Below are 53839 nucleotides of genomic sequence, written 5' to 3'. Positions count from 1 at the left end.
CCGACCCACCGTGCCCACTCTTCTGATCGTCGAAGACAACGAGATGAACCGCGACATGCTGTCGCGGCGCTTGCAGCGGCGCGGCTACGACATCCTCATCGCGACCGACGGCGCCGAAGGCCTGGCGGCAGCCCAGGAACGCAGCCCCGACCTGGTCCTCATGGACATGAGCCTGCCGGTGATCGACGGCTGGGAAGCCACGCGCCGGCTCAAGGCCGGCGAAGCGACATGCAAGATTCCGATCATCGCGCTGACGGCACACGCCATGTCGGGCGACAGGCAGCGCGCGGTGGACGCGGGTTGCGACGATTTCGACACCAAACCGATTGAGCTTGCGCGCCTCCTGGAAAAGATCGAGCAGTGTCTCGGGCGGGCGGACAGGCGTTGAGCCTTTGCCGGCAAACCAGTTGCCTGGCCGTTCCGGCCAGCCTGGGGACGCTGCTGGCCTTCCTGGAGGCCACCTGCAAGGAAGCCGGGCTGGACGATGAAGCAGCTTTTGCCGTGCGGCTGGCGGGCGAGGAAGCCTGCAGCAACATCATCAACCATGCCTACCGCGGCACGGAGCCGGGGCCGATCTTGCTGGACGTTCGCTGCGATGACGCCCAGGTCGTGCTGCTGATCGAGGACCGCGCGCCTGTTTTCAAACCGGCGGACGCGCCACCGCCGGACCTGACGGGCGACTGGGAGCAGCGGCGTGAAGGCGGCCTGGGCTGGCACCTGATCCGCCAGATGATGGATGAAGTCCGGCACGAGCAGGTCGCGGGCGGCGGCAACCGGCTGCAGATGGTCAAGCGCCTGCGGGCGCACTGAATCTTGTTGTCAAGGGCAGGGGGTCAACGATGGAAATTCATGTGGAGCACCGCGCACCGGCCACGGTCGTGCGCATCGTCGGCAATGTCGACGGCCTGACGGCCGAAGCGCTGCTGGCGCAACTGCAGGCCCATGTGGGCGAAGGCCATGTGTACCTGGTCGGCGACCTGTCCGGCGTGGGCTACACCAGCAGCGCCGGGCTGCGCGCCCTGCTCGCGGTGGTGCGCGACACCCGCAGCAGCGGCGGCGATCTGCGCCTGGCGGCCGTCCATGCGCCGGTCCTGAAGATCCTGGAGCTCAGCGGCTTCACCAGCATCCTCAAGGTCTTCGATGACGTCGATGGCGCCGTCGCCAGCTACAGCGCCTGAGCGCTGTTCCAGGATCCGCCATGAACAACAAGACAGGCAAGAAAAAACGTGTGGCGCTGGTGATCGGGGCCGGCAGCGTCAAATGCGCCGCCGCGCTCGGGCTGTGGCGGGTCCTGCAGCGCGAGGGCATCGAACTGGACATGGTGGTCGGCGCCAGCGGCGGCAGCATTTATGCGGCCAGCATGGCGATCGGCCACACTGTCGACGAAAGCACCGCCCTGACCCAGAAACTCTGGACGCCGGAGATCAGCAGCAAGACCAACTGGAAGGGTTTGCTGGGGGCCTTCATGCCCAAATTGTTCGGCTTCGACGGCGGCTTTGCAATGCTCGACGACCGGCCGATCAAGAAGGCGCTGGAGCGCGCCTTCAGCGGCGTCAGCTTCGCCGACACCAGGCTGCCGCTGTACATCGTGGCCACCGACCTGATGAACGGTGAGCGGGTCGTTCTCAAGGAAGGCAGCATTGCGCAATCCATCCGGGCCAGCACCGCCATCCCCTACGTCTGGAAGCCCGTCGAGATCGGCGGCCGGCGCCTGCTGGACGGCTGCGTCTCCGACCCGATGCCGGTGGCCGTCGCGATGCAGGAGGGCGCGGACATCATCCTGACCATGGGCTTCGAGAGCCCCTATCCGTCGCAGATCCGCTCGGCTTCGCGCTACGCCTTCCACGTGACCAGCGTCTACACCAACAACCTGTTGCGCGCGAACTTCGCCTTCAACAACCTGGCCCACCACACCGAGATCATCCCCATCATGCCGGACTTCGACCGGCCGGTGCGCCTGTTCGACACGCACCTGATCCCCTACGTGATCGAGGAAGGCGCCCGAGCCGCCGAGGCCCAGATGCCCTACCTGCACAGGCTGCTGGAAGACCGCGCCGTGGCGCAGGCTGCGTGAAGTGGGCGGGCAGATGAGCGTCCTGTCCGATGGGCCGCAGCACCGCCTGCTGGTGGTCGACGACAACGAGATGAACCGCGACCTGCTGTCGCGCCGGCTGCAGCGCCAGGGCTTCCTGGTGGAGCTGGCGCAAGATGGCCAGCAGGCGCTCGAAGCCATCGCGGCCCAGGCCTTCGACCTGATCCTGCTGGACATCATGATGCCCGTGATGAACGGCTATGACCTGCTGGAGCGCCTGAAGGCCGACCCGGCGCTGCGCCACATCCCCGTCATCATGATCACGGCCATCGACGATGCGGAGAGCATTGCCCGCTGCATCGACATGGGCGCCGAGGACCACCTGCCCAAGCCGTTCAATCCGGCGATCCTGCGGGCCCGTGTCGATTCGGCCCTGGCCAAGAAGCGCCTGCGCGACCGCGAGCAGGTCTACGCCAAGAGCCTGGAGCGCGAACTGGCCATCGGGCGCGACATCCAGCGCAGCTTCCTGCCGGACACCCTGCCCTCGGTCGACGGCTGGGACCTGTCGGCGCGCTTCCAGCCCGCGCGCCAGGTCGCCGGCGACTTCTATGACGCCTTCGCGCTGCCCGACGGCCGGCTGGGCCTGGTGATGGCGGATGTCTGCGACAAAGGCGTGGGCGCGGCGCTGTTCATGGCCCTGTTTCGCAGCCTGCTGCGCGTGCTTGCGCGCCAGGAGTTCAGCGATCCCGACCCCCGCACGGTCGTGGTGCACACCCTGGCCAGCATCAACGACTACATTGCCCAGACGCACAGCAAGGCGAACATGTTCGCCACCGTGTTCTTCGCCGTGCTGTCACCCGCGACCGGCGAGCTGCAGTACGTCAATGCCGGCCACGACCCGCCCGTGGTGCTGGACCCCGGGTCGCCAGCGCCGCGCCGGCTGGCGCCGACCGGGCCGGCGGTCGGCCTGCAGGCCGGGCTGCTCTTCCGGGCCGAATCCACCGTGTTGGCGCCCGGCGCGCTGCTGCTGGCATTCACCGACGGCGTGACAGACGCAAGAGACCAGGATGCGCAGATGTTCGGCGAGGACCGCCTGCTGGCGCTGCTCGGGGCCGAGCCTGACGCCAGCGTGGGGGCACTCCTGGACAGCATCGAGGCGGCGCTGGCCAGCCATGTCGGCGACGGTCCGCGCTTTGACGACATCTCCCTGCTGGCGGTGCGCCATGGCTAGCAAGGACCGGTTGACGCTGGACCAACAGATTCTGGCCGATCCGCAGGAGGCGACCCGCCAGCGGGCGGGCCGCCGGCGCCACATGAACGTTGTCACCTTCCCCAAGGTGCGGTTCATCGGCTTCCAGCTGATGATCATTGTGATGGTGGGCCACAACCTCCTGATCCTGCACGAGACAGCCTGGAAGCCCATGGCCACCTATGCGTTGCTCGTCGAACTCTATTGCCTGGTCTCGTGGCGGGTCCTGGTGCAATGGTTCGACCGGGTCAAGGCCTTCGACCTGGGCCTGCTCTTCCTGACCATCGACCTGGTTTTCTGGACCGGTGCCGTCTATGTGTCCGGCGGCTACAGCAGCTGGCTGTTTTTCCTGCTCGCGTTGCGGGTCGCCGACCAGGCTTTTGTGAGCTTTCGCCGCGCCGCCCTGTTCGCCCACCTGGCGCCGCTGTTCTACGTCGTGATGCTGGTTTACCAGGCCACGGCCGACGGCGTGACGGTCGATTGGGGCCAGGCGCTGGCACTTACCTTGCTTCTGTACCTGTCGTCCCTGTACCTCCTCATGAGCGGACTCAATGCCGAAAGACTGCGCGAACGCTCCGCTGCCGCGGTGCGGTTGGCGCGCGACTCCATCCAGCAGTTGCAGGAGCGCTCGCGTCAGCTCGCCTTCGCCAAGGAGCAGGCGGAAGCGGCAAGCGTCGCCAAGTCACAGTTCCTGGCCAATATGAGCCATGAACTCAAGACCCCGCTCAACGCCGTGATCGGCTACTCGGAAATGCTGATCGAGGAGCCGGACACCGACACCGCCACCCGGCAGGCCGACCTGGGCAAGATCAGGGCCTCGGGCCAGCACCTGCTGGCCCTGGTCAACGAGGTGCTCGAACTGGCGCGGCTGGAAGCGGGCAAGACCGGCGTCAGCCTGGAGGAAATCGACGTGCCGACGCTGGCACAGGAAACCGCCGTCGGCCTGGCGGGCCTGGCGCGCAAGAACCGCAACACATTGGAGATCGAATGCGCGCCCCAGGTGGGCCGCATGGTCACCGATCCGGCCAAGCTGCGGCAGATCCTGCTCAATTTGCTGGGCAACGGCCTGAAGTTCACCGAAGGCGGCCGGGTGCAACTGGACGTGCAGGCGTCGGCCGATGGCAGGAGCCTGCGTTTTCGCGTCGCCGACACCGGCATCGGCATGAGCGCCGAGCACCTCGCGCGGCTGTTCCAGCCCTTCACCCAGGCAGATGGCTCCAGCACGCGCAAGCACGGCGGCGCGGCCCTGGGCCTGACCCTGTCCAAGCGCTACTGCGAAATGCTGGGCGGCAGCCTCAGTGTAGAGAGCACCTCCGGCGCCGGCACGGTCTTCACCGCTGTCCTGCCCCTGGCACCGGTCCCTGCAACGCAGGCCGCAGCATGAACATGGCCCCTTCCCCCGGTCCTGCGATCCATCCCATCGTCCGCGTCGACTTCCTGACGCGCGTGGTGACGATGCCGGCCATCCTGCTGATGGTGATCCTGCACCTCTATCCGGCCGGACTGACCCTGCCCTTGCTGGGCGCGCTGGTGGTCCACACCCTGGTCTGGCCGCACATCGCCTACCACCTGGCACGGCGCAGCAAGACACCGAAGGCGACCGAGCTGCGCAACCTCCTGATCGACGGCCTGGTCACCGGCGTCTGGCTGACGGTGTTGCAGCTCAGCCTCTGGCCCAGCACGGCGATCATTGTCGCCATGGTTGGCGGCCTGCTGAGCGTCGGTGGCCCGGCGCATGCGGTGCGCGGGGTGGTGCTGATGCTGGGCGGCGTCCTGCTGTCGGCCAGCGTCGTCGGCTTGCAGATCCAGCCCGACTCCAGTCTGAGCGTCTCGCTTCTGAGCAGCGCCGCGCTGTTCGGCTACATGCTGACCTTCGCCTACCTGTCCCACGCGCAGTCCAAGCGGGTTGTCAACGGCCTGCGCCAGATCCGGCAGCAGCACGCCGAGATCGTGGAAAAAAGCCTGCTGCTGGAGCAGCGCGGCCTGGAACTGAACGAGGCCAAGGAGAGCGCGGAAGCGGCGAGCCACACCAAGTCGCAGTTTCTGGCCAACATGAGCCATGAACTGCGCACACCGCTGAACGCGATCATCGGCTATGCGGAAATGCTGGCCGAGGAAGCGCAGGACATAGGGCGCACGGGCTTCGTCGACGACCTCGAGCGCATCCGGGGCTCGGGCAAGCACCTGCTGTCCCTGATCAACGAGATCCTGGACCTGTCGAAAATCGAGGCGGGCAAAATGGACCTGTTCATTGAGAGCTTCGAACTCAAGCCCATGCTCAAAGGCGTGGTCGACAGCATCGCCCCCGTCATCGCCGCAAACGGCAACCGCTTCGAGCTGCAGATCCCGGCGTATGCGATCGCCATGCACACCGACCAGACCAAGCTGCGCCAGATCCTGTTCAATCTGCTGTCCAACGCCTGCAAATTCACCGAGCGCGGCACCATCACCGTGAATGTGGAACTCGAGGCCGGCCGGGGCGAGGTGGTACTGGCCGTCCATGACTCGGGCATCGGCATGACCGACGAACAGCTGGGGCGGCTGTTCCAGCCCTTCACCCAGGCGGACGCGTCCACCACGCGCAAATACGGAGGCACCGGCCTGGGCCTGACCATCAGCAAGCATTTCGCCTCCATGATGGGAGGTGACATCGCAGTGTCGAGCCAGCCGGAACGCGGCAGCATTTTCACCGTCCGCCTGCCGCTTGACGCGCGCGCCGCGGCCTGAAGCGCCGTGCGCCGCAGCCCCCGCTCAGGACAGCCGCAGTTCCATGCGGACGGACCCGCCCGCGTCCCAGGGCCAGTCGGCCCCCTGCTGCATGCCGTGCTTTTGCATGAAGGCGAGCATGCGCTCGTTCGATTCGAGGACGTCGCCGTAGAGCTGCTGCACGCCGGCGCTGCGCGCGCCTTCGATCAGCCTGGTCATCAGGACGTGGGCCACGCCCGATCCCTGCCAGGAGTCAAGCACGCTCACGCCCAGTTCGGCGCGCCGCTGCCTGGCATCGACCACATGCCAGCCGCCCTCGCCGACGATCTCCTCCCCGTTGGGGCCCCAGATGCAGGCCACCCAGGCGGCGTGGAGTTCGCCTTCAGCCCCCAGCAGGGAGTCCAGCAGGCCCGGCGCATCGGCGCCGACCGCGCCATGAAAGCGGTTGCGGCGCGACGCGGTGCTCAGTTGCTGGACGAAGCCGCGCATGCACTGCCCGTCTTCCGCTCTGGCGCGGCGGACGAAAACGGTGGGCAGGGGCGTGTCGGGCATCGTCGCTGAATGTTGACCAACGGAGGATCCGAGTGCAAGTCACACTGACCGAACACGATACCACCACGCTCATCAAGATCACCGGCAGCGTCGATGGTCTGAACGCCGAGGCATTGAGCTCAAGCTTCGCCGCGCCGATCGCCCAAGGCCGGGTGCGGCTGGTGGTCGACTTCTCCAGCGTCAACTACACCAGCAGCGCCGGCCTGCGCTCGCTGCTGGGCGCCGTCAAGGACAGCCGCCGCGGCGGCGGCGACCTCAGGATCGCCGCGCTGCAGCCGCAGGTCGAACGGGTGCTTGCGCTCGCGGGCTTCACCGGCATCGTGCAGATCTTTGCCGATGTGCAGGCCGCCACCGCCAGCTTCCAGTCCTGAACGGGCGCACACGATGGCCGCGGATCGCCCCCCAACCGAGGTCACGCTGGTCATCGGTGCGGGCGGCGTACGCTGCGTGGCCGCGCTGGGCGTCGTCAAGGCCCTGGCCGACGCCGGCATCGGCATCGAGCGCGTTGTCGGCTGCGGCACGGGGGCGGTCTTTGCCGCACTGGTCGCCTTCGGCGACCCGATGGACGCGTCCAGGGCGCTGGCCGCACGCCTGTGGCCCAGGGAGCTCGCCGGGGGCCGCGGCATGCCGGGCTTTCTGCGCTCGGTCATGGGGCTGCGCGACAAGCGCGCCACGCAGCTGCGGCAGCTGGACGCGGCCTTTCGCGACAGGCAGATCGAGGGCGCCGCCCTACCGCTGCACCTGACGGCCACCGATTTCGCAACCGGCGACCTGGTGGAACTGGCCTACGGCTCCCTGGCCCAAGGCCTGCGCGCCGGCCTGGCGCTTCCGCCGGCCCTGGCGCCTCAGCGCCTGGGCGAGCGGCTGCTGGTGGACGGCGCATGGGCCGACCCGCTGCCGGTCAGCGTGGCAATCAGGCACGGGGCGCGCGTCATCGTTGCCGTCGGTTTCGAGCTGCCGCTCCATGCGCAGGCCCACGGCGCCAGGCGCAGCGCCGACCAGCTCGCCGCGATCCTGGCCAACAACCTGCTGCGCGCCAAACTGGCATTCCACAGCGCGGCCCACCATGCCGAGTTGATCATGGTCCTGCCCGAGTTCAGGCAGCGCGCCGGCCTGCTCGCCACCGACAGGCTGGCCTATCTCATCGACGAAGGCGAACAGGCCGCACTGCAGCAACTGCCCTACCTGCACCATCTGCTGGCCACCGCCTGAAGCATTTCCCCTTCGTGGCGCGCAACTAGACGCGCCGCCGCAGCGCCTCGAAGAACAGCTCGGACTGCAGGCGCTCACCCAGAGTCTGCTCGCAGACGCGCCGGGCCAGGCCCTGGTCCGCCGGCAGCAGCGCCCGCCCGGTGGAGGCGGCAATCACCTGCAGCTGGCAGCCGCGTTCCAGGTAGTACAGGTCGTCGTAGGCGTGGTCCATGCGCGCACCGCAGACCACCACGCCATGGTTGCCCAGGAAGGCCACGTCGGCGCCGTCCATGGCGAAGGCGATGCGCTCGCCTTCGCTGTTGTCCAGGGCCAGGCCGTTGTAGTGGGCGTCGACGGCGATGCGGCCATGGAAGCGCATTGCCGTCTGCGACAGCGTGGTGTCCAGGGCGCGGTCGCTGGTCAGGGTCAGCGCCGTGGCGTAGGGCATATGGGTGTGCAGCACGCAGGCCTTGCCGGCGATGCGGTGGATGGCGCCGTGGATGAACATGGCGGTGGGCTCGACGTCGTGGCGGCCGGCCAGTTTGTTGCCATCGCCGTCGATCAGCACGATGTCCTCGGCCTGCACCTCGCTCCACAGCAGGCCACGCGGATTGAGCAGGAAGCGGCCCGAGCCGTCGGGCAGCTCGGTGCTGAAATGGTTGCAGACACCCTCGGCCAGCCCATGGTGGGCGGCGGCGCGCAGCGCCAGGGCCAGGTCAGCCCGCAGGCGGGCGACTTCGGGGGAGTCGAAAACGAGGCTGGTCATGTGGGCCTTCTTGCAGTGGCTGGGGACGCCAGCAAGCTACCAGATACCGGGAGATTTCGAAACATCAGGTAACGCAGAGATACCTGCGGCCAACATTTGCGACATGTGAGAGGTGCTCAATGGCATACCGGCGTTGTCCAGCCGGGCAAGGAAGCACCATGAAGGCAGTTCTGGCGCTGACGGCTGTGGCAGGCCTGGCGGGTTGTGTGGCTTACGACCCCTATCTGTACAACTTGCCCTACCCGGGGCCGGTCTACCGGGTGGACGGCGCGCCACCGGCCGAGGGCGCGGTCGCGCCCTATGACCAAGGCCAGGGTACCAGCTACAGCGCGCCCTATTCCGCGTATCCCGCCTATCCTTACTACCCCGCTTACGGCTACCCGTACTACGCGCCCTACTACCCCTACGCCTATGGCTATCCGTGGGCCTTGGGCTGGGGCGTCGGCCTGGGACTGGGTTACAGCTACTACGGCGGAGGCAGGCACCATGGCTACCACGGCGGCGGTGGTGGTCATGGCGGCGGCGGGCGCCCTCCTGGCGCCAGCGGCGGCGGTGGCCGCCCGGGTGGCGGCGGCGGCATGGGCCCAGGGGGTGGAGGCGGTGGCGGGGGTGGCCGCGGAGGCGGAGGTGGTGGCCGGCGCTGAGGCCCGCCGGACCGGCCTCAGAACTGGGCCTTCTTCCACTCCGCGTCGGGATTGAACACCTTGATGGCGCCGGCCTGCTTGGTCGTCTGCGCTCCCAGATCGCGTTCGTAAACCACGCCTTCCTGGTTGACAATGAAGCTCATCACACCGGTCTTTCCGTACTGCACCGGCCAGGCCAGCAGCGCATAGCCGCTGACCATGTTCTTGCCGATCAGGTAGCTGCGCGCGCCGCCCTTAGCATCGGCCCCCTGGCCGGTGAGGATGCGGTAGTGGTAGCCGTGGTAGCCCTCGCCGGCCTGCTTGGGCACGAAGCTCTCGCCCAGCGGGCTGTCGTCGCCCAGCTTGGGGCTCCAGATCAGGCCATCGCGCTTGCCTGGGCTGCTCATGAGCTTTTGCGCGTAGGTCAGCACGCCGGCGCCAGTGCGGTCGGTCTTGGCGTAATCGCGCTGCGCGTCCACGTAGGCCAGCATGGCCTGCATGGCCGACAGTTCGTTGCGGCCGATGCGCCGCGCCTGGACGATCTCATGCCCGCCCGCCGTGTCGAAGCGCCAGCGCCCGTCCTTGCCCTGCAGCAGCGGCACGGGCAGCAACCAGGGGTCGCTGCCAACCACCAGCATGCCCTTGCCTTCCTTGGCGATGACGGCACGCGACTGTTTGGCCTTGTCGAGGAAGGCGGCGCGGTCGGCCGCCGGTACTTCCACCGGCACCAGGCTGCGCCAGTCCTTGCCCAGGACGCGGGCCATCTGCGACTTGTCGCCGGACGAGACAGCTGCGACCAGGGCATCGGCCGCCTGTTCAGCGGTTTCAAACGGTGCCTGCGCCGCCGCGGGCAAGCCCAGCAGCGCGACGAAGGCAAAGGCAGCCGCGCGGGCCTGCATGGAGAAACGATTGAATGTTTTCATGGTTCTTGCTCCTGCCTATCAGCGCCGGCCACCGCCGCCGCCACCACGGCCGCCGCCACCACCACCGCCGGCCCGGGCGCCACCGCCCGCAGCACCGCCGCTGAACGAGCGGTTGGCGCCGCCGGCGCCGGCTGAACTGCGGCTGGCCTGGCCGCGGTCAATGTTGCGCTGCTGCGCACCACCGGCGTCGCGTGCCCCGGAAAAGGCATTGTTGCCCGCGCCCCGGCTACCGTCACCGCCGAGGTTGCCGCCACGGTCGCCACCGCCCGCGCCCCGGCTGCCGTCGCCTACGCTACCGCGGTTGCTGGAATCGCGCACTGCGTTGTTGGCCCGCTCGCGGTCTGCGCCCTGCAGCTTGTCGCGGCCAGCGGCCGGGTCGGCACCCCGGTCCCTGAGAGTTTCATTGGCACGCGAGCGCTCGGCGTCGCGGCCATCCTTGCCACGGAAAGATTCGCGGTTCTGCGCGCCATCGGCCTGCTTGCGGCCATAGTTCTCGCGGCTCTTGCTGTCGCGGTAGGGGACATCGCCGCGACGCTCCGCGTTGTGCTGGAAGCTGTTGTTGCCCGACTCGCGCCGGTTGTTGACGTTGACGTTGTTGAACTTGTTGACGTTGATGTTGACGTTGCCACCGCCCCAGTTGCAATTGCCCCACAGGCCGTTGGCGATACCGACCACGGCCGCGCCCCAGAGGAAGCCCCCGACGAAGGCGCCGCCCGGGTAATAATAGGGCGGTGGCGCCCAGTAGTACGGCGGGTAGGACGGATACATCCAGCTGCCATAGGCCACGGAAGGCTGGTAGACCGGCACGTAGACCTGCTCGGGCTGGGCCGGCTCGATGATGATGGCCTGCTTGCCCGCGTCGGTCTGCGTGCTGACCTTCTGCTGCTCGTTGCTCTTGAGGTTGCCCGCTTCCTGCGCCTTCTTGCGCAGGAACTGCACCCTGTCCATCACCCGCGCCGGGTCGGCCAGGAAGGCATCGCCCAGGCGCTGCACGTCGTTGGGCTTGGCGCCCATCATGGTCAGCACCTGCGGAAAGGCCGCCAGCGACTTGACCGCCGGATCCCAGGACTGGCCCTCGACCTGCTTGACCGCGGCATCACCCTTGGCATCGGGGTTGGCCTTGGTCCAGGCCGCGGCGTCCTTGACGTCGACCGGGTAGGTGCTGGCCATCAGGATCTGCGCCAGCAATGAGTCCGGATACAGCGCGATGGGCGCCAGCATCTGGTCAAGCTCTTCGGTCTTGAAGGTGGTGTCTTGCGCATGCGCGGCACCGGCCACGCACGCGGCCAGCACAGCAAGCAAGGCAGCGGCTTGGCGCACGCGTCCGAACTGCTGCAGGACAAGGGAGAAAAAATACGTCATGACTGCATCCTTGGCGAAGGCTTCGCTTTGGGGGATGGGGCAGTATGCAGGAACGGCGGGCCGAAACGCTATGGCACCAAAGCCCAATGACCCGACCCGCGCAGGGCCGGGAAAACACGAATAGGACAAGAGAGCCAAACACCCCACCTCTCTGCATTCCCCCCAGACCTGGAGAAGCGGCGCCGGCCCCTGACTCAGTAAGATATCCGGCTGCCTCGACCGCCCACCATGCAAATCCAGATCGCCCGCCTCCCCGACCGTGTGGAGGCCCGCCTCGCCGGCCCGATCGACACGCCGGCGGTGCTGGAGATGCTGCGCGAGCTGGGGGCAGTGACCCGCTCGCACGGCGACAAGCTGCTGCTGATGGACCTGCTGCTGCTCGAGGGCGAGGTGCCGCTGGCGGCGCAGCTTCAAGTCGGCGAGCAGATCGCGCATTCCATGGCCCACCTGCAGCGCATGGCCTCGGTGGTGGCGCCCGACCGGCTCACCCGCACCAGCGAGAAGGTGGCGCGGGCCCAGGGCCTGCAGTTCACGGTCTTCGACTCCAAGGACGAGGCCATCAGCTGGCTGTGCGAGCCTGCCGGCCCGGACACAGAGCCTGCCGCCGAGTCGGCGCCGATGGACCCGAGCTGCACGGCCATCTGGACGGCTGTGCGCCACCTGTTCCCGCCCCACAGCCAGGCCATCCAGCTGCCCAGCGGCACGCTTGCGATCTCCTGGTCGATCGCCAACCAGCCCGGTGCGGTGTACGAGATGGCCACCCCCATCACGGTGCGGCTGGAGCCGGAGCTGGCCGAGGCCCTGCGGCTGGCCAACCCCGAACAGCGCAAGCGCATCGCCACCCACCAGGAGTCGGCGGTGCGCGCCGGCCTGGTCGGCTACGACCCCTTCACCACGGTGCCGCGGGCCCGGGTGATCGTGCTGGGGTAAGGCGCCCCACGCGATACTCGGGACGTGACATCCCCCGAAGCCGCGCCCGCGTCGCTGCCGCCTGAAACGCAGCGCACCATCCTGCTGTTGTCCAGCGCCGCCTTTTTCAGCGGCGCCGCCCTGCGGGTGTGCGACTCGCTGTTGCCCCGGCTGGCGGCGGACTTCGACCTGACGGCCGGCGCCGCCGGCCAGGTGATCATCTTCTTCTCGGTGGCCTACGGCCTGATGCAGCTGGTGTTCGGCCCGCTGGGCGACCGCTACGGCAAGGCGCGCATGGTGTGCATCGCCATCTGCTGCTGCACCGCCGGCGCCCTCGCCTGCGCCGTCGCGCCCAGCTTCGACGCCCTGCTGGCCACACGCGTGCTGTGGGGCATGGCGGCGGCGGGCGTGATCCCGCTGTCGATCGCCTGGATCGGCGACGCCGTGCCCTACGCGCAGCGCCAGGCGACGCTGGCCAGGCTGCTGACTGGCGTGCTGGCCGGCATGATGGGCGGCCAGCTGACCGGCGGCCTGTTCGCCGATGCCCAGGCCGGCTGGCGCGGCGCCTTCCTCACCCTGGCGGCCGGCTATGCGGTGGTGGCCGTGCTGCTGCTCGCACGCGTGCGGCACATGCCGGCGCCTGTCGCCCCTGAGGGAGCGCGAGCCGGCTTTGCGGCGCAGCTGCTGTCGGTGCTGCGCGTGCCATGGGCCCGCGTGGTGCTGGCGGCGGTACTGGCCGAAAGCGTCTTCCTGCTCGGACCCATGGCCTACCTGCCGGCCTACCTGCATGGGCGCCACGGCCTGTCGCTATCGGCGGCATCTGCGCTGATCGCTCTCTATGCGGTGGGCGGCCTGCTGTATGCGATGTCGGCGCGGCGCATCGTGCAGCGCCTGGGCGAGCGGCGCATGGTGCTGTGGGGCGGCTGGGTGATGGGCGCCGGCTACCTGGCCTGGTGGCTGGCGCCCGCCGGCTGGGTGGCTGGTCCGGTGGCACTGGCGGTGGGTTTTGGCACCTACCTGTTCCACAACACGCTGCAAACGCATGCCACCCAGATGGCGCCCGCGGTGCGCGGCACGGCTGTGGCGCTGTTCGCCTTCAGCCTGTTTGGCGGCCAGGCGCTGGGCGTCAGCCTGGCGGGCTACGCCTTCGACCATCTGGGCCCGGCGCCACTGCTGCTGGTGCCGGCGGCGGCACTGCCGCTGGCCGGCGCCTGGTTCGCGCGGGCGCTGGCGCGGCGCACGGCCTGATCTGTCTCTCAGTCGCCCGAGCGCATCAGGCGCAGGGCGCGGGTGCTCAGGCGGCTGCTGGCGGCAGCAGGCACTACCGCAAGGTAGCTGCCGCGCGGCGCCGGCGTGAAGGCGGCAACCAGCAGGTTCGCGGTGGCAACCAGCCAGGCCTGCAGCGGCGAGGCGTCGAGCCGGGCGGACGGGGCGAATGTGGCGGTGCGGGACATGGAGGGCTCCAGGCAAGTTGTATAGACAGCCTCGATCCTAGGGTTTACACCGTAGAAAGTAAAATGATTTATCTTTGATTTCAATGCATTTTTCTGCATCATGAGCACTCCACCGCAGGATCAGCGCCCATGGACATCACCCTCGCCCGCACCTTCCTGGAAATCGTCTCCAGCCGCAGCTTCGCCCAGGCCGCCCAGCGCCTGCATGTCACCCAGACGGCGGTCAGCGCGCGGGTGCGCACGCTGGAAGACCTGCTGGGCCGCCAGCTGTTCGTGCGCAACAAGGCCGGCGCTTCGCTGACCACCGCGGGCGAGCAGTTCGTGCGCCACGCCCTGACCCTGGTACAGGTCTGGGAGCGGGCCCAGCGCCAGCTGGCCGTGCCCACCGGCCGCCGCGCCGTGGTGACGGTGGGTTGCGAGATCGCCCTGTGGGACCCGCTGCTGCGCGACTGGCTGCTGTGGATGCGCAAGGGTGCGCCCGACCTGGCGCTGCACGCCGAAGTCGGCCTGGCCGAGGAGTTGCTCGAGCGCGTGGCCAACGGCACCATGGACATCGCCATCGCCTACGCGCCGCGCCAGCGGCCGGGCCTGCATATCGAGCTGCTGATCGAGGAAAAGCTGGTGCTGGTCAGCAGCTCGCCGGGCCTGAAGACGCCGCAGGCCGCCAGCTATGTCTATGTCGACTGGGGCAGCGAGTTCGCCACCCAGCACAGCCTGGCCTTTCCCGAACTGACCAGCGCGCCGGTGTCGGCCAACCTCGGACCGCTGGGCCTGGGCTATCTGCTGGCGGCCGGCGGCGCCGGCTACTTCCGCCAGAACATCGCCGCGCCCTTCCTGGAGCAGGGCCTGCTGTTTCTCGTGCCGGATGCGCCGGAGTTCCCCTACCCGGCCTATGCCGTTTACGCGGAGACCGCCGACATGACAGTGCTGGCGCCGGCCCTGGCGGGCCTGAAGCAGGCGGCCGAAGGCCACAGGCGCGCGCCGCTCACGCAGGCGGCGCGCGCCAGCGCCGCCTCGATCGCCTGCACCAGGTCGTCCGGCGCGACCGGCTTGACCAGGTGGACATCGAAACCCGTGCCATCGGCCGGTCCGGCGCGCCGCGGCCCGTAGCCGGTCAGGGCGATGATGGGGATGGCGCGGCTGGCCGGGTCGGCGCGCAGGCGGCGCGCCACCTCGTAGCCGTCCATGTCGGGCAGGCCGACGTCCAGCACCACCACGCCGGGCCGCGCTGACAGCACCGCCGGCAGCGCGCCCGCGCCGTTGGCGACCTCGACCACCTCGTAGCCGTAGGCGCGCAGCAGTTCGCCCATGGTGGCGCGGGCATCCTCGTTGTCCTCCACGTAGACCAGCTTGCGACGGCTGGCCACGGTGGCAGCAGCGCCCCCCGCCTGCCCCTGCTGCGCCGGGATGCTGGGCAGCCAGAAACTGAAAGTGCTGCCCTCGCCCGGCCCGGGGCTGGTGGCGTGGACCACGCCGCCATGGAGTTCGACCAGCTGCTTGACCAGGGCCAGGCCGATGCCCAGGCCGCTTTGCGTGCGGTTGAGCGGCGGCGGTCCCTGCACGAAGGGCTCGAAGACCCGCGGCAGGAGCTCGCGCGAAATGCCGGCACCGCGGTCGCTGACGCTGACGGCCGCTTTGTCGCCGTCGTGGTGCACCTGCACCACGATCTCGCCGCCGGCTTCGGAGAATTTCAGCGCGTTGGTCACCAGGTTGTTCAGAATCTGCTCGATGCGCACCGCATCACCCTCGACCCAGACCGGCTCGGCCCGCACCGTGATGCGGTGGCCGATGGCGCGCTCGGTGGCACGCAGGGCTTCCACGCAGCTGTGCACGCTGTCGGCCAGGTCCAGCGGCTGGCGCTCGAGCACGATCTTGCCGGCCAAAAGGCGGCTGACGTCCAGCAGGTCGTTGACGATGTGGCCCAGGTGGCGGTTCTGCCGCCGGATGATGTCCAGGTAGCGGCTGGAGCGGTCCTTGGCGACGCCGCCGATCTCCAGCAGCGAGGTCGCGCCGGCAATCGCCGCCAGCGGGTTGCGCAGCTCATGTCCCAACATGGCCAGGAACTGGTCCTTGGCGATGTTCTGCGCCTGCGCCGCCTCGCGCGCCGCGGTCTCGCTGCGCAGCAGCCGCTCGCGCTCGGCCTCCGCGGCCTGGCGCGACCGGCGTTCCAGGTCCAGCAGCCCGCCGGCCTCGACCAGGCACTGGTTGAGGATGTTGACCTCCTCGATCGCCGACTGCTCCATCGCGGGCTTCTCGCCCCGGCCCAGCGAGACGGCCGCCCTGCCCGCGCCGTCGATGGCATGGATGAAGCGGTGACCGAAGGCCGCGGCCGCCATGATGGCCGCGCCCAGGGCCAGCGCCATGCCGGCCATGGCCAGCTGCAGCGCCTGGCTGGCGGCGGCCTCGATCGACTTGACCGGCGCGGCCACCGCGATGGTCCAGCCGGTGAGCGCCGAATGCGTGAAAGCATCGTAGGAAGGAACGCCCTCGACGGTGGAATGCATGATCAGACCGTCATTGGCCTTGGCCGCGGCCGCGACCAGCTCCGGCCGCGCCTGCTGGCCGACCAGCTCCTGGGCCTTGTGGCTGCGGGCGATGAAGCGGCCGTTGCGGTCGATGACGGCGACGATCCAGTTGGCCGGCAGGTCCTGCTGCAGCGCGGTCTTGCGCCAGTGGTCGACCATGAAGGCCTGCGCCACCACATAGGACTTGCCGCCGGCAGCCTTTGCCGGCGCATAGACGGTGGTCACCAGCTTGCCGGTGGCCGGCCCGACGAACAGGTCGGTCGCGGCCGGCAGCTGGCTTTCCAGCACCTTGCGCACGCGGTCCCCGGAGACCGGCGGGGGCGTCGGTGTGCCGTAGGGCAAGGCGGTGTTGACCAGTTGCTTGCCGTCGGCGTCCAGCAGCAGGGTCCAGACATCGGGCAACTGGTTGAGCGCCGTGGCCTGCGCGTAGAACGCCTGCAGGTCGCCGGTCTCCAGGTTCGCCGAGTTGCCCAGCGCCTTGAGCCCTGACAGCGATCCCTGCACCTCGCGGTCGACGATCAGGGCCGTGGCGCGCACCGTCTCGCGCAATCCGCGCAAGGCCGCTTCGCGTTCCCCATCGCGGATTTTCTCCAGGGCGATGCCGGCGGCCAGGGCCATGGGCAGCAAGATGGCGCTGGCCATGAGGACCAGGTGGGTGCGGATGCGCATCGGGAATTTCTACACGAAACCGCGCCCGCGCGGGGCCGTCCCCGCCACCTTGAAAGAAAAAAGGCTGCAGCCCCCGTGCAACCTTCCCCTCTAGCTATTGATTCAATAGCAACCAGGAGGCCGCCGGACTGACTTCAGTTCGCGCCAGGCGCCTTCGCCGGCAACAGCGCGGCGCCCAGCAGGCCGGCCACGGCGGCGAACACCGCGCCCACCGCGAACGCCAGCTGGTAGCCGCCGCTGAGCGCCGCGGCCGTGCCGGCCGGCGCCAGTTGCTCCGCGCGCGCCGCCGCCAGGCTGGCCAGCACGGCCAGGCCCAGCGCCCCACCCAGCATGAAGGAGGTGTTGACCACGCCCGAGGCGATACCCGACTCCTGCGGCGCGACCTCGCTCATGGCCGCCAGCAGCATGGGATTGAAGGCGATGCCCGCACCCAGGCCCGCCAGCAGCATGCCGGGCAGCACGTCGGCCAGGAACGTGCCGTCCACAGGCGCTCTGGCAAACAAAGCCAGCCCTGCCGCGGCCAGCAACAGGCCGGAGGCCAGCGGGCCGCGCACGCCCCAGCGCATCACCATGCGGGCCGACAGGCCGACCGAGAAGGCCGCCATGATGAGGTTGGCCGGCAAGAAGGCCAGGCCCACCTGCATCGGCGTGTACCGCAGCACCAGTTGCATGTACAGGGCCGAGATGAAGAACCAGGCGAACATCGCCGCCGCCCACAGCACGCCCGCCACGTTGGCGACCGCCACGCTGCGCAGGCGGAACAAGCCCAGCGGCATCAAGGGCACGGCCACGCGCCGCTCGATGGCGATGAAGGCCACCAGCAGCAGCACCGCCGCCACCAGCAGGCCCAGCGTCTGGACCGAGCCCCAGCCGGCCTGGTTGCCGTCGACCACCGCATAGACGGCCAGCATCAGCGAAGCCGTCACCGTGACCGCGCCCCAGACGTCCAGCCGCGCGCCGGCCTGGCCGCGGCCGCCGGGCAGCAGCACCAGGCACAGGCCGAACACCAAGGCCCCGATGGGAAGATTGACCAGGAAGATCCAGTGCCAATGGAAGGCGCTGGTGAGCAGGCCGCCCAGCAACACGCCGATGCTGCCGCCGCCGGCGCAGACAAAGCCGTACACACCCATGGCCTTGGCGCGCTCGTGCGGCTCGGTGAACAGGTTCATGATCAGCGACAGCGAGATCGCCGACACCATGGCGCCGCCCAAGCCCTGGATGGCGCGCGCCGCCACCAGCAGCAGCTGCGAACCGGCCATGCCGCAGGCCAGTGAGGCCGCGGTGAACAGCGCCAGGCCGGCCAGGAAGACGCGCCGGTGGCCATACAGGTCACCCAGCCGGCCGCCCAGCAGCAGAAAGCCGCCGAAGGTCAGCATGTAGGCATTGATGACCCAGACCAGGGCGGTTTCGGAAAAGCCCAGGTCCTCGCGGATGGACGGCAGGGCGACGTTCACGATGGTCGTGTCCAGCACAATCATCAGCACGCCCAGGCACAGCACGCACAGCGCCTGCCAGCGGCGGTCAGTGCCTTGCGGATGGACTTGCGAAGGAGGTTCGGTCATACAGCGGGCGCAAAGAGCATCACTCTAGCGCCCGCCCGGTCCGGAACTGGCAGCAGGGCGCTCAGGTCTCCAGCCGCAGATTGGCGTCGTGGATCACCTTCTTCCAGCGCGCCAGGTCGCCAGCCACCTGGGTGCGGAAGATCTCCGGCGAGCTCTTGACCGGCGTCGAACCGGCGTTGAGCAGGCGCGCATGCACCTCATCGGTGGCCAGGGTCTCGCGCAGCGCGGCATCCAGGCGCGCAACGATGGACGCCGGCGTGCGTGCCGGTGCCATCAGGCCCACCCAGGAGTTGATGTCCATGCCGGTCAGCTCCTTGTAGCCCAGTTCGGCCAGCGTGGGCACGCCCGGCAGCACCGGCGAGCGGCGCGCGCTGGTGACGGCCAGGCCCTTGAGGATGCCGGCGCGGATGTCGCCCGAGGTGGTCGGCACCGCCGCCAGCATCAGCGGGATCTGCCGGCCCAGCACCTGGGCGCGGGCATCGCCGCCGCCACGGTAGGGAATGTGGACGGCGTAGACGCCCACGCGCTGCTTGAGCAGCTCCATCGTCAGGTGGCCAGTACTGGCCACACCCGAGGTGCCGTAGTCGAACACCCTGCTGCCCATGCCTCCGCCCAGGGAGCGGCGCGACAGGCTGATGAACTCGCCGAAGTCGCGCGCCGGGAAGCTCGGATGCGAGGTGATGAGCACGGGCGCGTCCACCACCTTGCCAATCATGGCGAAGTCGGCCACCGGATCGAAGCCGATGCGCGGGTTGGCCGCCGGCAACGTGACATGGGTGCCGTCGAAGGCCATCAGCAGGGTGTAGCCGTCGGCTGCGCTGGCGGCCACGGCGCGGGTGGCGATGGCGCCGCCCGCGCCGGTGCGGTTCTCCACCACCACCTGCTGGCCCAGGATCTCGCCCAAGCGCGGGGCGATGAAGCGGGCCGTGATGTCGGCGATGCCGCCCGGCGCCAGGCCCACCAGCAGGCGGATCGGCCGCGAGGGATAGTTGCTGTCCTGCGCCCGGGCCAGGCCCACAGGGCCCAGGGCCGATGCGGCTGCCAGGGATGCGCCAAAACTGCGACGGGTGATCATGCGGCCTCCTTTTGTCCGGCCGCCGCGGGAACGTAGCGGCCCTTGATCTGCGAGCGGTGCATGGTGCGGAACTGGTCCGCCGGGAAGGCGTCGCGCCGGTGCATGGTGGTCAGGTTGTTCCACAGCACCACGTCGCCGACGCGCCAGCGGTGCGTCAGCGTGACCGCGGGCGCGGTCGCGTAGCCCCAGATGGTGTCGAGCAGCTGCTCCGATTCCGCCAGCGACAGGCCGGGAATGTAGGCATTGCGCCGGCGCCCCAGGTAGAGGGTGCGCTCGCCCGTCTCGGGCTGGGTGATGACGATGGGATGCAGGGTGCCCACCGAGTACACCGGGTCGTCGTTGGCCGCCATGCCCTTGCGCACGTTGCCGCCGCTGTCGTAGGTGCCGTCGTGCTTGATGTCCAGCCGCTCGATGCGCGCGACCAGGTCGGCCGGCATGGCCAGCAGGGCCTCCGGCATGCTGGCAAAAGAAGTGTCGCCGCCGCTGTCGGGGATCTCGATCGACCACAGCATGGAGGCAAAGGGCGGGCGCTCCAGGTAAGACATGTCGGTATGCCATTGCGCCTCGCCGTCGCCCAGCGCGCCCAGCGGCTCGCCGCTGCCGCTCTTGCGGTTGGACACCACGTACAGGTTGGGATGGCCCGGCACGCTCTTGCGCCCTGCGCCCTGGTTGGGCGGCGGGTCCAGCTCGCCGAGCATGCCGGAAAAGCGCTCGAACTGGGTGTCGGTGAGCACCTGGTCGCGCAGCACCAGCACGTGGTGCTTCATCCACAGGGCGTACAGCTGGTCGAACTGCGCCTGCGTGATGCCGGCCAGATCCAGGCCCTCGATCAGTGCACCCAGCACCGGGGTGACGGGAGAAAATTGCAAAGCCATCGGCATTCTTTCAGACCAGGCCGGCGCTGCGCGAGAAGTGCAGGTTGGCGTAGCCCAGGTCCAGCCCGTTGATGCCGGAAATCCAGGGCACCGCGATGGCCGCGGTCATGGCAAGGCTGCCGCCATGCGACAGGAATGTTCGACGTTTCATGTGTTTGCTCCCAAGACGGCACATGGTGGTTCAGGACGTCCGGCCAGCAGCACTACGTTTACGCTTGTTACGGACGCTTGCGACCACCCCTGTCAGATTTACCCTATCGATTTCATAGCGCTGGAACAAGCACCGGAGTGGGCCTTTCCCATGGAGAGCCATACGCACGGAAGTGGTGTGGTGGCCACACTGGCAAGTCCTGTAGTGCAGCGGCGCGACACATTGCTGGCTGCGGCCAGCGTTTAAGATGGCCCATGCTTCAAAAGACTTTGCTCCCCCTCCTCCTGCTGGCCGCCGCCCTGAGCGCCCAGGCCCAATCGACCCCAGCCAAGAAAGAGCTGGTCGCCCGCATCATCAAACAGCAGCAGCCCGCGATCGAGTCCATGGCGCGCAACCTGGCCGAACAGCCGGCCGCCGAAATCATGGGCCGCGCTGGCCCGGCCCTGACGGCCCGCATCCCAGCCGACAAGCGCGAGGCGGTGGCCAAGGACATCCAGGCCGACGTCAAGAAGTACGTCGACGAGGCCGTGCCCCTGGTGCAGGGCCGCGCCGTCAAGCTGGCGCCCACGACCATCGGCGCGATACTGGAGGACAAGTTCAGCGAGGATGAGCTCAAGCAGGTGGTGGCGATCATCGAGTCGCCCGTGTACAGCAAGTTCCAGGGCCTGGGCGGTGACATGCAGAAGGCGCTGCTGGAAAAACTGCTGGCCGACACCCGCCCGAGCATCGAACCCAAGGTCAAGGCGATGGAACAATCGGTGGCCAAGCGCCTGGGCGTCACCGCGCCGGCGGCTGCGGCCCCGGCCGCCAAGCCGGCCAGCAAGTAAAGGCCGCGCGGCCCCAGGCCGGCCGCGTCATCCGCCAGGCCCTCAGAGCGCGTGGGACAATCCCATCTTGCTATTGAAACTGTAGCAAGCCGCCTCGAAGGAGCGGATTTCAAAGAGGGCTTCGGCCAGGCTCATCTCACCAGCCTCCATCAGCTTGCCGGCCAGGTGCTCGGTCAGCGGCTGCAATCGCGTGAGCAAGGCCTTGGTCTCGCCGTACAGGCGCTCGCTCTGGGCCTCCATGATGGAGCGCGTCTCTTCGTCCACCGCCTTGCCGCCCTGCCCCTCTTGCGCCAGCGCGCCGAAGTTCAGCCGGGTCTTGCGGTACATGCCCATCTCGCCCACCGCGTGGTGAAGCAGCTTGGTGACGCGGGTGATGTCGTTGTGGGCGCCGTTGGTCGTTCCCTGCTCGCCGAAGAACAGCTCCTCGTTGGCCATGCCGCCCAGCAGCACCCGCACGTCGTGCTCGATGTCGCCCTTGGTCTTGAGCAGGTTGGCGCCCTGCTTGTGGAAGACGAAGCCCAGCGCGTTGTTGCGCGGGTTGGCCTTGAGCGAGATCTTGATGGTCTTCATCTCGGCCTGGATCTTCTCCCAGTCGCCGCCGGCGTTCTTGCGCTCGAGCTCGAAGTCGACCAGGAAATGGCCCCACTCGTGGATGGCGATGATGCGCCGGTCCCGCTCGCGCTCCTTGGTGGTGCTGGTGTTGACGTTGCCCACCATCACGCGCTCTGCCGCCTGCATCAGCGTGTCGGCCCCGATCATCCGGCCGGCCTGCACCGCGCTGATGCCGGCCTGGTTGACGATGGTCTCCAGGTCGGCCGGGCTGCGGCCCTCGGTGATCTCCACCAGATGGCGCAGATCCATGTCCGGCAGCACCTTCTCGGCGCGCTGCGCCAGGTAGTGGCCAATGATGGCGAGGCGCTCCTCGCGGTTGGGCAGGCGGAAGTCCACCTTCATCTGGAAGCGCCGCAGCATGGCCTCGTCCATCTGCATGGACTCGCTGTTGAAGTTGCTGGCGACGATCCAGATGATCTCGGCCTCGCTCTTGGTGCGCACGCCGTCGAGCACCGCCAGCAAGGTGTTCTGGGTGTCGTCGTCGAACTTGCGGTGGCCACCGCGCTTCATGAACAGGTCCTGCGCCTCGTCCAGGAAGACGATGCAGCGCTTGCGCCGGCGCGCCATGGCCATGATGCGGCTGAGCGTGTTGGAGCCGCCGGCCACATAGCCGGTCTCCAGGTTGGCGGCCGAATGGAACAGGATGGGCAGGTTCAGCTCGCGCGCCAGGTAGCTGGCCAGCTTGGTCTTGCCGGTGCCGGCCGGGCCGCTGAACATCACGTTGAAGGGCTTGACGATGCCGTACTCGGCGTAGGCGGCGCGGCGCTGGTACTGGTCCTTGATCTGCGCCACCTCGGCCTTGATGTCATCCATGCCGACCAGGTCCTCGATCGAGCCATGGACCTGGCCGGCCTCGACGAACTTGAGCGACTTGAACTGGCCCTTGAGCTGGAAAGCCAGGAAGCCCAGCAGGCCAACGGTCAGCGCGGCCGACAGCACGCCGCTGACGCCGGCCTTCCAGCCGTCCTTCTCGGACTGCGGGCGGCCGGCGGCAAAGCGCTGGTCAAGGCGCTCGAGCATGTCCATGCTGGAGGCATCGAGCTCGGCGCGCGGCACGAAGCTGAGCTTGCCTCCCCAGGCGGCCGTGACGGCCTTGTCGGCAAAGATCTTGCTCTCGATGTCTGAGGGGTAATAGGCGTATTGCTTGCCCTGCGACTGGATGAGCACAAAGCGCTCGGAGACGTTCCACATCAGCGGCTTGTAGATCACGGTGATGCGCTCCACCGGGTTGGACTCCAGGAAGCTCAGCACCGAGCCGGTGCCGAACACCACGGGCAGCTTGTCGTTGAAGCTCCACATGCCCTCGCCCAGCTTCTCGCCGGCGGCCATGGTCTTGACCTGTTCGGCCAATGCCGCCTGGCGGTTCATCAGGACCAGCGAGTAGCCGCCGGTGGCCGGGATCAGCAGAGCGACCGCCAGCAGCATCGCCTTGACCGGCGTGCTCTGGATGACGAACCAGTCCTGCAGGCGGCTGCAGGCCTTGCGGATCGACAGCCACAGGCCACCGGCGGGCTGCTCGTCTTCGTTGCGTTCCAAAGGAGGATTGAGATCCGGCATGGCTGTCTTTCGGAAAAAGGCGCGAACTCGTGTCAGCGCAATCCTACAGAGCCATCCCGCAACAAGCCAGCGCCATCCGTGCGAACCATGCCGCCATCCATCAGCACGTGACTTATTCACGCGGCGGTGTAACACTGCAAGCCAACACTGTGAAGCGCAGGCAAACCTGGGGAACCCGGGGCGCGTGCCGCTCTCCAACGGACAGCCGGGTTTTTTTCAAGTTTCTTCCCCCGGCTCTTTATCCCTCGGCCCTCGCGGTCCGGGGGATTTTTTCTTTCCGGCCCCGGTGTCAGAGCTCGACGATGGTCTTGAAGCCGCCCCAGAACATGCGCTTACCGTCGAACGGCAGGGACTTGGGGTCCATCCCTTCGAGCCGCGGATCCTTCATCACCTTGGCATTGATCTTGTCGCGCTGCGCCCGCGAGGTGTAGATGATCCAGGAGAAAACCACCACCTCATCGGGCTTGAGCTTGACGCTCTGTGGGAAGGAGGTGGACTTGCCGGGCTTGACGTCGTCGGCGACGCATTCCACATATTCCAGCGCGCCGTACTCCTTCCAGATCTTGCCGGCCTTGCGCGCGAGCGTGCGGTAAGCGGCAAGGTTTTTCTTCGGGACGGGGACAACGAATCCATCGACATAGCGGGCCATGGGATCTCCTTGGGGTCTGTTGCGGGAATCAGTCCTGGGCGAAACACAGGATGTTGCCGTCGGGGTCCTTGCACCAGGCCGTCTTGCGCGCGCCGGACACATGGATGTCACCCTGGCGCGTGGTCTGCGGTAGGTCGTAGTGTTCGAACGCGACGCCGCGCTCCTTGAGGGACTGCACCAGGCTTTCGATGCCATCCGTCACGGCCCAGGTGGCGCAGGTGGCCCTGTTGCTACCGGCGAAAGCCGATTCGTAGAGCATCAGGGTCGAGCCCCCGCTGCGGTAGGCCGCCAGGCCGGGCTCACCCGGTCCATCGGCTTGCAGGCCCAGCTGGCCTTCATAAAACTTGCGCGAGCGCGCGACCTCCTTGACTGCGATGGTGGCCATGGCGTTCATTTCCTTGAGCATGTGATCTCCTTGGTCGGGAGTTGCAGGGCGGCACCTTCAGGTGCCGGACGGACGCACGCGCCGCAGCGCAACGACGGCGAGCAGGCAGGCCGCCACAAGCACGGCCGCACTGATCGCGGCACTGAGCTGCAGGCCGTGGAGGAAGGCTTCGCGCGCGGCACCCAGCAGCTGCGCGCCCAGGGCTTGCGGCAGCTCCTGGGCCAGGGCAATGGCAGCACCGGCTGTGCCTTGCGCGGCCTCGGTGGCCTGCGGCGACAGGCCCGATGGCATGGCCTGGGTGATGTGGCTGCGGTAAGCGGCGGTGGCCACGCTGCCCAGCACCGCAATGCCCAGCGCACCGCCGAATTCAGAGCTGGTCTCCGAGATGGCGGCCACAGACCCGGCCCGCTCCGGCGGCGCAGCGCCCATCAGCAGGTCGGTGGTCAGGCTGACCACCGGCGTCAGGCCCAGCGAGAACACCATGGAGCCGGCCACCAGCAGGGCCAGTGGCGACTGCAGCGTGACCTGGCTGAGCATCAGAAAACCCAGGGCCGAAAAAGCCAGGCCGGCGGCCATGACCCAGGCCGGACGGAAGCGGTGGCCGATGGCGGGCGCCACCATGGAGCCGACGGTGAAAGCCAGCGCCGAGGGCACGCTCCACAGGCCGGCCTCGATCGGTCCCATCCCCAGCACCAGCTGCAGGTATTGGGCGACGTAGAAGAAGGCCGCGAACATGGCGAAGAAACCCAGGATGTTGATCGCCAGCGCCGCGCTGAAAGCAGGCGAGCGAAACAGGCGCGTGTCGATCAACGGGTCTTCCAGCCGGCCCTGGCGCCGCAGAAAGAGCGCGCCCAGCACGGCGCCGGCGACAACTGCCAGCAGGGGCGACCAGGCCCAGCCAGCTTCGGCCAGGCGCTTGATGCCGTAGATGACGGCCAGCACCGCCGCCAGCGACAGCGCGGCGCTGGGCAGGTCCAGCCGGCCGGCGTTGGGGTCCTTGAACTCGGGCAGCAGCAAGGGGCCCAGCACCAGCAGCAGGACCATCACCGGCACCGCCAGCAGGAAAACCGCACCCCAGCTGAAGTGCGCCAGCACCACGCCACCCAGCACAGGGCCTAACGCGCCGCCGGCTGAGAAGCTGGCGATCCAGATGCCGATGGCAATCGACCGCTGGCGCGGGTCCAGGAACATGTTGCGGATCAGCGAAAGCGTGGATGGCGCCAGCGTCGCACCGGCCACGCCCAGCACGGCACGCGCCGCGATCAGCATGTTGGCGCTGTTGGCCAAGGCCGCCAGCACCGATGCAAGGCCGAACGCAGCGGCGCCGATCAGCAGCAGCTTGCGCCGGCCGATGCGGTCACCCAGCGTGCCCATGGTGATGAGCGAGCCGGCCACCAGGAAGCCATAGATGTCGACGATCCACAGCAACTGCGCGCTCGTGGGCTGAAGGTCCGCCGACAGTGCCGGCACGGCCAGGTTCAGCACCGTCAGGTCCATCGAATACAGCATGCAGGGCAAGGCGATCACCGCCAGCCCGGTCCACTCGCGGCGGCCGGCACGTGCAGAAGCGCTTGTGGGATGGCTCATGGCGTGGCCATCACCTTGTCGAGCTTGTCGAAGCTGGCGCTCCAGCCGCGCCTGTGGCCGTCGCGTGCGTCGACATCGAAGAAACGCTCGTGCAGGAAGTCCAACTGCGTGCCCTGCGCCGTCGGCCGCAGTTCCACCGTCACCAGCGAGACCCGCTGCGGCGTGCTCTTCCAGGCCCAGCTGAAGACCAGCTTGCGCTGCGGCTCCACCTCCTGGTAGACGCCGGAGACATCGTGTTCTTCGCCATCCTGGGTGCGGAAAGCGATGTGGTAACGACCGCCGACCTGCACATCCATTTCAGCGCGGGTGACGGAGTTCGGCTCACCCGGTCCGAACCAGGCCGCTAGCGCTTGCGGCTCGGTCCACGCGCGCCAGACTTTGGCGGGCTCGACGGGGTAGCTGCGGGAGAGGCGGAGTTCGACTTGCTGCTGGACGGGGCCTTGGGCCATGGTTCGACTTCCTCCTGGTGGTACAGATAGCGGCCGAGTGCATCGAGCCTGTCGTTCCAGAATTTCGAATAGCGGGACAGCCACATCGCAGCCTCCTGCATGGGTTGGGCGGCCAGCTCGCAGCTGACGACCCGGCCCTCCTTGCTGCGCGTGACCAGGCCGGCATCTTCCAGCACCCGCAGGTGCTTCATGAAGCCGGGCAGCGACATGCCATGCGGCCCGGCCAGCTCGGTCACTGTGGAACCGCCCTGCTCCAGCGTCTGCAATACCTGACGCCGGGTCACATCCGACAGCGCCCAGAACACCTTGTCCAGGGTGGCGTCGTCGTGTATGGCGGCGCCCTTCATGCGGCGCGGTCCAGCAAGGGCCGGTTCAGTTGGGTGCGCCAGTCGGCCGGATTGCTGCTGGATTCGGGGCCCTTGCTGTAGACCTCCCAGAAGTCGGCGGCGCATTGGCGGCCTTGTCCATCGACCCAGGCACCGAACTCGCCCCACGCGCCGGCCAGGCCGTCGTAGTTGCCGTGCAAGACTGTGCGCGCCACCGTCATGGCCGGCCACTGGCTGGGCGCGACGCGGCCCGCGGGCTGCACCGACGAGGCCACCGGCACACCGATTTCGAAATCGAAGCTGTCGGTGGGACGGCGCAAATGGTGGGTGAACCAGGGGCCGGTGACGGCAATGCCCTGCGCCGCCACGGCCGCCATCAATTCGCTGATGCCCGGTCCCATGACCTTGGGCATGTCGGCGCAGGGCACGGTCAGCCGGATGACGGCGATGGGCTGGGCAGGGACGCTGGTGATTTCAGGTGTGTCGATCATGGTGTCAGCCCTGGTGGGCCTTCTTGAGTTGCGCGATGTCGAGCTTTTGCATCTCCAGCAGGGCAGCGAGGGTCCGCTGCGCCGCCGGGGAATCGTCACCAACCAGGTCGACCAGGATATTGGGCACGATCTGCCAGGACAGCCCGAACCTGTCCTTGAGCCAGCCGCACTGCTGGGCCCCGGGATCACCGCCGGCCGACAGCTTGTCCCAGTAGTAATCGACCTCGGCCTGGTCGGCGCAGTCGACCTGCAGCGAGACGGCTTCGTTGAACTTGAACATCGGGCCGCCGTTGAGCGCAGTGAAGGTCTGGCCCTCCAGCTCGAACAACACCGTCATCACCGAGCCGGCGGGCCGGCCATGGATCTCCTTGCCGGCATCGGTGTAGCGGCTGACCTTGAGGATCTTCGAATTCCTGAAAACGCTGACATAGAAGTTGGCGGCCTCCTCGCCCTGGCTGTCGAACCAGAGGCAGGGGCTGATCTTGCGGATCGCGGGCATGGCAGGCTCCATCAGTTAACCATACGGTTTAGTATAGCCTGCCGCCGCCGGCTGTCAAGCGCGGCCGTTTGGCCCCTAGCGCGCGCCCAGGCCCATGGACCGCGAGATCACTTCCTTCATGATCTCGTTGGTGCCGCCGTAGATGCGCTGCACACGGGCATCGGCATAGGCCCGCGTGATGGGGTACTCCCACATGTAGCCGTAGCCGCCATGCAGCTGCACGCACTCGTCCATCACCTTGCACTGCAGGTCGGTGGTCCAGTACTTGGCCATGCTGGCCGTGGCCGTGTCCAGCTTGCCCTGCACCACCAGCTCGTTGCACTTGTCGACGAAGACCTGGGCCACCTGCACCTCGGTCTGCAGCTCGGCAAGCTTGTAGCGGGTGTTCTGGTAGGCCGCCACCGGCTGGCCGAAGACCTTGCGCTCCAAAACGTACTGCACGGTCCAGTCGATCGCGGCCTGGGCCGAGGCAACAGCGGTCACCGAGATCTGCATGCGCTCCCAGGGCAGCTGCTCCATCAGGCAGATGAAACCCTTGTTCTCGAAGGCCGGCCCGCCCAGCAGGTTGTGCGCCGGCACACGCACGTTGTCGAAGAACAGCTCCGAGGTGTCCTGGGCTTTGAGGCCCAGCTTCTTCAGGCGCTTGCCTGTCTCGAAGCCGGCCATGCCGCGCTCGACGATGAGCAGGCTCGTGCCCTTGGCGCCGGCGTCGGGCTGCGTCTTGGCCACCACCACCACCAGGTCGGCGTGCCAGCCGTTGGTGATGAAGGTCTTGCTGCCATTGAGCAGGTAGCTGCCATCGGCCTGTTTGATGGCCGTGCTCTTGACGCCTTGCAGGTCACTGCCTGCGGCCGGTTCGCTCATGGCGATGGCGCCCACCATCTCGCCGCTGGCCAGCTTGGGCAGGTAGCGTTGTTTCTGCTCCTCGGTGCCGTAGTGCAGGATGTAGGGAGCGACGATCTCGCTGTGCAGGCTGTAGCCGATGCCAGACCAGCCACCACGCGCCAGCTCCTCCATCTGCACCACCGAGTACAGCTTGTCGGCACCCGATCCGCCGTATTCCTGCGGCATGGTCATGCACAGAAAGCCGTTCTCGCCGGCCTTGGTCCAGACCTCGCGGTCGACATAGCCCTGCTCCTCCCAGGCCGCATGGTGGGGCGCGATCTCCTTGTCGCAGAACCTGCGGAAGGCATCGCGGAAGGCCTCGTGGTCGCTGTTGAAAAGCGTGCGTTCGATCATGCTGTGTCTCCGGGTTCAGGTTGTGCTGGCGCCGTGCATGGCGGCCTTGAGGATGCGGGCGTAGTTGCCGATGAAGATGGCGTGCAGGGTGGCCTGCGCCACGCCGCGCTGGACCAGGTTGTCGGCCACGTCGCGCAGGTCCGCGTAGTTGTGCAGGATGGGGCCGGAGCCTGCGCCTTCCATGTCGGTGCCGAAAGCCACGTGCTCGGGCCCGACCAGGTCAGCCATGCGCAGCATCTCATCGGCGAAGGTCTTGACGTTGTGGACCGGATAGGCCGGGTCGCGGTTGACCCGCACGCTCCACAGGCCGACGGCGCCGCCGCGCGCAGCGATCTTGCGGGCCGACGCCAGCGACAGCGAACGCGCGATATAGCCCGGGTCCTGCCAGTTGCCGCCCTGCGGGCTGATCCAGGAATGCGACCACACCATGGCGGCATCGCTGGCGTCGAGCGCGCCATCGACAAACGCGGCCGTGCTGTGCGCGAGGTCGACCACGATGCCGTGCTGCTTGCAGGCGGCGATCACCTTGGCGCCCGCCGGCGCCAGGCCGCCATGGCGGGGTTCGGCCGTCTGGTGGTCGCCCAGCGGCCCGTGGATGAAATGCACCATCTGCATGTGGCGCACGCCCCAGGCATGGGCCTGCGCCACGCGCGCCGGATCGCCCTCCAGGAAGTTGGCGGCTTCCGTGGCCAGCACAATGCGCGGCTCGCCGGCCAGCGCCGCGTCCACGTCGGCCGGAACCAGGGCCTTGGCCAGGCCCCAGCCCTGCAGCTTGGCCTGGTTGTCGGCCAGCCGCTTCTGGAAGGACTCCCACAGCTCGCCGGGCTGGGGCTGCCGGGTCTGCTGCCAGCCGCGCGGGCTGTTGCTGATCCAGCGGTGGTCGTCGGTGACAGCCCAGGCCAGCAGCGTGGTGCCGGTTTCCCGCATGTGTTTGGCCATGTCCAGGCCAAAGGGACGCGGCATGAACATGCCGTAGTGCGAATGCATGTCGGCCAGGTAGGGCTTGCGGACCTCCTGGCCCCAGGACGGCCACGCCGCAGCTGCGGCGGCGGCCGCCACCCACTGTCCGAAGCCGCGGCGCTGCATCACTGGATAGACCATGGAAGCTCCTTCTGCTGTCGCTATTTTTACAAAGCGTCTGCTTGGTGAAATGAATATACTGGCTTTTGTCACCCAGCCTGGAGAGCAATGATGACCGAAGCCTTTGTCTACGACGCCATCCGCACGCCGCGCGGCAAGGGCAAGAAGGACGGCAGCCTGCACGAGGTCAAGCCGGTCAACCTGCTGGCCGGCGTGCTGGGTGAACTGCAGCGTCGCAATGATTTCGACACCGGCCAGGTGGACGACGTGGTCATGGGCGTGGTCTCGCCCATCGGCGAACAGGGCTCGGTGATCGCCAAGGTGGCGGCGCTCAAGGCCGGCTGGGACTGGCGCTGCTCCGGCGTGCAGCTCAACCGCTTCTGCGCCTCCGGCCTGGAAGCTGTGAACATGGCAGCGCAAAAGGTGCGCTCGGGCTGGGAAGACCTGGTCGTTGCCGGTGGCGTCGAGAGCATGAGCCGCGTGCCCATCGGCTCGGACGGCGGCGCCTGGGCGCAGGACCCGGAGACCAACTCGGCGACATCCTTCGTGCCGCAAGGCATAGGCGCCGACCTGATCGCCACGCTGGAAGGCTTCACGCGCGACGACGTGGACGCCTTCGCCATGGAGTCGCAACAGCGCGCGGCCAGGGCCCGCGAGGGCGGCTTCTTTGCCGGCTCGGTCGTGCCGGTCAAGGACTTCCTGGACCAGGTCATCCTGGCGCAGGACGAGTTCATCAAGCCACGCACCACCATGGAGGGCCTGGCCTCCCTGAAGCCGGCCTTCGAGCAACTGGGCGCCATGGGCTTCGACCAGGTGGCGATCAGCCGCTACCCGCAGGTCGAGCGCATCCACCACGTCCACCATGCAGGCAACTCCTCGGGCATCGTCGACGGCGCCGCCGCCGTGCTGATCGGCAGCGAGCAGGCCGGCAAGACGCACGGCTTCACGCCGCGCGCCCGCATCGTCGCCGCCGCCCTGTCCGGCGCCGACCCCACCATCATGCTGACCGGCCCCATGCCGGCGGCGCGCAAGGCCCTGGCCAAGGCCGGCCTGACGATTGAGCAGATCGACCTTTTCGAGGTCAATGAAGCCTTCGCCGCCGTGCCCATGCGCTTCATGAAGGAGATGGGCGTGCCGCACGACAAGGTCAACGTCAACGGCGGCGCCATCGCCCTGGGCCATCCCCTGGGCGCCACCGGCGCCATGATTCTGAACACCCTGATCGACGAGTTGCACCGGCGCAAGCTGCGCTACGGCATGGCCACGCTGTGCGTGGGCGGCGGCATGGGCATCGCGACGATTGTGGAAAGAATCTGATGAAGACGATCAAGTACGAACTGGCAGACGGCATCGCCACCATCACCTTCGACGAGGAAGGCTCGCCGGTCAACACCATGTGCGCGCAATGGCAAACCGACCTGGTCGAGGTCACGGCCCAAGTCGTCAAGGACAAGGATGCGATCCAGGGCATCGTGCTGGCCTCGAACAAGACCACCTTCTTTGCCGGCGCCGACCTCAAGGGCACGATGCGGCTGCAGGCCGCCGACGCGCCGCAGGTTTTCCGCGAAATCGAGCAGACCAAGAAGTGCTTTCGCACGCTGGAAACCCTGGGCAAGCCCGTCGTGTCCTGCCTCAACGGCACGGCCCTGGGCGGCGGCTGGGAAGTGGCCCTGGTCGGCCACCACCGCGTGGCGGTCAACGACAAGAAGATTCAGTTCGGACTGCCCGAGATCACCCTGGGCCTGATCCCGGGCGCGTCGGGCATCACCAAGATGACGCGGCTGCTGGGCCTGATGGGCGCCCAGCCCTTCATCCTGGAGAGCAAACTGTTCAGCCCGGCCGAGGGCTTGGAGCTGGGCCTGGTGCACGCGCTGGTGGCGGACGCCGCGGCACTGCGTCCGGCCGCCCTGGCCTGGATCGCCGCCAACCCGCAGACCCAGCACCCCTGGGACGACAAGGCCTACAAGATGCCTGGCGGCACGCCCGCCAACCCCAAGATCGCCGGCATGCTGAGCGTGGCGCCGGCCGTTCTCAAGCAGAAGACGCGCGGCCTCTATCCGGCGCCGGAATACGCGCTGGCCGCCATGGTCGAAGGCGCCCAGGTCGACTTCGACACCGCCTTGCGCATCGAAAGCCGCTACCTGGCCAAGCTGATCGTCAGCCCGGTGGCCAAGAACATGATCAACACGTTCTTCTTCAACATGAACGCGATCAAGTCCGGCCAGTCGCGCCCCAAGGACGTGCCAAGGTGGAAGCCGGGCAAGGTCGGCATCCTGGGTGCCGGCATGATGGGCGCGGGCATTGCCTATGCGCAGGCCAGCCGCGGCATCGCCAGCGTGCTCAAGGACGTGACGCCCGACAAGGCCGAAGCCGGCAAGGCCTACAGCGCCAAGCTCACCCAGGCGCGCGTAGCCAAGGGCCGCATGGGAGCGCAGGACCAGGCCGAGCTGCTGGCGCGCATCACGGCCACTGACAAGTCCGTCGACCTGCAAGGCTGCGACCTGATCATCGAGGCCGTGTTCGAGAACCGCGAGCTCAAGGCCAGGGTCACACAGGATGCCGAGCCCCAGCTGGCCGACGGCGGCTTCTTCGCCAGCAACACCTCCACCCTGCCCATCACCGGACTGGCCAAGGCCAGTGCCCGGCCGGACAAGTTCGTCGGCATCCATTTTTTCAGCCCCGTCGACAAGATGAAACTGGTGGAGATCATCCGCGGCAAGCAGACCAACGACGAGACCGTGGCGCGCGCCTTCGACTATGTGCAGGCCCTGGGCAAGATCCCCATCGTGGTCAACGACGCGCGCGGCTTCTTCACCAGCCGGGTGTTCGGCACCTTCGTGATGGAGGGCGCGGCCATGGTGGGCGAAGGCATTCCCGCCGCCGTCGTGGAACAAGCCGGCATCCAGGCCGGCATGCCGGTGGGCCCGCTGGCCGTTCTGGACGAGACCGCCCTGTCCTTGTCGGTCCATGTGCTGGACCAGACCCGTGCCGACATGCGCGCCGAGGGCGGCACCTACATCGCCGCGCCGGGCGAGCTGATCGTCGAGCGCATGGTCAAGGAGTTCGACCGCAACGGCCGCGCCGCAGGCGCCGGCTTCTACGACTACCCGCAAGAAAAAGGCGCGAAGAAATTTCTCTGGCCGCAGCTCAAGCCTCTGTTCGAGAAAGCCGATGCGCAATGGGACATGCAGGAGCTCAAGGACCGGCTGCTGTTCCGCCAGGCGGTGGAGACGGCGCGCTGCCTGTCCGAGGGCGTGCTCACGACGGTGCATGACGCCAACATCGGCTCCATCTTCGGCATCGGCTTTCCGGCCTGGACCGGCGGCGCCCTGCAGTTCATCTACGGCATGGGCATCGATGCCTTTCTGGCGCGCGCCGACGCCCTGGCGCAGCGCCACGGAGCGGGCTTTGCCGTGGCCCCCGCCGTGCGCGATGCGCTTGGCAAACACCAGCCTTCGTATGGCTGAGCCTGCGCGCAGGTTTACCTGCGCTTGACCTGATGGCGGGTCCCTCCCGTCAACTGGGCGCGTGCGGCAGTCGTTGAACGCACAGGGACCCTGTCCCAGGAGTTCAACACCATGCGCGTCACCCAGCCCAACCTGCGCTCCAGCCTGTTCCAGCTGCTGACCGGGCAACCGGGACCGCCGGCAAAGGAAGAGGTCGACGACCTCACCGAAGACATCCGCCAGGCCATGCTCGACAGCCTGGGTCGGGCCGGCGCCGCGCATTTTCCCGGCATCGCCCGCCGCATCCATGGTGCGCTGGACGCCGACACCCTGTGGTACCTGCGCAGCGGCCTGATGGCGGCGCTGTGCGCCATCAGCGGCGAACGCACGGCCCGCGCCGACATGGCCCGCATCTCGCTCATGTTCCGCCGCCTGCCCGGCAATCTGTCCAGCCGTCCCAGCCCGCTTTCGCCGTGAGGTGCGTCACCCAGTTACTTGACTCAGGCAACCATTTGCCTGACGATAGCAAGCATGTCTGCAGCCCCTTCCAGCGTCACGCCGGCCCAGGTCCAGGCCGTGCGCGGGTTCAACCGCTTCTACACCCAGCGCATCGGCGTTCTCGACCCCTACCTGGACAGCGAACTGTCGCTGACCGAGGTGCGGGTGCTCTACGAGCTGGCGCACCGCGACCAGCCCACGGCCAGCGAGCTGGGCCGCGACCTGGCGCTCAACGCCGGCTACCTCAGCCGCATCCTGCGCAGGTTTGAATCGCGCGGCTGGCTGGCGCGCGCGCCCTCGCCCGCCGATGCGCGCCAGAGCCTGTTAAAGCTGACGGCCGCCGGCCACGCCTTCTTCGCCCCCCTGCAGCAGCGCTCGCGCGACGAGGCCGCCGCCCTGCTGGAGGGCCTGCCGCCGCCGGACCGCAAGCGCCTGGTCGATGCCATGGCAACGCTGCGCCAGCTTCTGGACGCTCAGGCGCAGACGCCGCAGACCGTGGTGCTGCGCGAGCCGCGTCCCGGCGACATGGGCTGGGTGGTGCAGCAGCACGGCGAGATCTACGCCCGCGAGTACGGCTGGAACATGGAGTTCGAAGGCCTGGTCGCCGGCGTCGCGGCCACCTTCGTGAAGAACTTCCAATCCGAGTGGGAGCGTTGCTGGATCGCCGAGGTCGACGGCGAGCGCGCCGGCTCGGTCTTCGTGGTGCGCAAAAGCGCCACCGTCGCCCAGCTGCGCCTGCTGATCCTCACACCGCAAGCCCGCGGCCATGGCCTGGGCGCGCGCCTGACCGATGAATGCATCGCCTTCGCGCGGGCCAAGGGCTACCGCAAGATGGTGCTGTGGACCAACGCCAACCTGACCGCGGCCCGCGCCATCTACGCCAAGCGCGGCTTCCTGTGCACTCAAAGCGAGCCCTACACCGGCTACGGCGGCCACAAGCTGGTGGGCGAGACCTGGGAATTGAAGCTGTGAGCCTTGGGCAGGCTCAGGACGAGCGGCGATGAACCTCGCCCTGCTGGCCGCCGCGGCCTCCGGCGTGCTGGCCGGCACGGCCATCGCCGTGACCCGCCTGGCCGTGGCCGAAGTGCCACCGCTGACCCTGGCGATGCTGCGCTACAGCCTGGGCTGCGTCTGCCTCCTGCCCTTCGTTCTGGCACATTTTCGCCCTGTAGAACCCGTCGAATATGCTTCAGGCGCTATCAAATACAGAGCATCCGACCTGCTGGCGATGGCCGCCTTGGGCATCGGCCAGTTCGGCGTACTGATCGCCCTGCTCAATTGGGGCCTGCAGCGCGTGGAGGCGGCGCCGGCGGCCCTGGTCTTTGGCCTGTTCCCCCTGCTCACCCTTTGTCTGGGTGCGGCCCTGGGCCGCGAGCGCATCGGCGCCCGCCTGCTGCTGGGTGTTCTGCTGTCCATCGCCGGCGTGGCGGTCTCGCTGCTGCCCAAGCTGGGCGCGCCGCAATCGGGCATCTGGTGGGGCGAGCTGGCGGTGCTGGGCGCTGCCTGCACCGGGGCCTTGTGCAGCGTGCTGTACCGGCCCTACCTGCAGCGCTACCCCACCTTGCCGGTCTCGGCCTATGCCATGCTGGCCTCGGTGCTGTTCCTGGCCCTGGCCGCCCTGACCGAGGCCTGGCCGCAGCGCCTCCCCGGCTTGAGCGGCCGCGCCTGGGCTGCCATCGCCTTCGTCGGCCTGTCCAGCGCCGTGGGCTACTACTGGTGGCTCTACGCGCTCAAGCACGAGTCGCCGACGCGGGTGACGGTCTTCCTGTCGCTCAATCCGGTGGCGGCAGCCCTGATGGGATGGGCCGTGCTGGGTGAGGCCCTGTCGGCCAACCTGCTGGCGGCCATGGCCCTGATCGCCGCCGGCCTGTGGCTGGCCACCCGAGCAGCAAGCAAGGGGACAGGGATAATCGGCGAGCCATGACAGAGCCTCCTGCGAACGCCGCGCCGCGCCCCCGCCCCCATTCCCTGACCGACCTCTTCGTCTCCTTCACCTTGCTGGCCCTGCAGGGCTTCGGCGGCGTGCTGGCCGTGGTGCAGCGCGAACTGGTCGAGAAAAAGCGCTGGCTGACGCGCGAGGAGTTCGTCGAGGAATGGGCGGTCGCGCAGATCATGCCCGGCCCCAATGTGGTCAATCTCTCGCTGATGCTGGGACACCGCTATTTCGGCCTGCGCGGCGCCATGGTGGCCGTGGCCGGCATGCTGGCCGCGCCGCTGCTGGTGGTGCTGGCCCTGGCCCTGGTCTACGCCCAGTTCGCCGGCAATCCCCAGGTGGCGGGCGCGCTGCGCGGCATGGGCGCCGTGGCCGCCGGCCTGATCGCCGCCACCGGCCTGAAGCTGTTTGGCGCGCTCAGGAAGAATCCGCTGGGCCTGCCGTTGTGCGTTGCCCTGGCGGCGCTGACCTTCGCCGGCATCGCCCTGCTGCGCCTGCCCCTGGCCTACGTGCTGCTCGGCCTGGGCGGCCTGGCCTGTGTGCTGGCCTGGCGAAAGCTGGCGCCATGACGATCCACATGGGCGCTCAGGAATGGCTGGAGTTGTTCCTGCACTACATGTCGCTCTCACTGTTGGCGGTGGGCGGCGCCATCACCACCGCACCCGACATGCACCGCTACCTGGTCGACCGCCAGCACTGGCTGACGGACCCGCAGTTCAGCGCCTCGATCGCCATCGCCCAGGCCGCGCCCGGGCCCAACGTGCTGTTCATCGCCCTGCTGGGGTGGAACGTGGGCCTCAACGCCGGTGGCCTGCCGAGCGCCGCATTGGGCATGGCGGTGGCCATGCTGGGCATCATGCTGCCCAGCACCACCCTGACCTATCTGGCGGCCAGCTGGGGCCACCGCAACCGCGAGCTGCGCGGCGTGCGGGCCTTCAAGCAGGGCATGGCGCCCATCGTGATCGCCCTGCTGATCGCCACGGGCTGGATCCTGGCCACGGGCACCCAGTACCGTCTGGCCGACTGGCCGGTCTGGCTGCTGGCCGTGGCCAGCGCCCTGCTGGTCTGGCGCACCCGCATCCACCTGCTGTGGTTGCTGGGCGTCGGCGCCCTGCTGGGCTGGTTCGGATTGGTCTAGCGTGGAAAAAGCATCTGGCCACATATAGAAACATATCGATACACTCCACCCATAAAAGGAGTGCTTTATGTCGGCATCTGCAGCCACTGTTCCCGGGCTGGACGCATTAGAAACTCCCCTCTACGACGTGACCGTCAGGATGCAGCCCGGTGCCCGTCTGGAAGACGTCCAGCACCTGGCCGAAGCGGCCGGCATCCGGCCGGACCGGGTGGAAGCCCTGGTCAAGGCCCTGCGCAGCGCGCCGCAGGCCAAGATCGGTGCGGGCGTGGACCGTGAGCGTGCCAACAAGGCCAAGGAGCAGTTCAGCAAGGCCGGCCTGTCCGTCGAGCTCACCCCGATCCTGACCCTGGGCAAGCTCACGGCAGGCGCTTTCGACGGCCTGACCGTCTGCCCTTCCTGTTCCCAACGGGTCACCCTGCCCGACAACCGCCAGTGTCCGAACTGCGGCGTGTTCGTCGACAAGATCACTGACGAGGCCCTGCTGCGGCGCAGGATTTTGGAGCAGGAACGCAACAAGCTCGACTTCCAGAACAGCCGGGACGCACAGAACGCCGACAAGCAGACCCGCGAGCAGTTGGAGGCCTTGTTGCGCGCACAGGTGCGCAAGGAACTGGAGGCCAAATACGGCGGCAAGCCCCGAAGCCGATCCGGGCTTTTCAAGCTGGCCGGCGTGGCCGGGCTGCTGGCCCTGGCCTTCGTCGGTGGCCGGGCTGGCAGCACCAGCGGCTGGTCCATGGAGCAGATGCTCCCAGGCAACAAGGCCAAGGGCACCTCGCCCGCGCAAGTCAACAAGATGCTGGACGCCGTCGGTCCGGAAGCGGCCGCGCAGCCGCAGGCTGGCGCTGCGGGCACGGCCACCGGAGATCCCGACATCGATGACCCCCTGATCCAGGCGGCCGGCGGAAAGAAGATCGGCGCGCAAGGAATTTCCATCGAACAGGCTGTCGCGGCTGCAGGCGCGCTGGCGAAATCGGTGGGCAACACGACGGCCCAACGGGCCCTCAACGGTGGCGGCACCGACGCAGCGGCCGGGGCCAGCCAGGCTGCCGCTGCGGGACAGGCTGCAGCGGCAGCCGGCGGTGCGCCTGGGGCTGCGCAGGCGGCGGCCGCTGGGACCGCCGCAGCTGCCGTCGCCAGCGCCGCGGCCACGGTGTCGGCCGAATCCAAGTTGCTGCTGTCGGTGGCGTTCGCGCGCCAGCTGGCCGAAATGGGCCAGACCCAGCGCAGCTTGCAGTGGATGAAGGCATTGAAAGCCTCTCCCAAGCTGGCTGGCGAGCCTGTGGCGGCCGCCGCAGTGCGGGTGGCGGACATGGAAGTCCAGGCCTGGGCCATGCAGTCGCTGGCCGAGGGCCGCGCGCGCCAGGCTGCCGACGCCCTGCTGACCCAGGCCCAGGCCCTGAACGACCCGGGCGAACGCACCCAGGCCCTGAGCCGCCTGGGCTCGATCCTGGCGCGCCAGCCACAGTTGCCGCCGCAAGCTTCCCGGGCTTTCCTGACCCAGGCAGCCGAGTCGCTCAAGCTGATGGCCAATGCACAGCTGCGCGGCGTTGCCGCCAGCGATTGGGCGGTCTGCCTGGGCGAGGCCCTGATGGCGCAGGCCGTCATGCATGCGCGCGCAGGCGCCTGGTCACAGGTCAAGGCCGCTGCAGAACAGATGGCCCGGCTGATCGACATGGCGCCCAACGCCTCCGCCCAGATGCGCCTGTACGCCATCGACTCGCAGCTTCGCCAGCAGTTGGGGCAGCGGGACAAGGCGGCGCACAGCCTGGATGCCGCCCTGGTGCTGGCCGGCAAGACTTCCGACCTGGCCGAGCGGGCGGTGCAGCTGCGCAGCATTGCGCGCCTGTCCGACTCGGCCGCCAGCGAGCGCATGCAGGCCGCGCTGCAGGCCACGGAAACCGAGGCGGCCGGCAAGGCCGGCCTGGAGCGGGCCCAGGCGCTGGCGACCCTGGCCCTGGTTCACGCCGACGCCGGCTTGCGCAGCCGGCTCACCGAGCTGAGCCGGCAAGCCCAGGCGACGGCCGGACTGAGCGCGGCGGACAACGTCGCCCTCAACACCGAGCTGATCTTCCGCTCGGACCTGGCCAGCGCCAGACTGCTGCACAGCATCGGCCTGTACGCCGAGGCTGAGACCATCCTGCAGCGCCTGGGCGGCTACCTGGTCTAGGGCCTGTTCACGCTATTTCCGGGGGCGCGCCGCGGCGCCGCCTGCAGCAACTCGGCCAGGGACTGCTTCCAGAACTTCGCCTGCCCGGTCGTGCCATGGCCGGCGGTCTGCTCGCTCGCCGGGATCAGCACATAGCGAACGTTCCTGATCCGCTTCATCTTGCGTTCCATCAGGCCGGTCTCGGGCGGGTTGCGCTCGTCGTCGGCGGCATTGATAGCCAACACTGCCGCCTCGATGCGCTCCAGGCCGGCCGAGGCGTTGTAGTCGCGCGAGGAATCCCATTGGTAGAGCACGTCGTTGGCGTCCGCCGTGAACGTCGCCTTCAGACGCTGGTCCAGCAGTTCGTCGGCCTTCTCGCGCGTGGGCGCGGCCTTGGCCAGCGCCATGTTGCCGCCGCTGGTGCCGATGCCGAAGAACACCGAGGCGAACTGCGCGCTGCGCGGCTGCTTTGTGTAGTTACCGCCGTTCCAGTCGGGGTCGTTGCGGATCGAATCGGTGATGAGGCGGCGCATCATCCAGTTGCGGCTGGACATCTCGGTGGGCTGCGAGGCCATGGGCACGGCGGCATCCATGAAGCCGGGGTACTTCTGGGCCCAGATCCAGGCCTGCATGCCACCCATGGAGTTGCCCACGATGACACGCAGGTGCTTGACGCCCAGGTGCTCCTTGAGCAGCCGGTATTGGGCATCGACCATGTCGTCGTAGTTGTAGCGCGGGAAGGCCGTGCGCAGGCCGTCCGAAGGCTTGGCCGACTTGCCGGCACCGATGGCGTCGGGCAGGACGATGTAATAGCGCGACGCATCCAGCGGCTGGCCGGCGCCGAACAGCTCGCCGGCGAACGCCGGGTTGAGCATGCTGGCGCCCGAGCCCGCCGTGCCGTGCAGGACGAGCACGGGCTCACCCGTTGGCGCGCCCACTGTCCTGTAGTGCAACCGCATCTCGGGCAAGACCTGACCGGTGTGGAAGCGGAAGTCCCTGGCCACCCAGCTGCCCTCCTGGGGTGCCGGGTAGTCGGCGGCGCTGGCCACCGCCGATGCGGCCAGCAGGCCTGCCGCCGCTGCGTGGCGCAGCATCCTGAACAGCTTCATCCATGTCTCCTTGTGCTGGTTTGCTGCGCACTGTAGAACAGCCGGGATAATCCGCCGATGGCAGATACCCGCACCCTCCCCCTGCGCGCCCTGGGCCGCTCCTCCCTGCAAGTCTCTCCCCTGTGCTTCGGCGGCAACGTCTTCGGCTGGACTGTGGACGAAGCCACATCCTTCTCGCTGCTGGACGCCTGGCTGGACGCCGGCTTCAATTTCATCGACACCGCCGATGTCTATTCGCGCTGGGCGCCCGGCCATACGGGCGGCGAGTCGGAGACGGTCATCGGCAAATGGCTCAAGCGGGGCGCCCGCGAGCGCGTGGTCATCGCCAGCAAGGTCGGCATGGACATGGGCGACGGCAAGCTCGGCCTCAAGCCCGCCTACATCCGGCAAGCGGTGGAAGACTCGCTGCGCCGCCTGCAGACCGACCACATCGACCTGTACCAGTCGCACAAGGACGACGAGGACACGCCGATGGAAGAGACCCTGGCCGCCTACGCCGCCTTGATCCAGGAAGGCAAGGTGCGCGTGATCGGCGCCTCCAACTTCACGGCGCCGCGCCTGGCGCAGGCCCTGGAGACCAGCGCGCGCCTGAGCCTGCCGCGCTACGAGAGCCTGCAGCCGCTGTACAACCTGTACGACCGCGCCACCTTCGAGAAAGAGCTCCAGCCACTGTGCCTGCGCGAAGACGTGGGCGTGATCAGCTTCTACGCGCTGGCCGCTGGCTTCCTCAGCGGCAAGTACCGCAGCGAGGCCGATGCCGGCAAGAGCGCGCGCGGTAAAAACACGGTCGCCAAGTACCTCAACCCGCGCGGACTGGCCATCCTGGACGCGCTGGATGCCGTGGCCCAGCGCATGGCCAGCACGCCAGCCCAAGTGGCCGTGGCCTGGCTGCTGACGCGGTCGGCGATGGCAGCGCCCATCGCCAGCGCCACTTCGCTGGCGCAACTGCAGGACCTGGCGGCGGCTGCGCAGCTGCGGCTGGACCAGGATGCCCTGGACCGGCTGGAGCGCTCCAGCGCCGAATAGGGTTCAGCTGCGCTGGCGCAGCGCCTCGTACAGGCAGATGCCGCTGGCGACCGAGACGTTCAGGCTTTCCACCGCCCCGCGCATGGGGATGGACGCCACGTCATCGCAGGTCTTGCGGGTGAGCTGGCGCATGCCCGTGCCTTCCGCCCCCAGCACCAGGGCCACCGGGACCTTCAGGTCGGTCTGGTACAGGGTCCTGGGCGCGTCGTCGCTGGCGCCGATGATCCAGATGCTGCGCTCCTTGAGCTCGCCCAGGGTGCGCGCCAGGTTGGTCACCATGAAATAGGGCACGGTCTCGGCGGCGCCGCTGGCGACCTTGGCCACCGTGGCGTTGATGCCCACTGCATGGTCCTTGGGCGCGATCACGGCGTGGGCGCCGGCGCCATCGGCCACGCGCAGGCAGGCGCCCAGGTTGTGCGGATCAGTCACGCCATCGAGCACCAGCAGCAGCGGCGGGCCCTCGACGGTGTCGAGCAGGTCGTCCAGCGAATGGGCGATCTCCAGGGCCTGGACCCGGGCGGCCACGCCCTGGTGGCCGGCGCTGCCGGCCAGCTTGGACAGGCGCAGCCCATCGGCCTCGATCAGGCGCACATTGGCCTCACGGGCGCGGTCGAGAAACTGGCGCATGCGCGCGTCGCGGCGGGTGGGTTCGTAATAGACCTCGATCACCGATTGCGGTGCGGTCTTCAGGCGCACGCCGACGGCGTGGAAGCCAAACAGGACTTTGGGTGCAGACATCACAGGATTATCCCGTGGCGCCAGTCCCCCCTGTATAAAATCGCAGACAAAAGGAGTAGAGGCATGGGGCTGCGGCTCAAATTCAACCTGGTGCTGGTGGTGGTGTTCTGCGCCGGGTTCGCGGCCTCGGGGCTCATCTCACGCCAGCTGCTGCAGGAAAACGCCCGTGACGAGGTGGTGCGCAACGCCCGCCTGATGATGGAGGCCGCCAGTTCCGTGCGCACCTATACGGTCGACCAGATCAGGCCCCACCTGATCAAGCAGATGGACGAGGTCTTCCTGCCGCAGACCGTGCCGGCCTACGCCGCCACCGAGGCGATCAACGAGCTGCGCAAGAAATACCCGGATTACAGCTACAAGGAAGCCACCCTCAACCCGACCAACCCGCGCGACCGCACGGCCGACTGGGAGGCCGACATCGTCAACCAGTTCCGCGCGCACGCCGACATCAAGGAGGTGGTGTCCGAGCGCCTGTCGGCCACCGGCCGCACCCTGTTCATCGCCAAGCCAATCCAGATCAGCAACGCCGCCTGCCTGCAGTGCCACACGACGGCGGCGATGGCGCCGCCCACCATGGTCAAGATCTACGGCGAGGCCAATGGCTTTGGCTGGAAGCACAACGAGATCGTCGGCGCCCAGGTGGTCACCGTGCCCATGGAACTGCCCCTGCGCAACGCCGAGCGCGCATTGACCGCCTTCATGGCCTCGCTGGCTGCGGTCTTCGCGGTGGTCTTCGTGGTGCTCAACATCATGCTCAGCTGGCTGATCATCCGGCCGATCCGCAAGATGTCGGAGGCGGCCAACAAGATCAGCACTGGGGACTTCGACCAGCCCGAGTTCGGCGAGCGGGGCCGCGACGAGATGGCCGTGCTGGGCGGCTCCTTCAACCGCATGCGCCGCAGCCTGGAAAAGGCGATGCAGATGATCGGCGAGCCGTAAGGCCCGCCACGCTGCAGCCACGATGGACCAGGCCGCCTCCCAGCCCCCGCCACGGCCGCCCGTGACGGATGCCGCCGGACTGCCGGCCGGCCACCGCATCCACGAGTACGAGATCGAGCGGCCCCTGGGCGGTGGGGGCTTTGGCATCACCTACCTGGCGCGCGACAGCAACCTGCAGCTGCCGGTGGCGCTCAAGGAGTACTTCCCCGGCGACCTGGTCACGCGCGGCGCCGACCAGTCGGTGCAGGCCCGCGCCGGCGACGCCGAAGCGCAGCATAGCTATGCCTCGGGCCTGGAGCGCTTCCTGGACGAGGCCCGGGCGCTGGCCACCTTCCGCCATCGCAACATCGTGCGGGTGCTGCGCTACTTTCGCCTCAACGGCACGGCCTACATCGTCATGGAGTACGAGTCGGGCCTGGCGCTCAAGCGCTGGGTGCCGCAGAACGCGCCCCTGTCGCAACGCTCGCTGCTGTCCATCGTCTACCCGCTGCTCGACGGGCTGGAGGCGGTGCATGGCAGCGGTTTCCTGCACCGGGACATCAAGCCTGACAACATCTACGTGCGCGCCGACGGCACGCCGGTGCTGCTGGACTTCGGCGCGGCGCGGCGCCTGAGCGCCGACCACGACCTGACCAACATCGTCAGCCCTGGCTTCGCTCCCTTCGAGCAATACCACTCGCAGGGCCGCCAGGGCCCCTGGACCGACCTGTATTCGCTGGGCGCGGTGATGTACTGGATGACCACCGGCCGCAAGCCCGTGGAAGCCGCCGCCCGGGTCAAGAACGACACCCTGGCGCCGGCAGCCAGCCTGGGCGAGGCCCATGTCTACGGCGCGGCCTTGCTGCAGGCCATCGACTGGGCCATGCACCCGGACGAGGGGCAGCGTCCGCAGAGCGTGCCGCTGCTGCGCGCCGCCATCCAGGGCTCGGAGCAGCGCGCCCTGGCGTCAGCGGCCTCGGCCCGGCCGGCAGACACCGGCTTCGCGCCATCCCAGCCCGCCAGCGGGCCGGCCCACAGCGGCGCGGGCAGCGCGCAGCGGCGCAACCTGCTGTGCACCATCCTGTTCATGGACCTGGTGGGCTATGCGAACCGCCCGGTCGACGCCCAGGTCGCGCTCAAAAATCTGTTCAACGAGTTCACCGCCAAGGCCCTCAAGGGCGTGGCCGAGGACAGCCGCATCGCCATCGACACCGGCGACGGCGCCGCCATCTGCTTCATGGGCGATCCGGAGGAAGCCCTGCATTGCGCCATGCTGCTGCGCGACCTGCTGGGCCAGCGCCACGGCCCGCTGTCGCTGCGCATCGGCCTGCACATGGGGCCGGTGCGGGTGATTTCCGACATCAACGAGCGGGTCAACGTGGTGGGCGACGGCATCAACGTAGCCCAGCGCATCATGGATTTCGCCCGCCCCAACCAGCTGCTGGTCTCGAGCGCCTACTACGACGTCATCTCGCGCATCACCGACGGCACGGCCGACCTGTTCCAGAGCCTGGGCCAGCACGAGGACAAGCACGGCCGCCGCCACGATGTGTATGCGGTCGGGGGTGGCCCGGGCGGCGCCACGGCCCGCGCGGACAACCCGTCCACCGGCTACACCCAGACCCGACCGGTGCGCAGCGTGCAGGTGCTCGATGCCGCCGAGCTGCAGGAAGTGGAAGCTGACCTGGCGCGCCAGATCGGCCCGCTGGCCAGGGTGCTGGTGCGCAAGGCGCAGCGCCTGGCGCCCAGCATCCAGGGCCTGCGCGAAGCGCTGGCCCCGACCATCGCCGACAGCGCGGCGCGCTCGGGCTTCCTGGCCGGCGGCGCCAGCCGCAGCCGCTCCGGCCGGACCGTGCCCAGCCAGAGCGCGGGCCTGGGGGCAAGCACCACGCACCCGGTCGCGCAGGCCGCGCGCCAGATCGACATCCCGCAGGAAGAACTGGCCATCATCGAGTACACCCTGAGCAATTACATCGGCCCGATGGCGCGCATGCTGGTGCGCCGGGAACTCCAGCGGGCCGCGAGCTTTCGCGCCTTCGTCGAGGCGGTCGCCGCCACCATCGACCAGCCCGAGCAGCGCGCGCGCTTCCTGCATGCGCTGCGGCGCTCCCTGCCCAAGCGCCAGTCCTAGAGCGCCTGTCTAGACCACGCGGCCGGCGTCGATGGTGATGCGACGCTCGCAGCGCTGGGCGATGGCCCGGTCGTGCGTCACCAGCACCAGGGTCGTGCCCAGTTCGCGGTTCAGGTCGAACATCAGCTCCATCACCGTCTCGCCGGTGGCGAAATCCAGGCTGCCGGTGGGCTCGTCGGCCAGCAGCACGGCCGGTTGGACGACAAAGGCCCGCGCCAGCGCCACCCGCTGTTGTTCGCCGCCGGACAGCACCTTGGGGTAGTGGCCCAGGCGCTGGGCCAGGCCGACGCGCTGCAGCATCTCGGTGGCGGCCTTGCGCGAATCGCGCCGGCCGGCCAGCTCCAGCGGCAGCATCACGTTCTCCAGGGCCGTGAGATTGCCCATCAGCTGGAAGCTCTGGAAGACGAAGCCCACTTTCTGAGCGCGCAACGCCGCCCTGTCGTCCTCGTCGATGGCGAAGATGTCCTGGCCGGCCAGGCGCACCGTGCCGCGGCTGGGCGTGTCCAGGCCGGCGATGATGGACAGCAAGGTGCTCTTGCCCGAGCCCGATGCGCCGACGATGGCCGCGGTCTCCCGTGGCGCCAGGCTGAAATCGATATCGCGCAGAATGTCGAGCGTGCCTGTCGAATCGGTCACTGACTTGTGGACATGGTCGACGGCGATGATGGGTTCAGTCATACGGCAGGCAGAAGGGACATCGGGTTTGAATCGCAGAGACTTTATCGCGGCTGGTTTAGCTGGCTGTTACCCGGCCTCCTCGGCGCTGGCGGCGCAAGCCGTCGTGCTGGTGGTGGGCGACTCGCTCAGCGCCGAGTATGGCCTCAAACGCGGCAGCGGCTGGGTGGCCTTGCTCGAACAGAAGCTGGCCGCCGGCAAGAGCGGCGCCCGCGTCGTCAACGCCAGCATCAGCGGCGACACCAGCGCCGGTGGCCGCTCCCGTCTGCCGGCGCTGCTGGCGCAGCACAAGCCCAGCCATGTGCTGATCGAGTTGGGTGGCAACGACGCCCTGCGCGGCCTGCCGCTGTCCATGACCGAAGACAACCTGGCGGCGATGGCCCAGGCCGCACGCCAGGCCGGCGCCAAGGTGCTGCTGGTGGGCATGCAGCTGCCGCCCAACTACGGCAGCGACTACGCCGAACGCTTTGCCGGCCTGTTCGCCAAGGTGGGCAAGGCGCAGCAGGCGGCGGTCGTGCCCTTCCTCCTCAAGGGGGTGGCCGATGGTCCCGATGCGCTCAAGATGTTCCAGGCCGACCGCATCCATCCGCGCGAGGAAGCGCAGCCGCAGATGCTGGCCAATGTATGGGTGGAGTTGGGCAAACTGCTGAAATAGAACGACGGCCCGCCCCAGGCGGGCCCACAAGGAGGAGCAACATGGTGAAGCGCGCGTTGACCGTCCTGGCGGCCCTGCTGCTGCTTGTCCTGGCCTATCTGACCCTCTGGCCCGTCCCCGTCGAGCCTGTGGCCTGGACCGCTCCGCCGGCGCCCGGCTACACCGGGCCCCATGCGCCCAACACCCGGCTGGCCGGCCTGCGCACGATCTCGCTGGGCGAGGACCATGGGCCCGAGCATGTGATGCTGGGCCCCGACGGCAAGCTCTACGTCGCGGTCGCCAGCGGCCGCATCCTGCGCATGGCGCCCGACGGCAGCGGCCGCGAAATCTTCGCCAGCACCGGCGGCCGCGTGCTGGGCTTTGACTTCGACGCCCAGGGCCGGCTGATCGCCGCGGACGCCTTCCGCGGGCTGCTGGCGATCGGCGCCGACCGCCAGCCAGTGGTGCTGGCCGACCAGGTCGGCGGCGACCCCATCCGCTACGCCGACGGCGTGGTGGTGGCGCGCGACGGCACGGTCTTTTTCACCGACGCCTCCACGCGCTTTGGCGCCAAGGCCTCGGGCGGCACCTTCGAGGCCAGCGTGCTGGACATCCTGGAGCAGGCGGCCAGCGGCCGCGTGCTGGCCTATGACCCGGCGACACGGCTCACCCGTGTGGTCGCCCAAGGCCTGGCCTTTCCCAACGGCATCGCCCTGAGCCAGGACGGCAGCGCGCTGTTCGTCGCCGAGACCGGCAAGTACCGGGTCTGGAAGCTGCCGGTGGGCGCCAGCAACCTGGACGTGGGCGCAGGCGGCAGCGCAGCCAGACTGCTGTTCGACAACCTGCCCGGCTACCCGGACAACCTGATGCGCGGCCTGGACGGCAAGCTCTGGATGGGCCTGGTCAAGCCGCGCAATCCCACCATCGACAAGCTGGCCGACAAGCCTTTCCTGCGCAAGCTGACGCTGCGCCTGCCCAGGGCGCTATGGCCCGTGCCCAAGGCTTATGGGCATGTGGTGGCGTTTACGGAAGATGGGAAAGTGGTGGCGGACCTGCAGGACCCCTCGGGGGCCTACCCGGAAACAACGGCCGTCACGGAGACGGCCGAGCGGCTCTACATCCAGAGCCTCCACGCCAAGGACCTGGGCTGGTTGCCGCGGTCTCGCTAAGCCTTGCTGCTGCTGGTCAGGCGCCCGACTGCGGCGTCTCGCCGGGGGCCGGCGCGCCGTCCTGGCCGTTCTCACCCGATTCGCCATCGGGCATGCCGCCGACCTTGCGGTCGGCCTTGGACTTGAGCTTCTCTTCCTTCTTCTTCTTCTTGGCCAGCTCTTTCTGCCTTTTCTCGTATCCGTAGTTCGGTGTGGCCACTGGCAAATCCCTTCAGTTGTCGATGGGTCCAATGTAAGCGATAAAACCTCGCAAAAACAGCGTCAGGCCAGAGCCTGCAACGCCTGTTCCAGGTCGGCGCGCAGGTCCTGCACAGCCTCCAGGCCGACCGAAAAACGCACCAGCGTGCCCTTGTGCGGCCAGTTCCTGCGCATCGCCGCCATCTCGTAGGGCACGACCAGGCTGATCGGCCCGCCCCAGGAGTATCCCAGCTTGAACAGGCGCAGGCGGTCGCAGAAGGCATCGACCTGCGCCGGCGTGTGACGTTCCTGGAAAACCACCGAGAACAGGCCGGCAGCGCTGCCGCGCGCGCCATCGGCCTGGCCGTCGCCGCCGCACAGGGCCTGCCAGTGGGCGTGGCCGGGCGAGCCGGCAAAGGCCGGATGCAGCAGCTGGGCCACCTCAGGCCTGCCGCCCAACCAGCCGGCCAGCGCGCGGGCAGCCTGGTCGTGCGCGCGGTAGCGCAGCGCCATGCTCGGCAGGGAACGCAGCACGGCCTCCACATCGTTGACGCCCACCCCCCAGCCCACGCGCATGTGGCAGAGCTTGAGCTTGAGGTGCAAGGCGTCATCGCGGCTGACGATGCTGCCCATGAGCACGTCGCCGCCGCCGCTGGGGTACTTGGTCAGGGCCTGCACCACGATGTCGGCGCCGGCGCCGGGCCCGCCCAGGTCGAAGCCGTTGAAGGCCAGGCCCGCGCCCCAGGTGTTGTCCAGCGCGCTGGTCACGCCGCGCTCGCGGCAGACCTGCGCCAGCTGGACCAGCGGCGGGAACTCCATGCTCACCGAGCCCGGCGCCTCCAGCCAGACCAGCCGGGTCTGCGGGCCGATGCGCGCCGCCAGGTCGGCCGGGTCCATGGCGTCATAGACTTGGTGGCTGATGCCCCAGGCCGCCAGCTCGCCTTCGGCCAGCGCCTTGCCCGGCCCATAGGCGTTGTCCGGAATCAGCACCTCGTCGCCGGCGCGCAACAAGGCCATGTTGACGTGGGTGATGGCCGCCAGGCCGCTGGGCACCAGGATGCAGTGGTGGCCGCCTTCGAGCGCGGCGATGCGCTCCTCCAGCACGAAGGTGGTGGGCGTGCCGTGCAGGCCGTAGGTGTAGCCGGCCTTGGTCTTCCAGTCGCGCGCACGCATGGCCGCGACGTTGGCGAAGATGACGGTGGAGGCCTTGAAGACACCCGGCTGCGGCGCGGCAAAGCCCGGCGGCGGGGTGTAGGGATGGTGGATGAGGTGGGTGACCGGGTCTGTCATCCAGCCATGTTACCGGCTCAGACTTTCCACTTTTCCAGCAGCTTGTCCGGACCCATGCTGTCGTAGCTCTCGAAGGGCTGGTGGATCCAGGGGTTGGTGGGCAGGAATTCCACCGAGTAGTCGGGCGAGAACTTGGACAGGCCCTTGGTCCAGATCACCGCGCTACGCAGCTCGGTGATGGGCGGGTAGCCGTTGCGCAGCAGGTCCACCACTTTGTGCAGGGTGTGGCCGGAGTCGGCCAGGTCATCGACCAGCAGCACGCGGCCGGCGATCTCGCCCTGCGGCGTGGTGATGAAGCGCGCGATGTCCAGGTGGCCCTGCACCGTGCCGGCGTCGGCGCGGTAGGAACTCGTGGACATGATGGCCAGCGGCTTGTCGAAGATGCGCGAGAGGATGTCGCCGGGGCGCATGCCGCCGCGCGCCAGGCACAGGATGGTGTCGAACTGCCAGCCCGACTGGTGCACCTTGATCGCCAGCTTCTCGATCAGGCCGTGGTACTCGTCGTAGCTCACATAGAGGTGCTTGCCGTCTTCCGTCAACATCTTTATTGCTCCAGTTTTAATAGCGTCTCAAGCCCGATTGGCGGGGGCTGCGGCCATATATCCCTCTTACTCGGCGAGGTAGGGATGGCGCATCATGATGGTGTGGTCGCGGTCCGGGCTGGTCGAGATCACGTCGACCGGCACGCCCGTGACCTGCTCGATGCGCTGCAGGTACAAGCGCGCGTTGACCGGCAGTTTGTCGTACTGGGTCACGCCCACCGTGCTCTCGGTCCAGCCTTCCATGGTTTCGTAGACCGGCTTGCAGCGCGAGATCTCGTCGGCGCCCATGGGCAGGATGTCGGTGTGTTCGCCGTCCAGCTCGTAGCCGGTGCACAGCAGCAGTTCCTTGATGCCGTCGAGCACGTCCAGCTTGGTGATGCACAGGCCGGTCAGGCCGTTGACCTGGGCCGAGCGCTTGAGCAGCGCGGCGTCGAACCAGCCGCAGCGGCGCGAACGGCCGGTGGTGACGCCCTTTTCCGCGCCCACGGTGGACAGGTGGTAGCCCACGGTGCCGGGCGTCTCCCAGTCCAGCTCGGTCGGGAACGGGCCGCCGCCCACGCGGGTGCAGTAGGCCTTGGTGATGCCCAGGATGTAGTGCAGCATGCCCGGGCCGACGCCGGCGCCGGCCGAGGCGTTGCCGGCCACGCAATTGCTGGAGGTGACGTAGGGATAGGTGCCGTGGTCCACGTCCAGCAGCGTGCCCTGTGCGCCTTCGAACAGCAGGTTGTCGCCGTGCAGATGGGCTTCGTTGAGTTCACGCGAGACGTCGGCCATCATGGGCTTGAGCAGCTCAGCGTGCTTCATCGCCTCATCGAAAACGGTCTGGAAGTCCACGGCCGGCGCATGCAGGAAATTGGTCAGCACGTAATTGTGCAGTTCCAGCACGACCTTGAGCTTCTCGGCGAAGCGCTCGGGGTGCTTGAGGTCCTGCACGCGCAGGGCGCGGCGGGCGACCTTGTCCTCGTAGGCCGGGCCGATACCACGGCCGGTGGTGCCGATCTTCTCGGTGCCGCCCTGCTCGCGCAGGGTCTCGCGGGCGATGTCCAGCGCCGAGTGGAAGGGCAGGATCAGCGGGCAGGCCTCGCTGATGCGCAGGCGCGAGCGCACTTCTACGCCGGCCTTTTCAAGGCCCTCGATCTCCTCGAACAGCTTGGCCGCCGACAGCACGACGCCGTTGCCGATGTAGCACTTCACGCCCGGCCGCATGATGCCGCTGGGGATCAGGTGCAGGGCCGTCTTGACGCCGTTGATGACCAGCGTGTGGCCGGCGTTGTGGCCGCCCTGGAAGCGCACCACGCCCTGGGCCATCTCGGTGAGCCAGTCGACCAGCTTGCCCTTGCCCTCGTCGCCCCACTGGGTGCCGACGACGACGACGTTGCGACCTTTTGTCTTGTTCATGGAAAACTCGAAAAGAAATTGGTTAGAGGGAGGTCACGACCCAGCGGCCGGCTTGTTGCGTGAGGGCGCGGTCGCACTGGAACTCGTCGACCTCGCTGTCGTGGCCGGGCAGCGCGCAGACCACGGTCTCGCCGCGGCCGCGCAGCGCGGAAATGGCGGCGCGCAGTTCGGTACCGGCGGCGCCGTCGCCGCCCCAGGGGGCGCGGATGGCAGCGCGCAGCGGCCGCCTGGCCGCCACACCCACCAGTTCCTTGAGGTCCAGGCTGAAGCCGACGGCAGGCCGGTTGCGGCCGAACACCGCGCCGACCTCGTCATAGCGGCCGCCGCGCACCAGCGCATCGCTGGCGCCCGGCGTGTAGACGGCAAAGCGCGCGCCGCTGTAGTACGCATAACCGCGCAGGTCGGCCAGGTCGAAGCTGGTCGCTGCGCCTTCCACATGGCTGGCCAGCCACTTGAGGTTGGTCAGCGCCTCACGGACAGCCGGCACGGCCGGCAGGTATTTTTCGGCCTCGGCCAGCACCTTGGCATCGCCATAGAGCGAGACCAGCGCGGCCAGACCCTCGCGCGAAGCCTTGGGGAAATCGCGGGTCAGCGCGGCCAGCGCGCTGGCGTCCTTGGTGGCCAGTGCGGCATGGACCTGGGCCAGCAGCGGCGGCGCCAGATCGATGCCCTCGAGCAGCGAGCGCACGATGCGCGCGTCGGCCATGTCGACGGTCAGCTCGCGCACCTGGGCCGCCTTCAGGCAGTCCAGCGCCAGCTGCAGCGCCTCCAGGTCGGCCTCCTGCCCGGCGTGGCCGTAGATCTCGGCGCCAAACTGCAGCGGCTCGCGGGTGGCGTGCGGCCGGTCGGGGCGCGTGTGCAGCACCGGGCCGCAGTAGCAAAGGCGGGTCACGCCCTGGCGATTGAGCAGATGGGCGTCGATGCGGGCGACCTGGGGCGTGGTGTCAGCGCGCAGGCCCAGCATGCGGCCCGACAGCTGGTCGACCAGCTTGAAGGTCTGCAGGTCCAGCGCCTCACCGGTGCCGGTCAGCAGCGACTCCAGGTGCTCGAGCAGCGGCGGCATGACCAGCTCGTAACCATAGGCACGGGCTGTGTCGAGCAGTTCGCGGCGAAGTTCTTCGATGTGCCGGGCCTCGGATGGCAGGACATCGGCGATGTGATCCGGCAGGACCCAGGCGGACATGAGATTTTCGGACGCTGTTAAAAACAGTATTTTACCGGTCCGCGCCGGACTGGCCGTTCAGGCCATCAGCCAGAGCGTCAACAGACCCAGCGCGATGCTGCACAGGCCGAAGAAACGCAGCTGGCCATCGTGCAGCGCCAGCAGGCGGGCGAAGGTACGGCGCCAGCCGCCGGGCGAGAGAAAGGGAAACAGGCCCTCGATCACCAGCACCAGGGCGCAGGCCGCCCAGAAGGTGTCGCTGTTCACGGCCCGCCGCGCTTACTTGCGCGCCGGAGCGGCAGCAGCGGCGCCGCCGCCGTTGCGGAAGGTCTTGAAGAATTCCGAGCTGGCCGGGTCCAGCACCATCACGTCGCCCTTCTTGTTGAAGCTGGCCTTGTAGGCATCGAGGCTGCGGTAGAACTGGGCGAATTGCGGGTCGCGGCCGAAAGCCTCGCCGTAGATGGCGGCGGCCTGGGCATCGCCCTCGCCACGCACCTTCTGGGCGTCGCGGTAGGCGTTGGCCACGGCGACCTCACGCTGGCGGTCGGCGTCGGCGCGGATCTTCTCGCCCTCGGCCGCGCCGGTGGAGCGCAGCTCGTTGGCCACGCGCTGGCGCTCGGCCTGCATGCGGCGGTAGACCGACTCGGTGATGGTGTCCACGTAGTCGGCGCGCGTCATGCGCACGTCGATCACCTCGATGCCCCAGTTGCGGCCGCGCACCTTGTCCAGCACCTCGCGCTTGACCTCGGACATCAGCTCCTCGCGCTTGGTCGAGATCAGCTCGCGCACAGTGCGCTTGCCGATCTCTTCCTGGAAGGCGTTGCGCACCTCCTGGCTGAGCTTGCTGGCCCCAGCCGCTTCATCCACACCCAGCGCGCGGATGTACTCCGACGGGTTGGTGATGCGCCAGCGCAGATACCAGTCGATCACCAGCCGCTGCTTTTCTGCCGTGTACAGCGGTTCGGTGTCGGTGCTGTCAAGCGTCAGCAGGCGCTTGTCCAGGTACTTGACGTCCTGGAACGGCGGCGGCAGCTTGAAGTTCAGGCCCGGCTCGGTGATCACGTCCTTGATCTGGCCAAGCGCGTAAACCACACCGAACTGGCGCTGGTCGACCACGAAGAGCGTGGAGCTGAGCAGCGCGAGCGCCACCAGCACGGTCGAAATGATGAATCCGATTCTGTTCATTCTTGTTCTTCCTCAGCGCGACTCGCGCTCGCGCGAACGGGCGTTGTCGCGGGTACGGGCGTCGGCCGGCAGCACCGGCGCGGGGGCGCGCCCCCGGGGCCCCCCCCCCCCCCCCCCCCCCCCCGGCCCGGGCCCCCCCCCCCCCCCCCCCGCCCGGAGAATGGTCGACGCGGCGGGGGCGCCGAGCGGCCCCCCGCCC

At 68.3% G+C, this 53839-nt stretch carries 56 protein-coding genes and 1 pseudogene (1 of these 57 cut by a window edge); 27 read left to right on the top strand and 30 right to left on the bottom strand.

Going from position 1 to position 53839, the window contains the following annotated elements:
* The 7 genes in view from Q0632_RS16940 to Q0632_RS16910 are tightly spaced (at most 29 nt apart) and all read left to right on the top strand, a layout consistent with a single transcriptional unit that may run on beyond the window.
* Positions 1 to 388: the 3' portion of a response regulator gene (locus Q0632_RS16940; RefSeq protein ID WP_298932359.1), read on the top strand. 65 nt of this gene lie to the left of the window's left edge; only the last 388 of its 453 coding nucleotides appear in the window; its start codon lies beyond the left edge, outside the window; it ends in the stop codon at positions 386 to 388.
* Positions 385 to 810 (top strand): ATP-binding protein, encoded by a 426-nt coding sequence (locus Q0632_RS16935; protein WP_298932357.1) that lies wholly within the window; start codon positions 385 to 387, stop codon positions 808 to 810. Before Q0632_RS16940 ends, Q0632_RS16935 begins: the two co-directional genes overlap by 4 nt.
* Positions 811 to 839: 29 nt before the next feature.
* Entirely contained in the window at positions 840 to 1178 is a 339-nt protein-coding gene (locus Q0632_RS16930) for an STAS domain-containing protein (RefSeq protein WP_298932355.1), read from the top strand.
* Positions 1179 to 1198: 20 nt separating this feature from the next.
* Positions 1199 to 2074 (top strand): patatin-like phospholipase family protein, encoded by an 876-nt coding sequence (locus Q0632_RS16925; RefSeq protein WP_298932353.1) that lies wholly within the window; start codon positions 1199 to 1201, stop codon positions 2072 to 2074.
* 13 nt (positions 2075 to 2087) lie between these two features.
* Positions 2088 to 3263 (top strand): SpoIIE family protein phosphatase, encoded by a 1176-nt coding sequence (locus tag Q0632_RS16920; protein WP_298932351.1) that lies wholly within the window; start codon positions 2088 to 2090, stop codon positions 3261 to 3263.
* Positions 3256 to 4665, top strand: a complete 1410-nt coding sequence (locus tag Q0632_RS16915) for a HAMP domain-containing sensor histidine kinase (RefSeq protein WP_298932348.1) — start codon at positions 3256 to 3258, stop codon at positions 4663 to 4665. Before Q0632_RS16920 ends, Q0632_RS16915 begins: the two co-directional genes overlap by 8 nt.
* A gap of 2 nt (positions 4666 to 4667) precedes the next feature.
* The gene (locus Q0632_RS16910; protein WP_298932346.1) at positions 4668 to 6008 is read left to right on the top strand and encodes an ATP-binding protein; all 1341 of its coding nucleotides are present in this window, start codon (positions 4668 to 4670) and stop codon (positions 6006 to 6008) included.
* Positions 6009 to 6032: 24 nt separating this feature from the next.
* Here the strand turns inward: Q0632_RS16910 and Q0632_RS16905 are convergent, their stop codons facing one another.
* On the bottom strand, positions 6033 to 6539 hold the full coding sequence (locus Q0632_RS16905) for a GNAT family N-acetyltransferase (RefSeq protein ID WP_298932343.1): 507 nt from the start codon (positions 6537 to 6539) through the stop codon (positions 6033 to 6035).
* A gap of 32 nt (positions 6540 to 6571) precedes the next feature.
* On the opposite strand from Q0632_RS16905, the gene Q0632_RS16900 reads away from it, so the two are divergent.
* Both Q0632_RS16900 and Q0632_RS16895 read left to right on the top strand, forming a co-directional pair.
* A complete protein-coding gene (locus Q0632_RS16900; protein ID WP_298932341.1) occupies positions 6572 to 6910 on the top strand; it encodes an STAS domain-containing protein in 339 nt (112 codons plus the stop codon).
* A gap of 13 nt (positions 6911 to 6923) precedes the next feature.
* Entirely contained in the window at positions 6924 to 7751 is an 828-nt protein-coding gene (locus Q0632_RS16895) for a patatin-like phospholipase family protein (protein WP_298932339.1), read from the top strand.
* Positions 7752 to 7776: 25 nt separating this feature from the next.
* Here the strand turns inward: Q0632_RS16895 and Q0632_RS16890 are convergent, their stop codons facing one another.
* Positions 7777 to 8496: an aldolase gene (locus Q0632_RS16890; protein WP_298932337.1), complete on the bottom strand. Its 720-nt coding sequence runs from the start codon at positions 8494 to 8496 to the stop codon at positions 7777 to 7779.
* Between the two features lie 158 nt (positions 8497 to 8654).
* Between Q0632_RS16890 and Q0632_RS16885 the strand changes: the two genes are divergently transcribed.
* Positions 8655 to 9140, top strand: coding sequence for a hypothetical protein (locus Q0632_RS16885; RefSeq protein ID WP_298932335.1), 486 nt, complete (start codon positions 8655 to 8657; stop codon positions 9138 to 9140).
* A 17-nt stretch (positions 9141 to 9157) separates the two neighbouring features.
* Here Q0632_RS16885 and Q0632_RS16880 read toward each other — a convergent pair whose 3' ends face one another.
* Positions 9158 to 10042, bottom strand: a complete 885-nt coding sequence (locus Q0632_RS16880) for a DUF2950 domain-containing protein (protein ID WP_298932334.1) — start codon at positions 10040 to 10042, stop codon at positions 9158 to 9160.
* Positions 10043 to 10060: 18 nt separating this feature from the next.
* On the bottom strand, positions 10061 to 11404 hold the full coding sequence (locus Q0632_RS16875; RefSeq protein WP_298932333.1) for a DUF3300 domain-containing protein: 1344 nt from the start codon (positions 11402 to 11404) through the stop codon (positions 10061 to 10063).
* A 228-nt stretch (positions 11405 to 11632) separates the two neighbouring features.
* Here Q0632_RS16875 and Q0632_RS16870 point away from each other — a divergent pair, with 228 nt between their 5' ends.
* Entirely contained in the window at positions 11633 to 12334 is a 702-nt protein-coding gene (locus Q0632_RS16870; RefSeq protein WP_298932332.1) for a hypothetical protein, read from the top strand.
* A 24-nt stretch (positions 12335 to 12358) separates the two neighbouring features.
* Entirely contained in the window at positions 12359 to 13561 is a 1203-nt protein-coding gene (locus Q0632_RS16865; protein WP_298932331.1) for an MFS transporter, read from the top strand.
* An 8-nt stretch (positions 13562 to 13569) separates the two neighbouring features.
* Here Q0632_RS16865 and Q0632_RS16860 read toward each other — a convergent pair whose 3' ends face one another.
* The gene (locus Q0632_RS16860; protein WP_298932330.1) at positions 13570 to 13767 is read right to left on the bottom strand and encodes a hypothetical protein; all 198 of its coding nucleotides are present in this window, start codon (positions 13765 to 13767) and stop codon (positions 13570 to 13572) included.
* Between the two features lie 129 nt (positions 13768 to 13896).
* Between Q0632_RS16860 and Q0632_RS16855 the strand changes: the two genes are divergently transcribed.
* Positions 13897 to 14877: a LysR family transcriptional regulator gene (locus tag Q0632_RS16855; protein ID WP_298932327.1), complete on the top strand. Its 981-nt coding sequence runs from the start codon at positions 13897 to 13899 to the stop codon at positions 14875 to 14877.
* On the opposite strand, the pseudogene Q0632_RS16850 reads toward Q0632_RS16855, so the two are convergent.
* The 5 genes and pseudogenes from Q0632_RS16850 to Q0632_RS16830 form a co-directional block, all read right to left on the bottom strand.
* Positions 14841 to 16010 (bottom strand): annotated as a pseudogene (locus Q0632_RS16850) (ATP-binding protein); the annotation flags it as partial. The gene Q0632_RS16855 and the pseudogene Q0632_RS16850 sit on opposite strands and share 37 nt — an antisense overlap.
* Before the next feature lie 1085 nt (positions 16011 to 17095).
* Positions 17096 to 18523, bottom strand: a complete 1428-nt coding sequence (locus Q0632_RS16845) for a DHA2 family efflux MFS transporter permease subunit (RefSeq protein ID WP_298932325.1) — start codon at positions 18521 to 18523, stop codon at positions 17096 to 17098.
* Between the two features lie 61 nt (positions 18524 to 18584).
* Positions 18585 to 19598, bottom strand: a complete 1014-nt coding sequence (locus Q0632_RS16840; RefSeq protein WP_298932323.1) for a tripartite tricarboxylate transporter substrate binding protein — start codon at positions 19596 to 19598, stop codon at positions 18585 to 18587.
* Positions 19595 to 20473, bottom strand: coding sequence for a TauD/TfdA family dioxygenase (locus Q0632_RS16835; RefSeq protein ID WP_298932321.1), 879 nt, complete (start codon positions 20471 to 20473; stop codon positions 19595 to 19597). Before Q0632_RS16835 ends, Q0632_RS16840 begins: the two co-directional genes overlap by 4 nt.
* A 10-nt stretch (positions 20474 to 20483) precedes the next feature.
* On the bottom strand, positions 20484 to 20624 hold the full coding sequence (locus Q0632_RS16830; RefSeq protein WP_298932319.1) for a hypothetical protein: 141 nt from the start codon (positions 20622 to 20624) through the stop codon (positions 20484 to 20486).
* Between the two features lie 269 nt (positions 20625 to 20893).
* Between Q0632_RS16830 and Q0632_RS16825 the strand changes: the two genes are divergently transcribed.
* Complete coding sequence (locus Q0632_RS16825; RefSeq protein WP_298932317.1) at positions 20894 to 21451, top strand: hypothetical protein; 558 nt, start codon at positions 20894 to 20896, stop codon at positions 21449 to 21451.
* A 42-nt stretch (positions 21452 to 21493) separates the two neighbouring features.
* On the opposite strand, the gene Q0632_RS16820 is transcribed toward Q0632_RS16825, so the two are convergent.
* The 10 genes from Q0632_RS16820 to Q0632_RS16775 form a co-directional block, all read right to left on the bottom strand.
* Entirely contained in the window at positions 21494 to 23599 is a 2106-nt protein-coding gene (locus tag Q0632_RS16820) for an AAA family ATPase (RefSeq protein WP_298932315.1), read from the bottom strand.
* Positions 23600 to 23909: 310 nt separating this feature from the next.
* Complete coding sequence (locus Q0632_RS16815; RefSeq protein WP_298932313.1) at positions 23910 to 24269, bottom strand: DUF1428 domain-containing protein; 360 nt, start codon at positions 24267 to 24269, stop codon at positions 23910 to 23912.
* A gap of 28 nt (positions 24270 to 24297) precedes the next feature.
* Positions 24298 to 24675, bottom strand: a complete 378-nt coding sequence (locus tag Q0632_RS16810; RefSeq protein WP_298932311.1) for a VOC family protein — start codon at positions 24673 to 24675, stop codon at positions 24298 to 24300.
* Positions 24676 to 24711: 36 nt separating this feature from the next.
* The gene (locus tag Q0632_RS16805; RefSeq protein WP_298932309.1) at positions 24712 to 26241 is read right to left on the bottom strand and encodes an MFS transporter; all 1530 of its coding nucleotides are present in this window, start codon (positions 26239 to 26241) and stop codon (positions 24712 to 24714) included.
* The gene (locus Q0632_RS16800; RefSeq protein ID WP_298932307.1) at positions 26238 to 26690 is read right to left on the bottom strand and encodes an SRPBCC domain-containing protein; all 453 of its coding nucleotides are present in this window, start codon (positions 26688 to 26690) and stop codon (positions 26238 to 26240) included. Before Q0632_RS16800 ends, Q0632_RS16805 begins: the two co-directional genes overlap by 4 nt.
* A complete protein-coding gene (locus Q0632_RS16795; protein ID WP_298932305.1) occupies positions 26585 to 27037 on the bottom strand; it encodes a helix-turn-helix transcriptional regulator in 453 nt (150 codons plus the stop codon). The genes Q0632_RS16800 and Q0632_RS16795 overlap by 106 nt, the downstream gene beginning before the upstream one ends.
* Positions 27034 to 27507 (bottom strand): GyrI-like domain-containing protein, encoded by a 474-nt coding sequence (locus Q0632_RS16790; protein ID WP_298932303.1) that lies wholly within the window; start codon positions 27505 to 27507, stop codon positions 27034 to 27036. The genes Q0632_RS16795 and Q0632_RS16790 overlap by 4 nt, the downstream gene beginning before the upstream one ends.
* Before the next feature lie 4 nt (positions 27508 to 27511).
* Complete coding sequence (locus tag Q0632_RS16785; RefSeq protein ID WP_298932301.1) at positions 27512 to 28006, bottom strand: VOC family protein; 495 nt, start codon at positions 28004 to 28006, stop codon at positions 27512 to 27514.
* Between the two features lie 75 nt (positions 28007 to 28081).
* On the bottom strand, positions 28082 to 29245 hold the full coding sequence (locus tag Q0632_RS16780; RefSeq protein WP_298932299.1) for an acyl-CoA dehydrogenase family protein: 1164 nt from the start codon (positions 29243 to 29245) through the stop codon (positions 28082 to 28084).
* Between the two features lie 15 nt (positions 29246 to 29260).
* Complete coding sequence (locus Q0632_RS16775; RefSeq protein ID WP_298932296.1) at positions 29261 to 30346, bottom strand: membrane dipeptidase; 1086 nt, start codon at positions 30344 to 30346, stop codon at positions 29261 to 29263.
* A gap of 90 nt (positions 30347 to 30436) precedes the next feature.
* On the opposite strand from Q0632_RS16775, the gene Q0632_RS16770 reads away from it, so the two are divergent.
* From Q0632_RS16770 to Q0632_RS16735, 8 genes are all read left to right on the top strand, one after another.
* Positions 30437 to 31642: an acetyl-CoA C-acetyltransferase gene (locus tag Q0632_RS16770; protein ID WP_298932293.1), complete on the top strand. Its 1206-nt coding sequence runs from the start codon at positions 30437 to 30439 to the stop codon at positions 31640 to 31642.
* Positions 31642 to 33792 carry a 3-hydroxyacyl-CoA dehydrogenase NAD-binding domain-containing protein gene (locus Q0632_RS16765; RefSeq protein WP_298932291.1) on the top strand — a complete coding sequence of 717 codons (2151 nt, stop codon included), beginning with the start codon at positions 31642 to 31644 and terminating at the stop codon, positions 33790 to 33792. The genes Q0632_RS16770 and Q0632_RS16765 overlap by 1 nt, the downstream gene beginning before the upstream one ends.
* A 111-nt stretch (positions 33793 to 33903) precedes the next feature.
* Positions 33904 to 34248: a hypothetical protein gene (locus Q0632_RS16760; protein ID WP_298932289.1), complete on the top strand. Its 345-nt coding sequence runs from the start codon at positions 33904 to 33906 to the stop codon at positions 34246 to 34248.
* Between the two features lie 54 nt (positions 34249 to 34302).
* Complete coding sequence (locus Q0632_RS16755) at positions 34303 to 35241, top strand: helix-turn-helix domain-containing GNAT family N-acetyltransferase (protein WP_298932287.1); 939 nt, start codon at positions 34303 to 34305, stop codon at positions 35239 to 35241.
* 28 nt (positions 35242 to 35269) lie between these two features.
* Positions 35270 to 36193, top strand: coding sequence for a DMT family transporter (locus tag Q0632_RS16750; protein ID WP_298932285.1), 924 nt, complete (start codon positions 35270 to 35272; stop codon positions 36191 to 36193).
* Complete coding sequence (locus Q0632_RS16745) at positions 36190 to 36771, top strand: chromate transporter (protein WP_298932283.1); 582 nt, start codon at positions 36190 to 36192, stop codon at positions 36769 to 36771. Before Q0632_RS16750 ends, Q0632_RS16745 begins: the two co-directional genes overlap by 4 nt.
* Positions 36768 to 37340 carry a chromate transporter gene (locus Q0632_RS16740; protein WP_298932281.1) on the top strand — a complete coding sequence of 191 codons (573 nt, stop codon included), beginning with the start codon at positions 36768 to 36770 and terminating at the stop codon, positions 37338 to 37340. Before Q0632_RS16745 ends, Q0632_RS16740 begins: the two co-directional genes overlap by 4 nt.
* A 67-nt stretch (positions 37341 to 37407) precedes the next feature.
* Positions 37408 to 39507: a hypothetical protein gene (locus Q0632_RS16735; protein WP_298932279.1), complete on the top strand. Its 2100-nt coding sequence runs from the start codon at positions 37408 to 37410 to the stop codon at positions 39505 to 39507.
* Here the strand turns inward: Q0632_RS16735 and Q0632_RS16730 are convergent.
* Entirely contained in the window at positions 39504 to 40595 is a 1092-nt protein-coding gene (locus Q0632_RS16730) for an alpha/beta fold hydrolase (RefSeq protein WP_298932277.1), read from the bottom strand. The two genes, Q0632_RS16735 and Q0632_RS16730, sit on opposite strands and share 4 nt — an antisense overlap.
* A 57-nt stretch (positions 40596 to 40652) precedes the next feature.
* On the opposite strand from Q0632_RS16730, the gene Q0632_RS16725 reads away from it, so the two are divergent.
* Entirely contained in the window at positions 40653 to 41621 is a 969-nt protein-coding gene (locus tag Q0632_RS16725; RefSeq protein WP_298932276.1) for an aldo/keto reductase, read from the top strand.
* Between the two features lie 3 nt (positions 41622 to 41624).
* Here the strand turns inward: Q0632_RS16725 and rlmB are convergent, their stop codons facing one another.
* Positions 41625 to 42359 (bottom strand): 23S rRNA (guanosine(2251)-2'-O)-methyltransferase RlmB, encoded by a 735-nt coding sequence (gene rlmB / locus Q0632_RS16720; protein ID WP_298932275.1) that lies wholly within the window; start codon positions 42357 to 42359, stop codon positions 41625 to 41627.
* Between the two features lie 63 nt (positions 42360 to 42422).
* On the opposite strand from rlmB, the gene Q0632_RS16715 reads away from it, so the two are divergent.
* Both Q0632_RS16715 and Q0632_RS16710 read left to right on the top strand, forming a co-directional pair.
* The gene (locus Q0632_RS16715; protein WP_298932273.1) at positions 42423 to 43298 is read left to right on the top strand and encodes a DUF3365 domain-containing protein; all 876 of its coding nucleotides are present in this window, start codon (positions 42423 to 42425) and stop codon (positions 43296 to 43298) included.
* A 22-nt stretch (positions 43299 to 43320) separates the two neighbouring features.
* Positions 43321 to 45408 (top strand): protein kinase, encoded by a 2088-nt coding sequence (locus Q0632_RS16710; protein ID WP_298932271.1) that lies wholly within the window; start codon positions 43321 to 43323, stop codon positions 45406 to 45408.
* Between the two features lie 9 nt (positions 45409 to 45417).
* On the opposite strand, the gene Q0632_RS16705 is transcribed toward Q0632_RS16710, so the two are convergent.
* On the bottom strand, positions 45418 to 46086 hold the full coding sequence (locus Q0632_RS16705) for an ABC transporter ATP-binding protein (protein ID WP_298932268.1): 669 nt from the start codon (positions 46084 to 46086) through the stop codon (positions 45418 to 45420).
* 25 nt (positions 46087 to 46111) lie between these two features.
* Here Q0632_RS16705 and Q0632_RS16700 point away from each other — a divergent pair, with 25 nt between their 5' ends.
* Together Q0632_RS16700 and Q0632_RS16695 are read left to right on the top strand one after the other, a co-directional pair.
* Complete coding sequence (locus Q0632_RS16700; RefSeq protein ID WP_298932266.1) at positions 46112 to 46738, top strand: arylesterase; 627 nt, start codon at positions 46112 to 46114, stop codon at positions 46736 to 46738.
* A 41-nt stretch (positions 46739 to 46779) separates the two neighbouring features.
* Positions 46780 to 47886 (top strand): SMP-30/gluconolactonase/LRE family protein, encoded by a 1107-nt coding sequence (locus tag Q0632_RS16695; RefSeq protein ID WP_298932264.1) that lies wholly within the window; start codon positions 46780 to 46782, stop codon positions 47884 to 47886.
* Between the two features lie 16 nt (positions 47887 to 47902).
* Here Q0632_RS16695 and Q0632_RS16690 read toward each other — a convergent pair whose 3' ends face one another.
* From Q0632_RS16690 to hflC, 7 genes are all read right to left on the bottom strand, one after another.
* Positions 47903 to 48085, bottom strand: coding sequence for a hypothetical protein (locus Q0632_RS16690; RefSeq protein WP_298932261.1), 183 nt, complete (start codon positions 48083 to 48085; stop codon positions 47903 to 47905).
* Between the two features lie 62 nt (positions 48086 to 48147).
* Positions 48148 to 49353 (bottom strand): PLP-dependent transferase, encoded by a 1206-nt coding sequence (locus tag Q0632_RS16685; protein WP_298932258.1) that lies wholly within the window; start codon positions 49351 to 49353, stop codon positions 48148 to 48150.
* A 17-nt stretch (positions 49354 to 49370) separates the two neighbouring features.
* A complete protein-coding gene (locus tag Q0632_RS16680) occupies positions 49371 to 49895 on the bottom strand; it encodes a phosphoribosyltransferase (RefSeq protein ID WP_298932256.1) in 525 nt (174 codons plus the stop codon).
* Between the two features lie 66 nt (positions 49896 to 49961).
* The gene (locus Q0632_RS16675; protein ID WP_298932254.1) at positions 49962 to 51293 is read right to left on the bottom strand and encodes an adenylosuccinate synthase; all 1332 of its coding nucleotides are present in this window, start codon (positions 51291 to 51293) and stop codon (positions 49962 to 49964) included.
* Between the two features lie 22 nt (positions 51294 to 51315).
* Entirely contained in the window at positions 51316 to 52476 is a 1161-nt protein-coding gene (locus Q0632_RS16670) for an ATP phosphoribosyltransferase regulatory subunit (protein ID WP_298932252.1), read from the bottom strand.
* Between the two features lie 57 nt (positions 52477 to 52533).
* Complete coding sequence (locus Q0632_RS16665) at positions 52534 to 52722, bottom strand: DUF2065 domain-containing protein (protein ID WP_298932248.1); 189 nt, start codon at positions 52720 to 52722, stop codon at positions 52534 to 52536.
* 12 nt (positions 52723 to 52734) lie between these two features.
* Positions 52735 to 53640, bottom strand: a complete 906-nt coding sequence (hflC, locus tag Q0632_RS16660; RefSeq protein WP_298932245.1) for a protease modulator HflC — start codon at positions 53638 to 53640, stop codon at positions 52735 to 52737.
* Between the last annotated feature and the right edge of the window lie 199 nt (positions 53641 to 53839).

This window comes from uncultured Ramlibacter sp. (assembly GCF_936925435.1).
In the GTDB taxonomy this organism is placed as follows: domain Bacteria; phylum Pseudomonadota; class Gammaproteobacteria; order Burkholderiales; family Burkholderiaceae_C; genus Ramlibacter.
The sequence above is the reverse complement of the archived record's forward strand: the minus strand, read 5'-3'. Positions and strand labels throughout refer to the sequence as shown.

What these genes read in the sequence shown, in the direction of transcription:
- Q0632_RS16680 (WP_298932256.1), bottom strand. Translation starts at nt 49,895, where the DNA reads ATGTTGACGGAAGACGGCAAGCACCTCTATGTGAGCTACGACGAGTAC.
- Q0632_RS16870 (WP_298932332.1), top strand. Translation starts at nt 11,633, where the DNA reads ATGCAAATCCAGATCGCCCGCCTCCCCGACCGTGTGGAGGCCCGCCTC.
- Q0632_RS16895 (WP_298932339.1), top strand. Translation starts at nt 6,924, where the DNA reads ATGGCCGCGGATCGCCCCCCAACCGAGGTCACGCTGGTCATCGGTGCG.
- Q0632_RS16765 (WP_298932291.1), top strand. Translation starts at nt 31,642, where the DNA reads ATGAAGACGATCAAGTACGAACTGGCAGACGGCATCGCCACCATCACC.
- Q0632_RS16795 (WP_298932305.1), bottom strand. Translation starts at nt 27,037, where the DNA reads ATGAAGGGCGCCGCCATACACGACGACGCCACCCTGGACAAGGTGTTC.
- Q0632_RS16770 (WP_298932293.1), top strand. Translation starts at nt 30,437, where the DNA reads ATGACCGAAGCCTTTGTCTACGACGCCATCCGCACGCCGCGCGGCAAG.
- Q0632_RS16845 (WP_298932325.1), bottom strand. Translation starts at nt 18,523, where the DNA reads ATGACCGAACCTCCTTCGCAAGTCCATCCGCAAGGCACTGACCGCCGC.
- Q0632_RS16815 (WP_298932313.1), bottom strand. Translation starts at nt 24,269, where the DNA reads ATGGCCCGCTATGTCGATGGATTCGTTGTCCCCGTCCCGAAGAAAAAC.
- Q0632_RS16750 (WP_298932285.1), top strand. Translation starts at nt 35,270, where the DNA reads ATGAACCTCGCCCTGCTGGCCGCCGCGGCCTCCGGCGTGCTGGCCGGC.
- Q0632_RS16880 (WP_298932334.1), bottom strand. Translation starts at nt 10,042, where the DNA reads ATGAAAACATTCAATCGTTTCTCCATGCAGGCCCGCGCGGCTGCCTTT.
- Q0632_RS16910 (WP_298932346.1), top strand. Translation starts at nt 4,668, where the DNA reads ATGGCCCCTTCCCCCGGTCCTGCGATCCATCCCATCGTCCGCGTCGAC.
- Q0632_RS16920 (WP_298932351.1), top strand. Translation starts at nt 2,088, where the DNA reads ATGAGCGTCCTGTCCGATGGGCCGCAGCACCGCCTGCTGGTGGTCGAC.
- Q0632_RS16855 (WP_298932327.1), top strand. Translation starts at nt 13,897, where the DNA reads ATGGACATCACCCTCGCCCGCACCTTCCTGGAAATCGTCTCCAGCCGC.
- Q0632_RS16785 (WP_298932301.1), bottom strand. Translation starts at nt 28,006, where the DNA reads ATGCCCGCGATCCGCAAGATCAGCCCCTGCCTCTGGTTCGACAGCCAG.
- Q0632_RS16710 (WP_298932271.1), top strand. Translation starts at nt 43,321, where the DNA reads ATGGACCAGGCCGCCTCCCAGCCCCCGCCACGGCCGCCCGTGACGGAT.
- Q0632_RS16860 (WP_298932330.1), bottom strand. Translation starts at nt 13,767, where the DNA reads ATGTCCCGCACCGCCACATTCGCCCCGTCCGCCCGGCTCGACGCCTCG.
- Q0632_RS16760 (WP_298932289.1), top strand. Translation starts at nt 33,904, where the DNA reads ATGCGCGTCACCCAGCCCAACCTGCGCTCCAGCCTGTTCCAGCTGCTG.
- Q0632_RS16875 (WP_298932333.1), bottom strand. Translation starts at nt 11,404, where the DNA reads ATGACGTATTTTTTCTCCCTTGTCCTGCAGCAGTTCGGACGCGTGCGC.
- Q0632_RS16805 (WP_298932309.1), bottom strand. Translation starts at nt 26,241, where the DNA reads ATGAGCCATCCCACAAGCGCTTCTGCACGTGCCGGCCGCCGCGAGTGG.
- hflC (WP_298932245.1), bottom strand. Translation starts at nt 53,640, where the DNA reads ATGAACAGAATCGGATTCATCATTTCGACCGTGCTGGTGGCGCTCGCG.
- Q0632_RS16735 (WP_298932279.1), top strand. Translation starts at nt 37,408, where the DNA reads ATGTCGGCATCTGCAGCCACTGTTCCCGGGCTGGACGCATTAGAAACT.
- Q0632_RS16670 (WP_298932252.1), bottom strand. Translation starts at nt 52,476, where the DNA reads ATGTCCGCCTGGGTCCTGCCGGATCACATCGCCGATGTCCTGCCATCC.
- Q0632_RS16675 (WP_298932254.1), bottom strand. Translation starts at nt 51,293, where the DNA reads ATGAACAAGACAAAAGGTCGCAACGTCGTCGTCGTCGGCACCCAGTGG.
- Q0632_RS16905 (WP_298932343.1), bottom strand. Translation starts at nt 6,539, where the DNA reads ATGCCCGACACGCCCCTGCCCACCGTTTTCGTCCGCCGCGCCAGAGCG.
- Q0632_RS16890 (WP_298932337.1), bottom strand. Translation starts at nt 8,496, where the DNA reads ATGACCAGCCTCGTTTTCGACTCCCCCGAAGTCGCCCGCCTGCGGGCT.
- Q0632_RS16885 (WP_298932335.1), top strand. Translation starts at nt 8,655, where the DNA reads ATGAAGGCAGTTCTGGCGCTGACGGCTGTGGCAGGCCTGGCGGGTTGT.
- Q0632_RS16740 (WP_298932281.1), top strand. Translation starts at nt 36,768, where the DNA reads ATGACGATCCACATGGGCGCTCAGGAATGGCTGGAGTTGTTCCTGCAC.
- Q0632_RS16840 (WP_298932323.1), bottom strand. Translation starts at nt 19,598, where the DNA reads ATGATCACCCGTCGCAGTTTTGGCGCATCCCTGGCAGCCGCATCGGCC.
- Q0632_RS16830 (WP_298932319.1), bottom strand. Translation starts at nt 20,624, where the DNA reads ATGAAACGTCGAACATTCCTGTCGCATGGCGGCAGCCTTGCCATGACC.
- Q0632_RS16755 (WP_298932287.1), top strand. Translation starts at nt 34,303, where the DNA reads ATGTCTGCAGCCCCTTCCAGCGTCACGCCGGCCCAGGTCCAGGCCGTG.
- Q0632_RS16725 (WP_298932276.1), top strand. Translation starts at nt 40,653, where the DNA reads ATGGCAGATACCCGCACCCTCCCCCTGCGCGCCCTGGGCCGCTCCTCC.
- Q0632_RS16800 (WP_298932307.1), bottom strand. Translation starts at nt 26,690, where the DNA reads ATGGCCCAAGGCCCCGTCCAGCAGCAAGTCGAACTCCGCCTCTCCCGC.
- Q0632_RS16775 (WP_298932296.1), bottom strand. Translation starts at nt 30,346, where the DNA reads ATGGTCTATCCAGTGATGCAGCGCCGCGGCTTCGGACAGTGGGTGGCG.
- Q0632_RS16810 (WP_298932311.1), bottom strand. Translation starts at nt 24,675, where the DNA reads ATGCTCAAGGAAATGAACGCCATGGCCACCATCGCAGTCAAGGAGGTC.
- Q0632_RS16695 (WP_298932264.1), top strand. Translation starts at nt 46,780, where the DNA reads ATGGTGAAGCGCGCGTTGACCGTCCTGGCGGCCCTGCTGCTGCTTGTC.
- Q0632_RS16705 (WP_298932268.1), bottom strand. Translation starts at nt 46,086, where the DNA reads ATGACTGAACCCATCATCGCCGTCGACCATGTCCACAAGTCAGTGACC.
- Q0632_RS16835 (WP_298932321.1), bottom strand. Translation starts at nt 20,473, where the DNA reads ATGGCTTTGCAATTTTCTCCCGTCACCCCGGTGCTGGGTGCACTGATC.
- Q0632_RS16685 (WP_298932258.1), bottom strand. Translation starts at nt 49,353, where the DNA reads ATGACAGACCCGGTCACCCACCTCATCCACCATCCCTACACCCCGCCG.
- Q0632_RS16915 (WP_298932348.1), top strand. Translation starts at nt 3,256, where the DNA reads ATGGCTAGCAAGGACCGGTTGACGCTGGACCAACAGATTCTGGCCGAT.
- Q0632_RS16715 (WP_298932273.1), top strand. Translation starts at nt 42,423, where the DNA reads ATGGGGCTGCGGCTCAAATTCAACCTGGTGCTGGTGGTGGTGTTCTGC.
- Q0632_RS16745 (WP_298932283.1), top strand. Translation starts at nt 36,190, where the DNA reads ATGACAGAGCCTCCTGCGAACGCCGCGCCGCGCCCCCGCCCCCATTCC.
- Q0632_RS16780 (WP_298932299.1), bottom strand. Translation starts at nt 29,245, where the DNA reads ATGATCGAACGCACGCTTTTCAACAGCGACCACGAGGCCTTCCGCGAT.
- rlmB (WP_298932275.1), bottom strand. Translation starts at nt 42,359, where the DNA reads ATGTCTGCACCCAAAGTCCTGTTTGGCTTCCACGCCGTCGGCGTGCGC.
- Q0632_RS16730 (WP_298932277.1), bottom strand. Translation starts at nt 40,595, where the DNA reads ATGAAGCTGTTCAGGATGCTGCGCCACGCAGCGGCGGCAGGCCTGCTG.
- Q0632_RS16930 (WP_298932355.1), top strand. Translation starts at nt 840, where the DNA reads ATGGAAATTCATGTGGAGCACCGCGCACCGGCCACGGTCGTGCGCATC.
- Q0632_RS16925 (WP_298932353.1), top strand. Translation starts at nt 1,199, where the DNA reads ATGAACAACAAGACAGGCAAGAAAAAACGTGTGGCGCTGGTGATCGGG.
- Q0632_RS16790 (WP_298932303.1), bottom strand. Translation starts at nt 27,507, where the DNA reads ATGATCGACACACCTGAAATCACCAGCGTCCCTGCCCAGCCCATCGCC.